General features: G+C 70.3%; 53 protein-coding genes (1 of these 53 cut by a window edge). 23 read left to right on the top strand and 30 right to left on the bottom strand.

All coding sequences use genetic code 11. The features are described from left to right. The 3 genes in view from cysC to rfaE1 are tightly spaced (at most 9 nt apart) and all read right to left on the bottom strand, a layout consistent with a single transcriptional unit that may run on beyond the window. Nucleotides 1-875, bottom strand: partial view of an adenylyl-sulfate kinase gene (gene cysC / locus OL599_RS21020; RefSeq protein ID WP_264715939.1) — the 5' portion only. 1,021 nt of this gene lie to the left of the window's left edge; the window shows 875 of its 1,896 coding nt (coding positions 1-875); its start codon is at nt 873-875; the stop codon falls past the left edge of the window. Continuing rightward, on the bottom strand, nt 875-1,780 hold the full coding sequence (gene cysD / locus OL599_RS21015) for a sulfate adenylyltransferase subunit CysD (RefSeq protein WP_264715938.1): 906 nt from the start codon (nt 1,778-1,780) through the stop codon (nt 875-877). The genes cysC and cysD overlap by 1 nt, the downstream gene beginning before the upstream one ends. Before the next feature lie 9 nt (nt 1,781-1,789). Further along, nucleotides 1,790-3,268: a D-glycero-beta-D-manno-heptose-7-phosphate kinase gene (gene rfaE1, locus OL599_RS21010; RefSeq protein WP_264715936.1), complete on the bottom strand. Its 1,479-nt coding sequence runs from the start codon at nt 3,266-3,268 to the stop codon at nt 1,790-1,792. 274 nt (nt 3,269-3,542) lie between these two features. Here rfaE1 and hemN point away from each other — a divergent pair, with 274 nt between their 5' ends. Next, on the top strand, nt 3,543-4,892 hold the full coding sequence (hemN, locus tag OL599_RS21005) for an oxygen-independent coproporphyrinogen III oxidase (protein WP_264715934.1): 1,350 nt from the start codon (nt 3,543-3,545) through the stop codon (nt 4,890-4,892). Nucleotides 4,893-5,224: 332 nt separating this feature from the next. Next, a complete protein-coding gene (locus tag OL599_RS21000) occupies nt 5,225-5,647 on the top strand; it encodes a tellurite resistance TerB family protein (RefSeq protein WP_264715932.1) in 423 nt (140 codons plus the stop codon). A 169-nt stretch (nt 5,648-5,816) separates the two neighbouring features. Here OL599_RS21000 and OL599_RS20995 read toward each other — a convergent pair whose 3' ends face one another. The 5 genes from OL599_RS20995 to groES all read right to left on the bottom strand — a co-directional run bounded on the left by OL599_RS20995 (nt 5,817) and on the right by groES (nt 9,890). Further along, nucleotides 5,817-6,776: a threonine dehydratase gene (locus OL599_RS20995; protein ID WP_264715930.1), complete on the bottom strand. Its 960-nt coding sequence runs from the start codon at nt 6,774-6,776 to the stop codon at nt 5,817-5,819. A 120-nt stretch (nt 6,777-6,896) separates the two neighbouring features. After that, nucleotides 6,897-7,100 (bottom strand): cold-shock protein, encoded by a 204-nt coding sequence (locus OL599_RS20990; RefSeq protein WP_264715928.1) that lies wholly within the window; start codon nt 7,098-7,100, stop codon nt 6,897-6,899. A 268-nt stretch (nt 7,101-7,368) separates the two neighbouring features. Further along, complete coding sequence (locus OL599_RS20985) at nt 7,369-7,572, bottom strand: cold-shock protein (RefSeq protein ID WP_150044621.1); 204 nt, start codon at nt 7,570-7,572, stop codon at nt 7,369-7,371. Between the two features lie 316 nt (nt 7,573-7,888). After that, nucleotides 7,889-9,526 carry a chaperonin GroEL gene (gene groL / locus OL599_RS20980; protein WP_264715922.1) on the bottom strand — a complete coding sequence of 546 codons (1,638 nt, stop codon included), beginning with the start codon at nt 9,524-9,526 and terminating at the stop codon, nt 7,889-7,891. Nucleotides 9,527-9,575: 49 nt separating this feature from the next. Further along, nucleotides 9,576-9,890 carry a co-chaperone GroES gene (groES, locus tag OL599_RS20975; protein WP_264715919.1) on the bottom strand — a complete coding sequence of 105 codons (315 nt, stop codon included), beginning with the start codon at nt 9,888-9,890 and terminating at the stop codon, nt 9,576-9,578. A gap of 300 nt (nt 9,891-10,190) precedes the next feature. Between groES and OL599_RS20970 the strand changes: the two genes are divergently transcribed. The 5 genes from OL599_RS20970 to OL599_RS20950 all read left to right on the top strand — a co-directional run bounded on the left by OL599_RS20970 (nt 10,191) and on the right by OL599_RS20950 (nt 12,963). After that, complete coding sequence (locus OL599_RS20970; protein ID WP_264715918.1) at nt 10,191-10,463, top strand: usg protein; 273 nt, start codon at nt 10,191-10,193, stop codon at nt 10,461-10,463. Nucleotides 10,464-10,553: 90 nt separating this feature from the next. Next, nucleotides 10,554-10,913: an ArsR/SmtB family transcription factor gene (locus OL599_RS20965; protein ID WP_264715917.1), complete on the top strand. Its 360-nt coding sequence runs from the start codon at nt 10,554-10,556 to the stop codon at nt 10,911-10,913. Between the two features lie 4 nt (nt 10,914-10,917). Continuing rightward, nucleotides 10,918-11,442, top strand: coding sequence for an arsenate reductase ArsC (locus tag OL599_RS20960; RefSeq protein WP_264715915.1), 525 nt, complete (start codon nt 10,918-10,920; stop codon nt 11,440-11,442). Continuing rightward, nucleotides 11,439-12,131 (top strand): aquaporin, encoded by a 693-nt coding sequence (locus OL599_RS20955; RefSeq protein ID WP_264715913.1) that lies wholly within the window; start codon nt 11,439-11,441, stop codon nt 12,129-12,131. Before OL599_RS20960 ends, OL599_RS20955 begins: the two co-directional genes overlap by 4 nt. A 31-nt stretch (nt 12,132-12,162) precedes the next feature. Beyond that, on the top strand, nt 12,163-12,963 hold the full coding sequence (locus tag OL599_RS20950) for an arsenite methyltransferase (RefSeq protein ID WP_264715911.1): 801 nt from the start codon (nt 12,163-12,165) through the stop codon (nt 12,961-12,963). A gap of 25 nt (nt 12,964-12,988) precedes the next feature. On the opposite strand, the gene OL599_RS20945 is transcribed toward OL599_RS20950, so the two are convergent. Then, on the bottom strand, nt 12,989-14,566 hold the full coding sequence (locus OL599_RS20945) for an ABC transporter substrate-binding protein (protein ID WP_264715909.1): 1,578 nt from the start codon (nt 14,564-14,566) through the stop codon (nt 12,989-12,991). Nucleotides 14,567-14,725: 159 nt separating this feature from the next. On the opposite strand from OL599_RS20945, the gene OL599_RS20940 reads away from it, so the two are divergent. Next, the gene (locus tag OL599_RS20940) at nt 14,726-16,003 is read left to right on the top strand and encodes a CaiB/BaiF CoA transferase family protein (protein WP_264715907.1); all 1,278 of its coding nucleotides are present in this window, start codon (nt 14,726-14,728) and stop codon (nt 16,001-16,003) included. 99 nt (nt 16,004-16,102) lie between these two features. On the opposite strand, the gene OL599_RS20935 is transcribed toward OL599_RS20940, so the two are convergent. Both OL599_RS20935 and ygfZ read right to left on the bottom strand, forming a co-directional pair. After that, nucleotides 16,103-16,687: a TPMT family class I SAM-dependent methyltransferase gene (locus tag OL599_RS20935; RefSeq protein WP_264715906.1), complete on the bottom strand. Its 585-nt coding sequence runs from the start codon at nt 16,685-16,687 to the stop codon at nt 16,103-16,105. Beyond that, a complete protein-coding gene (ygfZ, locus tag OL599_RS20930) occupies nt 16,684-17,511 on the bottom strand; it encodes a CAF17-like 4Fe-4S cluster assembly/insertion protein YgfZ (protein WP_264715905.1) in 828 nt (275 codons plus the stop codon). The genes OL599_RS20935 and ygfZ overlap by 4 nt, the downstream gene beginning before the upstream one ends. A gap of 108 nt (nt 17,512-17,619) precedes the next feature. Here ygfZ and asnB point away from each other — a divergent pair, with 108 nt between their 5' ends. Together asnB and OL599_RS20920 are read left to right on the top strand one after the other, a co-directional pair. After that, nucleotides 17,620-19,383, top strand: coding sequence for an asparagine synthase (glutamine-hydrolyzing) (asnB, locus tag OL599_RS20925; protein ID WP_264715904.1), 1,764 nt, complete (start codon nt 17,620-17,622; stop codon nt 19,381-19,383). Nucleotides 19,384-19,583: 200 nt separating this feature from the next. Next, nucleotides 19,584-20,906 (top strand): dihydroorotase, encoded by a 1,323-nt coding sequence (locus OL599_RS20920; protein ID WP_264715903.1) that lies wholly within the window; start codon nt 19,584-19,586, stop codon nt 20,904-20,906. Between the two features lie 65 nt (nt 20,907-20,971). On the opposite strand, the gene OL599_RS20915 is transcribed toward OL599_RS20920, so the two are convergent. Then, nucleotides 20,972-22,234, bottom strand: coding sequence for an MFS transporter (locus tag OL599_RS20915; RefSeq protein WP_264715901.1), 1,263 nt, complete (start codon nt 22,232-22,234; stop codon nt 20,972-20,974). 67 nt (nt 22,235-22,301) lie between these two features. Continuing rightward, entirely contained in the window at nt 22,302-22,673 is a 372-nt protein-coding gene (locus OL599_RS20910; RefSeq protein WP_264715899.1) for a hypothetical protein, read from the bottom strand. A 131-nt stretch (nt 22,674-22,804) separates the two neighbouring features. On the opposite strand from OL599_RS20910, the gene OL599_RS20905 reads away from it, so the two are divergent. From OL599_RS20905 to der, 3 genes are read left to right on the top strand one after another with little or no spacing between them, the layout of a single operon-like run. Then, nucleotides 22,805-23,458 (top strand): tetratricopeptide repeat protein, encoded by a 654-nt coding sequence (locus tag OL599_RS20905; protein ID WP_264715897.1) that lies wholly within the window; start codon nt 22,805-22,807, stop codon nt 23,456-23,458. A gap of 48 nt (nt 23,459-23,506) precedes the next feature. Beyond that, entirely contained in the window at nt 23,507-24,853 is a 1,347-nt protein-coding gene (locus OL599_RS20900; RefSeq protein WP_264715896.1) for an outer membrane protein assembly factor BamB family protein, read from the top strand. A gap of 8 nt (nt 24,854-24,861) precedes the next feature. Next, nucleotides 24,862-26,196, top strand: a complete 1,335-nt coding sequence (gene der, locus OL599_RS20895; protein ID WP_264715895.1) for a ribosome biogenesis GTPase Der — start codon at nt 24,862-24,864, stop codon at nt 26,194-26,196. Between the two features lie 49 nt (nt 26,197-26,245). Here the strand turns inward: der and OL599_RS20890 are convergent, their stop codons facing one another. Beyond that, on the bottom strand, nt 26,246-26,872 hold the full coding sequence (locus tag OL599_RS20890; protein WP_264715893.1) for a hypothetical protein: 627 nt from the start codon (nt 26,870-26,872) through the stop codon (nt 26,246-26,248). 40 nt (nt 26,873-26,912) lie between these two features. Next, nucleotides 26,913-28,307, bottom strand: a complete 1,395-nt coding sequence (locus tag OL599_RS20885; RefSeq protein WP_264715890.1) for a selenium-binding family protein — start codon at nt 28,305-28,307, stop codon at nt 26,913-26,915. A 588-nt stretch (nt 28,308-28,895) separates the two neighbouring features. Between OL599_RS20885 and OL599_RS20880 the strand changes: the two genes are divergently transcribed. Both OL599_RS20880 and OL599_RS20875 read left to right on the top strand, forming a co-directional pair. Continuing rightward, nucleotides 28,896-29,501 (top strand): hypothetical protein, encoded by a 606-nt coding sequence (locus OL599_RS20880; RefSeq protein ID WP_264715889.1) that lies wholly within the window; start codon nt 28,896-28,898, stop codon nt 29,499-29,501. A 162-nt stretch (nt 29,502-29,663) separates the two neighbouring features. Further along, nucleotides 29,664-30,938, top strand: coding sequence for a DUF2254 domain-containing protein (locus OL599_RS20875; RefSeq protein WP_264715888.1), 1,275 nt, complete (start codon nt 29,664-29,666; stop codon nt 30,936-30,938). A 77-nt stretch (nt 30,939-31,015) separates the two neighbouring features. Here OL599_RS20875 and OL599_RS20870 read toward each other — a convergent pair whose 3' ends face one another. Beyond that, complete coding sequence (locus tag OL599_RS20870) at nt 31,016-31,498, bottom strand: SRPBCC family protein (RefSeq protein WP_264715886.1); 483 nt, start codon at nt 31,496-31,498, stop codon at nt 31,016-31,018. 217 nt (nt 31,499-31,715) lie between these two features. Then, nucleotides 31,716-32,984: a M16 family metallopeptidase gene (locus OL599_RS20865; protein WP_264715885.1), complete on the bottom strand. Its 1,269-nt coding sequence runs from the start codon at nt 32,982-32,984 to the stop codon at nt 31,716-31,718. Nucleotides 32,985-33,134: 150 nt separating this feature from the next. Between OL599_RS20865 and OL599_RS20860 the strand changes: the two genes are divergently transcribed. Together OL599_RS20860 and OL599_RS20855 are read left to right on the top strand one after the other, a co-directional pair. Beyond that, nucleotides 33,135-34,592: a S10 family peptidase gene (locus OL599_RS20860; protein ID WP_264715883.1), complete on the top strand. Its 1,458-nt coding sequence runs from the start codon at nt 33,135-33,137 to the stop codon at nt 34,590-34,592. Between the two features lie 123 nt (nt 34,593-34,715). After that, nucleotides 34,716-36,047, top strand: a complete 1,332-nt coding sequence (locus OL599_RS20855; RefSeq protein WP_264715881.1) for an MFS transporter — start codon at nt 34,716-34,718, stop codon at nt 36,045-36,047. Between the two features lie 249 nt (nt 36,048-36,296). Here OL599_RS20855 and OL599_RS20850 read toward each other — a convergent pair whose 3' ends face one another. The 8 genes from OL599_RS20850 to OL599_RS20815 form a co-directional block, all read right to left on the bottom strand. Then, nucleotides 36,297-37,007 (bottom strand): SDR family NAD(P)-dependent oxidoreductase, encoded by a 711-nt coding sequence (locus OL599_RS20850; protein ID WP_264715879.1) that lies wholly within the window; start codon nt 37,005-37,007, stop codon nt 36,297-36,299. A gap of 2 nt (nt 37,008-37,009) precedes the next feature. Further along, complete coding sequence (purF, locus tag OL599_RS20845) at nt 37,010-38,494, bottom strand: amidophosphoribosyltransferase (RefSeq protein WP_264715877.1); 1,485 nt, start codon at nt 38,492-38,494, stop codon at nt 37,010-37,012. Nucleotides 38,495-38,514: 20 nt separating this feature from the next. Then, a complete protein-coding gene (locus OL599_RS20840; RefSeq protein ID WP_264715875.1) occupies nt 38,515-39,084 on the bottom strand; it encodes a CvpA family protein in 570 nt (189 codons plus the stop codon). Between the two features lie 61 nt (nt 39,085-39,145). After that, nucleotides 39,146-40,543 carry a DNA repair protein RadA gene (gene radA, locus OL599_RS20835; protein ID WP_264715874.1) on the bottom strand — a complete coding sequence of 466 codons (1,398 nt, stop codon included), beginning with the start codon at nt 40,541-40,543 and terminating at the stop codon, nt 39,146-39,148. A gap of 94 nt (nt 40,544-40,637) precedes the next feature. Then, nucleotides 40,638-41,450, bottom strand: coding sequence for an ABC transporter ATP-binding protein (locus OL599_RS20830; protein ID WP_264715873.1), 813 nt, complete (start codon nt 41,448-41,450; stop codon nt 40,638-40,640). After that, nucleotides 41,440-42,225 (bottom strand): MlaE family ABC transporter permease, encoded by a 786-nt coding sequence (locus OL599_RS20825; RefSeq protein WP_264715871.1) that lies wholly within the window; start codon nt 42,223-42,225, stop codon nt 41,440-41,442. The genes OL599_RS20830 and OL599_RS20825 overlap by 11 nt, the downstream gene beginning before the upstream one ends. Beyond that, nucleotides 42,222-43,313, bottom strand: a complete 1,092-nt coding sequence (gene alr, locus OL599_RS20820) for an alanine racemase (protein WP_264715870.1) — start codon at nt 43,311-43,313, stop codon at nt 42,222-42,224. The genes OL599_RS20825 and alr overlap by 4 nt, the downstream gene beginning before the upstream one ends. A gap of 24 nt (nt 43,314-43,337) precedes the next feature. After that, nucleotides 43,338-44,843 carry a replicative DNA helicase gene (locus OL599_RS20815; RefSeq protein ID WP_264715869.1) on the bottom strand — a complete coding sequence of 502 codons (1,506 nt, stop codon included), beginning with the start codon at nt 44,841-44,843 and terminating at the stop codon, nt 43,338-43,340. A 260-nt stretch (nt 44,844-45,103) separates the two neighbouring features. Between OL599_RS20815 and OL599_RS20810 the strand changes: the two genes are divergently transcribed. Continuing rightward, complete coding sequence (locus tag OL599_RS20810) at nt 45,104-45,544, top strand: DUF2147 domain-containing protein (protein WP_264715868.1); 441 nt, start codon at nt 45,104-45,106, stop codon at nt 45,542-45,544. Nucleotides 45,545-45,558: 14 nt separating this feature from the next. Here OL599_RS20810 and OL599_RS20805 read toward each other — a convergent pair whose 3' ends face one another. Both OL599_RS20805 and OL599_RS20800 read right to left on the bottom strand, forming a co-directional pair. Then, a complete protein-coding gene (locus tag OL599_RS20805) occupies nt 45,559-46,539 on the bottom strand; it encodes a 2-dehydropantoate 2-reductase (RefSeq protein WP_264715867.1) in 981 nt (326 codons plus the stop codon). 10 nt (nt 46,540-46,549) lie between these two features. Then, nucleotides 46,550-48,079 carry an acyl--CoA ligase gene (locus OL599_RS20800; protein WP_264715866.1) on the bottom strand — a complete coding sequence of 510 codons (1,530 nt, stop codon included), beginning with the start codon at nt 48,077-48,079 and terminating at the stop codon, nt 46,550-46,552. A gap of 131 nt (nt 48,080-48,210) precedes the next feature. On the opposite strand from OL599_RS20800, the gene OL599_RS20795 reads away from it, so the two are divergent. Together OL599_RS20795 and OL599_RS20790 are read left to right on the top strand one after the other, a co-directional pair. Then, nucleotides 48,211-48,855: a ribonuclease HII gene (locus tag OL599_RS20795; protein WP_264715865.1), complete on the top strand. Its 645-nt coding sequence runs from the start codon at nt 48,211-48,213 to the stop codon at nt 48,853-48,855. Between the two features lie 148 nt (nt 48,856-49,003). Beyond that, nucleotides 49,004-50,035 carry a site-specific DNA-methyltransferase gene (locus tag OL599_RS20790; protein ID WP_264715952.1) on the top strand — a complete coding sequence of 344 codons (1,032 nt, stop codon included), beginning with the start codon at nt 49,004-49,006 and terminating at the stop codon, nt 50,033-50,035. A 17-nt stretch (nt 50,036-50,052) separates the two neighbouring features. Here the strand turns inward: OL599_RS20790 and OL599_RS20785 are convergent, their stop codons facing one another. From OL599_RS20785 to OL599_RS20775, 3 genes are all read right to left on the bottom strand, one after another. Next, complete coding sequence (locus OL599_RS20785) at nt 50,053-50,256, bottom strand: hypothetical protein (RefSeq protein ID WP_264715864.1); 204 nt, start codon at nt 50,254-50,256, stop codon at nt 50,053-50,055. An 84-nt stretch (nt 50,257-50,340) separates the two neighbouring features. After that, nucleotides 50,341-51,450 carry an S-(hydroxymethyl)glutathione dehydrogenase/class III alcohol dehydrogenase gene (locus tag OL599_RS20780; RefSeq protein WP_264715863.1) on the bottom strand — a complete coding sequence of 370 codons (1,110 nt, stop codon included), beginning with the start codon at nt 51,448-51,450 and terminating at the stop codon, nt 50,341-50,343. A 54-nt stretch (nt 51,451-51,504) separates the two neighbouring features. Further along, the gene (locus OL599_RS20775) at nt 51,505-52,494 is read right to left on the bottom strand and encodes an A/G-specific adenine glycosylase (RefSeq protein ID WP_264715949.1); all 990 of its coding nucleotides are present in this window, start codon (nt 52,492-52,494) and stop codon (nt 51,505-51,507) included. 60 nt (nt 52,495-52,554) lie between these two features. Here OL599_RS20775 and OL599_RS20770 point away from each other — a divergent pair, with 60 nt between their 5' ends. The 3 genes from OL599_RS20770 to OL599_RS20760 form a co-directional block, all read left to right on the top strand. Next, nucleotides 52,555-53,061, top strand: coding sequence for a DUF721 domain-containing protein (locus tag OL599_RS20770; protein WP_264715862.1), 507 nt, complete (start codon nt 52,555-52,557; stop codon nt 53,059-53,061). Between the two features lie 66 nt (nt 53,062-53,127). Beyond that, a complete protein-coding gene (locus OL599_RS20765; RefSeq protein WP_264715861.1) occupies nt 53,128-53,823 on the top strand; it encodes a DsbA family protein in 696 nt (231 codons plus the stop codon). 23 nt (nt 53,824-53,846) lie between these two features. After that, on the top strand, nt 53,847-56,095 hold a 2,249-nt coding region (locus tag OL599_RS20760; RefSeq protein WP_264715860.1), incomplete at its 3' end, for an AAA family ATPase.

Raw genomic sequence — 56,095 nt, 5'->3', positions numbered from 1 at the left:
TCGCCGTCCATCGTCACCACGCGCGCCACCGTCGCGGCAACGCCTGAGCGCGCGACAGTCACCTGGTCGCCGGGGCGCACGCTGCCGCACGCGACGGTGCCGGCATAGCCGCGGAATTCGGCATCGGCGCGGTTCACCCATTGCACCGGCATGCGGAACGGCCGCGGCCTCGGATCGGCCACATCCACGCTTTCCAGATGGTCGAGCAAGGCCGGCCCGTCGTACCACGGCGTCTGCGCGCTGGGCACGGTGATGTTGTGGCCGAACCGCGCCGAGATCGGGATCGCGGTGACGGCGGCGAAGCCGAGGTCGCGCACCGCGTGCTCGAACGCCGCGCGGATCTCGTTGAAGCGGGCCTCGCTGAAATCCACCAGGTCGATCTTGTTGACCGCCAGCACCACGTGGCGGATGCCCATCATCGACACCAGGAAGGCGTGCCGGCGCGTCTGCGTCAGCAGGCCGTTGCGCGCGTCCACCAGCAGCACCGCCAGCTCGGCATTGGCCGCGCCCGTGGCCATGTTGCGGGTGTACTGCACATGGCCGGGCGTGTCGGCGACCATGAAGCGGCGGCGGTCGGTGGCGAAGAAGCGATAGGCGACGTCGATGGTGATGCCCTGCGTGCGCTCCGCCTCCAGCCCGTCCACCAGCAGGGCGAAGTCGACGTCCGTGCCGGTGGTGCCGTGCCGCGCCGAATCGCGCTCCAGGGCGGTGAGCTGGTCGTCGAGGATCTGGCCGGCCTCGTGCAGCAGCCGCCCGATCAGCGTGGACTTGCCGTCGTCGACGCTGCCGCAGGTGAGGAAGCGCAGCAGGCCGATGCGCGCCTGCTGGGCGAGAAACGCGTCCAGTCCGGCATTGGTCAGCAGTCCCGCGTCCATCAGAAATAGCCCTCGCGCTTCTTCTTCTCCATGGAATCGGCCGCGTCGCGGTCGATCAGGCGGCCGCCGCGTTCGCTGACGCGGGTCGCCAGCATCTCGGCAACGATATCCTGCAGCGTCGTCGCGCCCGATTCGATGGCGCCGGTCAGCGGCCAGCATCCCAGCGAGCGGAACCGCACCCGCCGCAGCACCGGCGTCTCGCCGGGGGCGAAACGCATGCGCGCGTCATCCACCACCAGGATCGTGCCGTCGCGCGTGACCGTCGGCCGCTCCTTGGCGAAATACAAGGGCACGACTGGCAACTTCTCCAGCATGATGTAGTGCCAGATATCCAGCTCGGTCCAGTTCGACAACGGGAACACGCGCACCGACTCGCCCTTGTTCACGCGCCCGTTGTAGAGGTTCCAGAACTCCGGCCGCTGGTTCTTCGGGTCCCACTCATGCGTCGCGGTGCGGAACGAGAAGATGCGTTCCTTGGCGCGGGACTTCTCCTCGTCGCGGCGCGCGCCGCCGAAGGCCGCGTCATAGCCGCCGGCGGCCAGCGCCTGCTTCAGCGCCTCGGTCTTCATCATCAGCGTGTAGTAGGCGCTGCCGTGGTCGAACGGATTGACGTTCTGCCGGCGGCCTTCCTCGTTGGTGTGCACGACGAGGTTCAGGCCGAGCCGGGCCACGGTGGCGTCGCGAAACTCGATCATTTCGCGGAACTTCCACAGCGTGTCGACATGCAGCAGCGGGAACGGCGGCTTGGCCGGATAGAAGGCCTTCATGGCCAGGTGCAGCATCACCGTCGAGTCCTTGCCGATCGAATACAGCATGACCGGCGCGCGGCATTCCGCCGCCACCTCGCGGATGATGTGGATGCTCTCGGCTTCGAGCCGGCGCAGATGCGGGGAATCGACAGTCATGAACGGCGCTCAGCTTCCTGCGTTGATGCGGCGGATGGTGTTGGTGGTGCTGAACCCTTCCTCCAGGGGAATGAGCTCGACGCGCCCGCCATGCGCCTGCACGATGTCCGCGCCCACCACCTGGTCGAGCCGGTAGTCGGCACCCTTGAACAGCAGATCGGGCTTGATCGCCTCGATCAGGCGCCCGGGCGTGTCCTCCTCGAACAGCACCACGAGGTCGGCCGACGCCATCGAGGCCATCACGGTGGCGCGCGCCGTCTCGTTCTGCACCGGCCGCTCCGGGCCCTTCAGCCGGCGCACGCTGTCGTCGCTGTTGAGGCCCACGACCAGACGGTCGCAGGCGGCGCGGGCACGGGCGAGCAGGCGGACATGGCCGGGGTGGATCAGGTCGAAGCATCCGTTGGTGAAGCCGATCCGCAGCCCAGCCTGGCGCCACGCGGCGATTCGCGCCAGCGCAGTGTCCAGGTCGGCGACCTTTTCGTCGATGGCCAGCAGTTCGCCGCGATGCAGCGCCTCGTACAATTCGGTGTGCGTCACGCTGGCGGTGCCCGGCTTGCCCACCACGATGCCGGCCGCGGCGTTGCCCAGCCCCGCCGCCTCGTGCATCGGGGCCCCCGTGGCCAGCGCGATGGCGAACGCCGTCACCAGGGTGTCGCCGGCGCCGGAGACGTCGGCCACCTCCTGCGCGCGGGTGGGAATGTGCAGCGGCGGCACGCCGCGCCGCACCAGGGTCAGCCCTTTCTCGGAGCGTTTCACCAGCACCGCGTCGGCCCGCGCCTGCTCCAGCGCCGCCATGCCCGCCGCGGCCGCGCCGGCATCGTCGCCGGCGGACAGGCCGGTGGCGCGGGCCGCCTCGGCGGCGTTCGGCGTCAGCACGCAGCCGGCGGCATAGGCGCCGAAATGCCGGCGCTTGGGGTCGATCACCACCATCCGGCCCGCCGCATGCGCCAGCGCGATGGCGCGGGCCAGCACCGCGTCGGTCAGCGCGCCCTTGGCGTAGTCGGACAGCACAACGATGTCGCAGCCCGGCAACGCGGCCGCGTAGGCGGCCAGGATGTCCGCCTCCAGCGCCGGCTCGATCGGGGTGGTGACCTCCTCGTCCAGCCGCAGCAGCTGGTGCGCGCCGGACATGAAGCGGGTCTTGACCGTGGTCGGCCGGCCGGGCGCGCGCACCAGGCGGTCGGTGACGGCCGGGGTCTCGCCCAGCACCGCGCCGATCTCGGCACCCGCCGCGTCGTCGCCGATCACGCCCACCAGCACCGCCCGCGCGCCCAGCGCCGCCGCGTTCTGGGCCACGTTGCCGGCCCCGCCCAGCACGCGCCGCGCGCCCTGGGCGCGCAGCACCGGGATCGGCGCCTCGGGCGAGATCCGCCGCACCTCGCCCAGCACGTAGCGGTCCAGCATGACGTCGCCCATCACCAGAACGGTCCGGCCTGGGAACAACGGCAGATGGTGGGCAAGGGCGTGCTCGGCCCCGGTCGCGGTCATGGCACCAGTATGCGCTCGTGCAGGGGTCAATCGGGTCGGTCCGGCGGTCGAGGGAATGCGGACGCCTTATAGAAGAGAGGCCGGCCGAGGCATAGACCGCGGCCGGCCAGTCGGGACCGGGGGCGCAGGGGGGAACAGGATCCCCGGTCCAGCCCGGCCCGCAAGGGGGGCCGGTATTCCGGCGATCTCGTTCGGCAACAAACGGCATCCGTGGCCGCGCCGCCTTGATTCATGTCAAAGCCGGGGCGGGGCCGGCCCTGCCATGCTCGCCGCCATGGACATCGCCGAGCTGATCGCGAAATACGACGCGCCCGTGCCGCGCTACACCAGCTATCCCACCGCGCCGCATTTCTCCGGCGATGTCGGCGTCGCCACATACGGCGCCTGGCTGCGGACGCTGCCCGATGCCGCCGTGTCGCTGTACCTGCACGTGCCGTTCTGCGCGCAGCTCTGCTGGTTCTGCGGCTGCCATACCACGGCCACGCGCAGCATCGCGGCGCTGGACGCCTATGCCGACCTGCTGCTGCAGGAGATCGACCTGGTCGCCGCCGCGATCGGGCGGCGGATCGCGGTGTCGCATGTGCACTGGGGCGGCGGCACGCCCACGGCGCTGCCGCCGGCGCGCCTGATCGAGATCATGCAGCGCCTGCGGGCGCGCTTCGCGGTGCGGCCCGACGCCGAGATCGCCGTGGAGATCGATCCGCGCACCGCCGACGCCGCCGCGCTGGATGCGCTGGAAGCGATGGGCTGCACCCGCGCCAGCCTGGGCGTGCAGGATTTCAACGAAAAGGTGCAGGCCGCGGTGAACCGCCGCCAGTCCTTCGAGACCACGCGCGCCTGCGCCCGCGGCCTGCGCGCGCGCGGCATCGCGGCGCTCAACCTCGACCTCATCTACGGCCTGCCGTTCCAGACCGAGGCGAGCGTGATCGCGACGGCGATGCAGGCGATGGACATCGACCCGGACCGCATCGCCGTGTTCGGCTACGCGCACGTGCCCTGGATGAAGCGGCACCAGACCCTGCTGCCGGCGGAACACCTGCCCGACGCCGCGCAGCGCTGGCGGCAGCGCCAGGCGATCGAGCAGGTCATCACCGCGCGCGGCTGGCACGCCATCGGGCTCGACCACTACGCGCGGCCCGGCGACGGCCTCGCCACCGCCGCGGCCGGAAAGACCATGCGGCGCAACTTCCAGGGCTACACCACCGACGCCGCGCCGGCGCTGCTGGGGCTCGGCGCCTCGTCCATCGGCGCGCTGCCACAGGGCTATGTGCAGAACGCGGCGGCGGTTCCGGACTACCGCGCCCTGGTGCGCGCCGGCACGCTGCCGACGCGGCGGGGCATCGCGCTGACCGACGAGGACCGGCTGCGCCGCGACGTGATCGAGCAGATCATGTGCCACGGCCGCGTCGACCTGGACGCCACCGCGGCCCGCCACGGCGCCGACCCGGCCCCGCTGCATCGGGCGGCGCCGGCCTTGGAGGGGCTGGCGCAAGACGGCCTGGTGGCCTGGGACGGGCGCGTGGTGAGCGTGCCCGAAGCGGCGCGGCCCTTCCTGCGCACGGTGGCGGCCACGTTCGACCTCTATCTCCGCCCCCAGGCCGCGCGCCACGCCAGCGCGGTCTAGTGTCCTGCCCCCGAAGTTCGCCGCCTGTTGCGGCGGACGTAGGGGACAAGCAGGCCACTGAAAACAAAGGGCTCGTGTCCTGCCCCCGAAGTTCGCCGCCTCTTGCGGCGGACGTAGGGGACAAGCAGGCCGCTGAAAACAAAGGGCTCGTGTCCTGAATCCGAGGTTCGCCGCCTACGCGAACTTCGGATTCAGGACACGAGCCGCCGCCCCGCGCGGCGCGGACACGCAGTTCTGAACCGCGTCCTGCGCGTGACGGAAACATAATGCGCTGGTGGCTTGATCGGGCGCGGCGCCTCCCGCACGCTCACGCCGGAACCAAGGAGACCGACATGCTCGCCCGAACCGGACTGGACCCGCAGGAAGCCCTGGTGTGCACCATGGTGCTGGTGGCTGCCGCAGGCGGGGGCGGGATCAGCGACCGCGAGATCGGCGTGATGTCCGGCCTGGTGCAGACCCTGCCCGCCTTCCGCGACTTCTCGCGCGTGCGACTCGACGTCGCCACCACCGCCGCGGTGGACCTGCTGCGCGAAGACGAGGGCCTGGTCCACGCCGCCGAGATGATCCGCACCGCGCTGGAACCGCGACTGCGGGAAACCGCCTACGCGCTCGCCTGCGACGTGATCGCCGCCGACCGGTTCGCCGACCAGGAGTCGCTGCGCATGCTGGCCTTCGTGCGCGACGAACTGGAACTGGACGGGCTGGTGGCCGCGGCGATCGAGCGCGGGGCGCGGGCGCGGCATCAGAAGATATAGAGGGCAAGGCGAGGGGCTTTGCCCCTCGACCCCAGTCAAGTCCGTCGCGCGCCTTCGCGCGATGCGCAGAGCCTTGACAATCCGCGACTCTCTTGGCTGCTGATGCAGCCAAGAGAGTGACGGTTTCAAAAGGCCCCCGGCCTTTTGCGGGTGCAGGGCAGAGCCCTGCCTACTTCCCTTCCAGCACCCACTCCCTGAACAACGCCAGATCGATATTCCCCCCGCACAGCACCACGCCGCAGCGCCGGCCGGCAACGACGGCGCGTTCCTGCAGCAGGGCCGCGAGCGGCGCGGCGCCCGCGCCTTCGGCGAGGTTGTGGGTATCGGTCCAGTAGGCGCGGATGGCGGCGGCCACCTCGTCGTCGGTCACGGTCACGATGCGGCTGGCGCCCTGGCGGATGATGGCCAGGGCGCCGGCATCGGGCTGGCGGGTGGCCACGCCGTCGGCTTTCGTGTCGGCGCGCGGGATCTCCACCACGTGGCCGGCGGCGAACGACAGGGCGTAGGCGGGCGCGCCGGTGCTTTGCACGCCGACGATCTCGGTCTTCAGGCCCAGCAGGTCGCGCGCCATGATGGCGCCGCAGATGCCCGAGCCCAGGCCGATCGGCACGTACAGCAGGTCCAGCGCCGGCGCGGTGCGGAACAGCTCCAGCGCCCAGGTGGCCACGCCCACGACGAGATCGGGATGGAAGGACGGGGCGAATTCCAGACCCTCGGCCTCCGCCAGCGCCCGGGCATTGACGCGGGCGGCGTCGAAATCCTCGCCGTGCTCGATCAGGCGGGCGCCCTGGGCACGCATCGCCGCGTTCTTCTCGACGCTGTTGCCGTGCGGCACCACGATGGTGACGGCGACGCCGGCGCGGCCGCCGGCGTAGGCCAGGGACTGGCCGTGATTGCCGCGGGTGGCCGAGACGATGCCGCGCACCTGCGGGCGGTCGCGGCGCAGCCGGTCCATGTAGGTCACGCCGCCCCTCACCTTGAAGGCGCCGGTGGGGGTGTGGTTCTCGTGCTTCACCCAGACCTCGGCGCCGGCGCGCGCCGCCAGCAGCGGCCAGGCGTAGGACGGGGTGGCGGGAAAGGCCGCGTGCACCAGATGGGCTGCGGCTTCGAGCTCGGCGAGCGTGAACATGGCGGCAGGTTCGCCCGGAAACGCGCAAAAGAGAAGGGCCGCCCCCGGTTTCCCGGCGGCGGCCCCCTTGCCATTCGTGAAGCGGCCCCGAAAGGCCGGTCGCGTCAGGCCATGTGCAAGTCAGGCCAGCTTCAGGTTGGTGGCGGCGGCCTTGCCACGCTCCATCGCCACTTCATAGCTGACCTTCTGGCCGTCATTCAGGCCCTTCAGGCCCGCCGCCTGGACTGCGGTGATGTGGACGAACACGTCCTTGCCGCCGTCCTGCGGCATGATGAAGCCGAAGCCCTTGGTGGCGTTGAACCACTTCACGGTACCGATGGCCATAATCGAAGTCTCCTTGGTGATCTCACGTGAGAACTCTCACGCTTGTCTGGGGTGGTGGGTGGATATCCCCGGGAACGGATGGATCCGGCCCGGGGGGGTGGGGGGACTGCAAGGGGCCGACACGGTCTCGGCAAGTGCGACCCATTGCAGGTGGTGGGTCCGAAAAGCAGATAGCTCCCGCCAAGCGCGGCGCGTGATTACGGAACCACACGCTGCGATCAACGAGAGTCGGCCAATCCCGGAACGTCTGCTACGGAACGAATCCGCGTCAGGCGAGCTTGAGGTTGGTGGCAGCGGCCTTGCCGCGCTCCATCGCCACATCGTAGCTGACCTTCTGACCTTCGTTCAGGCCGCGAAGACCGGCTGCCTGGACTGCGGTGATGTGAACGAAAACGTCCTTTCCGCCGTCCTGGGGCATGATGAAGCCGTAGCCCTTGGTGGTGTTGAACCACTTGACAGTGCCGATAGCCATAGCTGCGTCTCTTTCTCCGCCTCAGGCGCCGCGCAACAGCGCGCGACACTTCAGACAACCGGGCCTTTGGACGTGTCTTGAAGGCACCCGAGACAGCCGGAGGCGCAGCAAGCCTAGCCAAAATGCGATTGCACTACAGAGTTGACGCAGAAACCACTAACGAAGTCAATCGGAACAGTAAGAGCAGATATGATAACAACACCGACAGCCACCGTTTCAAACCCGGAAGGGGCAAACCGCCCGGGCGCCCCGGCCAGGCACGGAAAAAGGGCGGGCCTTGCGGCCCGCCCTTCCCCATCCGCCGGAACGAGATGGATCAGAAATCCATGTCGCCCATGCCGCCGCCCGGAGGACCGCCCGCGGGGGCCTTCTTCTCGGGCTTCTCGGCGATCATCGCCTCTGTGGTGATCAGCAGGCCGGCGATCGAGGCCGCATCCTGCAGCGCCGTGCGCACGACCTTGGTCGGGTCGATGATGCCGGCCTTCACCATGTCCTTGAACTCGCCGCTCTGCGCGTCGAAGCCCCAGTTGTACTCGTCCTTGTCCAGCACCTTGCCGGAGATGACCGCACCGTCCTCGCCGGCGTTCTCGGCGATCTGGCGCATCGGCGTCAACGCCGCCTTGCGCACGATCTCGATGCCGTGCTTCTGGTCCTCGTTGTCGGCCTTCAGCTTGGCCAGGACCAGGCTGGCGCGGGCCAGGGCGACGCCGCCGCCCGGCACGATGCCTTCCTCGACCGCGGCCCGGGTCGCATGCAGCGCGTCGTCGACGCGGTCCTTGCGCTCCTTCACCTCGACCTCGGTGGCGCCGCCGACGCGGATCACCGCCACGCCGCCGGCCAGCTTCGCCAGACGCTCCTGCAGCTTCTCGCGGTCGTAGTCGCTGGTGGTCTCTTCGACCTGGGCGCGGATCTGGTTGCAGCGGCCCAGGATGTCGGCCTTCTTGCCGGCACCCTCGACGATCGTGGTGTTCTCCTTCTCGATCAGGACCTTCTTGGCCTTGCCGAGCATGTTGAGCGTCACCGTCTCGAGCTTGATGCCGAGGTCTTCGCTGATCACCTGGCCGCCGGTCAGGATGGCGATGTCTTCCAGCATCGCCTTGCGGCGATCACCGAAGCCAGGCGCCTTCACGGCCGCGACCTTCAGGCCGCCGCGCAGCTTGTTCACCACCAGGGTGGCCAGGGCCTCGCCCTCGACGTCCTCGGCGATGATCAGCAGCGGACGGCCGGACTGCACCACCGTCTCCAGCAGCGGCAGCATCGGCTGCAGGCCGGACAGCTTCTTCTCGAAGATCAGGATGTACGGCTGGTCCAGATCGGCGACCATCTTCTCCGCGTTGGTGATGAAGTACGGAGACACGTAGCCGCGGTCGAACTGCATGCCCTCGACGACGTCGAGCTCGGTCTGGATGCCCTTGGCTTCCTCGACCGTGATCACGCCCTCGTTGCCGACCTTCTGCATCGCTTCGGAGATCATCCGGCCGATGTCGGCCTCGCCGTTCGCCGAGATCGTGCCGACCTGGGCCGTCTCGGCCTGGGTGGTGATCTTCTTCGTGCGCTTCTTCAGCTCGTCGACCAGGGCGTTCACCGCCTTGTCCACGCCGCGCTTCACGTCCATCGGGTTCATGCCGGCGGCAACCGCCTTCGAACCCTCACGGACGATCGACTGGGCGAGAACGGTGGCCGTCGTGGTGCCGTCGCCGGCGAGGTCGTTGGTCTTCGAGGCCACTTCGCGCACCATCTGCGCGCCCATGTTCTCGAACTTGTCGGCCAGCTCGATCTCCTTGGCGACGGTCACGCCGTCCTTGGTGATCCGCGGCGCGCCGAAGCTCTTGTCGATGACGACGTTGCGGCCCTTCGGACCGAGGGTCACCTTCACCGCGTCGGCGAGGATGTCGACGCCGCGCAGCATGCGCTGGCGGGCATCTCCACCAAAACGAACGTCCTTGGCAGCCATGTGTGTGTCTTCCTTGTCTAGTTCAGATCAGTCACGGGCGAAGCGGAACTCAGGCGGCCTTCTTCTTGCTGGCCGTGCCCTCGATGATGCCCATGATGTCGGACTCCTTCATGATCAGCAGCTCCTCGCCGTCGATCTTGACCTCGGTGCCCGACCATTTGCCGAACAGGACGCGATCGCCCGCCTTCACATCGAGGGCGACAACCTGACCCTGTTCATTGCGCGCGCCGGCGCCAACGGCCACCACTTCGCCTTCCATCGGCTTTTCCTTGGCCGTGTCGGGAATGATGATGCCGCCCGCGGTCTTCTCTTCGGCGTTCAGCCGACGGACCACGACCCGGTCATGCAGGGGACGGAACTTCATACGGATCGCTCCTGATTGGTGCTTGCGAGACAGCGCACATCCACCGCTGCCCCTGGGATTGTTAGCACTCCCGCATGGGGAGTGCCAGCGGTCTAAGGACTTGTGCGAAATGTGTCAAGAGCCCGGCAGCAGTCGCAGAATGCGAGTGCCAATTATCTGATTTAATTACGTTTTTTCTTGCACTTTCCAGGGACTCCCATGGCATGCTCACGCCATCCGCGCGGCAGTCGCGGAACCCCGGGACACGGAAGCGCTTACCACAACGGTGCGGAGAAAGGTCTGACAGAACGGAGGGTCCAAATGCAGGCTCACACCCAGCTGCAACGTCAGCTTCAGGGCTACCGCCTGACCACGGCGGAGATCCTGTACCACCTCCCCGACCATCCGGCGGTGCTGCAAAGCTATATCTGGCAGGAACTGGACATGGCCCCGCGCTATCCCGTGCTGCACAGGTTCCTGGATTTCTGGACCCGCGAGATCGACGGGCGGCTGCATTCCGTGCGCGTGGCCAGCGTGGGCATCATCGGCCCGGCGGAATGGCGCCACACCCAGCACCTGATCCAGCTGCATTAGAGTCGGCATTTCGACTCTCCTCGAAATATCGTTGACAGCCTCCGTCCGGACGTCCTAGTTTCGAGTTTATTCGAAACGTCAGGGTGACCGATGGACAGTTCCCAGGCCGTGCAAGCCCTCAGCGCCCTCGCGCACGACACGCGCCTGGCGCTGTTCCGGATGCTGGTCGAACGCGGACCCGACGGACTCGCCGCCGGGGTCATCGCCGAGCGCCTGGGCATGCCGCCCTCGTCGCTCACCTTCCATGTGCAGCACCTGCACCGGGCCGGGCTGATCACGCAGCGGCGGCTCGGTCGCCAACTGATCTACGCCGCCGACTTCACCGCGATGAACGGCCTGGTGGGCTATCTCACCGAGAACTGTTGCGGCCAGGATTCGGCCATCTGCGCCCCGGCCTGCCGCCCCGAAGCAGCCGGCGTGGCGGCGCGCCCCGGGCAGCGGAGCGCGTGAAGCCATGCCGGCCGGCGTTCACAACGTGCTGTTTCTCTGCACCGGAAACACCGCACGCAGCATTCTCGCCGAGGCCCTGCTGGATCATTGGGGCAAGGGGCGGTTCAAAGGCTACAGCGCCGGCAGTTTCCCCAAGGGCGCGGTCAACCCGCTCGCTCTCAAGCTGCTCGACCGGATCGGGTTGCCGACGGCGCATTTGCGCAGCAAGGGCTGGGACGAATTCGCCGCATCGGGCGCGCCGCAGATGGATTTCGTGTTCACCGTGTGTGACCAGGCAGCGGGCGAGCTGTGCCCGGTCTGGCCCGGCCATCCGGTCACGGCACATTGGGGAATCCCGGATCCCGCGGCGGTCGACGGCTCGGAGGTGGAGCGCATGCTCGCTTTCTGCGAGGCCTTGCGCATGCTCGAACATCGGATCCGGTTGTTCGTGAGCCTGCCGCTGCCCGCGCTTGACCACGCGGCGCTGACCCGCAAAGTCCAGGAAATCGGCCGGCCGCATGGGGACACGGCCGAGCGCGAAGCCTCGTGACCACGCCTGCCACAACCTGCCACGCGCCCGCGCAAGCCGTTGCCGCCGAGTTCGTGGCCACCGCCTTCCTGCTGATGGCGATCGTCGGTTCCGGCATCATGGCGCAGCGTCTCGCCGGCGGGAACGCCGCCGTGGCGCTGCTCGCCAATGCCATCGCCACGGGCGGCGCGCTGGTTGCCCTGATCCTGGCGTTCGCTCCGAGTTCGGGGGCGCATATGAACCCCGCCGTCACCCTCGCCGCCGCCCTCACCGGCGGGCTGCGCTGGCGCACGGTGCCCCCCTATGTTGCGGCACAGGTTGCCGGGGGCATCGCCGGCGTCTGGCTCGCGCATGTCATGTTCGACCTGCCGGTGCTCCAGCTTTCCGCGCAGGTGCGCCACGGGACCGGCCAGTGGGTTGCCGAGGCGATCGCCACCTTCGGCCTGCTTGCGACCATCTGGGGTTGCCGGGCCCATCCGGCGCCGGTCACGGCCTTTGCCGTGGCGGCCTATATCACCGGCGCCTACTGGTTCACCGCGTCCACCTCGTTCGCCAATCCGGCGGTGACGCTCGCCCGCAGCCTGACGGACAGCTTCGCCGGAATCCGCCCGGCCGATGCGCCTGCGTTCATCCTGGCGCAGTTCGTCGGCCTGGGGCTCGCGCTGCCGCTGCTGCGCCGGCCCGCCGGCGGCACCGCGCACTGCCGTTGACCGAGACAGCGAAGACAGAAAGGACAACGCCATGGAAACGAACGAACTCAAGGATATGGTTCGCAGCCGCTACGGCGGCATCGCGGCCGGAACCATGTCCGATTGCTGCGCGCCGGCGGCCTCGTCCTGCTGCGACGCTTCGGCGGCACCCGTCGCGGACAGCAAGTCCCTGCAGATGGGCTACTCGGCGGCGGAACTGGCCGCCGTGCCCGAAGGTGCCAATCTCGGCCTGGGCTGCGGCAACCCGCAAGCGATCGCGGCGCTGAAGCCGGGCGAGGCCGTCGTCGATCTCGGCAGCGGCGCCGGCTTCGATTGCCTGCTGGCGGCCAGGCAGGTCGGCCCCGGCGGCCGCGTGATCGGCGTCGACATGACGCATGAAATGCTGAAAAAGGCGCGCGAGAACGCGGCCAAGGTCGGGGCCACCAACGTGGAATTCCGGCTCGGCGAAATCGAGCATCTGCCGATCGCCGACAACACCGCTGACGTGGTCCTCTCGAACTGCGTCATCAACCTGGTCCCGGACAAGGCGCAGGTGTTCCGCGAGGCGTTCCGCGTGCTGAAGCCAGGCGGGCGCCTGGCCATCTCCGACGTCGTCAACACGGCGCCGCTGCCGCCCGATCTGGCTGGCGACCATGCACTGATCTGCGGCTGCGTCGTTGGCGCCGCGCCGGCACGCCGGATCGAGGCGTGGCTCGCCGACGCGGGCTTTGCCGATATCCGCGTCACCGTGAAGCCGGAAAGCCGCGAGCTGATAAAGACCTGGGCGCCGGGCCGGGGCGTCGAGGACTACGTGGCCTCGGCCATCGTCGAAGGACGCAAGCCCGCGGCATAGGCGGCGGGGCGAAGCGCCCCCCGCCTCACCCCTTCTTCACGTTCCAGAACTTCACGAAGCCCGGCAGCACCCCGGTCACGTCCCGGCGCACCACCGTCGGCAGGAACACCTGCGCCACCGGGATGTAGGGAACGTCCTTCCAGGTCTGCAGCTGCAGGTCCCGCGCCACCGCCTGCCGCGTCGCCTGGTCGGGGGCGTTGAACCAGGCCTGGTACAGCTCCTCGATGCGCGGGCTGTTCGGCCAGCCGATCCAGGCGTCCTTGCCGTTGGCCCGGATGGCCGGCGCCACGGTCGGGTCGAGGAAGAAGTCGCCGTCGGCACTCACCGCGAACAGGTTCCAGCCGCCGCGCTCCGGCGGCTGCTGGCTGGTGCGGCGCTGCACCACGCTGCCCCAGTCCTGCGCCTGGTAGTCCACGTTGAAGCCCATCTTGCGCAGCAGGTCGGCGGCGACTTCGCTGGCGGCGTTGGTCACCGGGCTGTCGGTGCCCACCAGCATCACCACGCGCTCGCCCTTGTAGCCGGCCGCAGCAAGCTCGCGCTTCAGCGCGTCGAAGTCGGTGCGGCCGGTGAACGCCTCCATTCCCGCCTCGCTCGCCATCGGCGCGCCCGGCAGGAAGATGCCGAGCTTGCCGCCCCACAGCGACGGGTCGGAGCCGCCGCTCGCCTGGGTGAAGTCCGCCTGGTTGATCGCGGACAGCACCAGGCGGCGGATCGCCACGTTGTCGAACGGCGGATACAGGTGGTTGAACTGCAGGAAGGCGATGGTGCCGGCGCGGTTGGTGACCTCCACCTTCAGGTTGCGGTCGCGGTGGGCGGCGGGGATCAGGTCGGGCAGCGGGCGTTCCCACCAATCCACCTCGCCGCGCTGGATCGCGCCCAGCGCGGTGGCGGCATCCGGGATCACCTGCCACTCCACCCGGTCGAAATGCACGACCTTCGGCCCGCAGGACAGGCCCGGCGTGCCGCTTGGCCGCGGCACGTAGCCGTCGAAGCGCTCATAGACCACGCGCGCGCCCGGCACCCGCTCGCCGGCCACGAAGCGGAACGGCCCGCTGCCGACCATCTCCTTGATCGCCACGCCGGGCTCGGCCGGGATCAGCCGCTCCGGCATGATGAACGGCGCCCGCGGCACCGTCTTGGCGAGCGCCAGCGGCAGCAGCGGGAACGGCTTGCGCAGACGGAAGCGGATGGTGCGGTCGTCCGGCGCTGACAGCTCGTCGGTCGCCGCCATCAGCGTCTTGCCGAACGGGTCCGTCCGGCCCCAGCGGCGCAGGCTGGCGACGCAATCCGCGGCGCGGACCGGCTCGCCGTCATGGAAGCGCAACCCGTCGCGCAGCGTCAGGATCCAGGTCTTGCCGTCGTCCTCGGTGCGGTGGCCCGCCACCATCTCCGGCACCGGCTCGCCCTCGGCGGTCAAGCCGTACAGCGTGTCGAACACCATGAAGGCGTGGTTGCGGGTGACGGTCGCGGTGGTGATGGTCGGGTCCAGCAGCGCGAGGTCCCCTTGCGGAATCACCCGCAGCACGCGACTCGCCTGGCCGAGCGCCAGGCTCGGCGCCGCCAGCGTCATCATTCCGGCCGCCAGAAAGTTGCGACGCCTCATCTGTTCCGTCTCCCCCCGAACCGCCGGGCCGCCCCGGTTGGCCGCCCTATATCATGCCGGCCGAATCCGTCCACCGGGCGCGGCCAGCGCGGGCTTTGACACCGGCCGCGTGTTCGCCGCACTCATCGCCGCCGGCGCAGCATGAATGGAGCGAGCCCCATGTCCGAACCCGTCCTCTCCGATCCCGCCGCACCGGGACCGCTGCGCGGCATCCGCGTGCTCGAATTCAGCCACATGATCATGGGGCCGAGTTGCGGCATGGTGCTGGCCGATCTCGGCGCCGACGTGGTGAAGGTCGAGCCGGCGCCGGAGGGCGACAACACCCGCCGGCTGACCGGCGCCGCGATCGGCTTCTTCCCCACCTACAACCGCAACAAGCGCAGCGTCTGCATCGACCTCAAGCGCCCCGCCGGGCTGGCGCTGGCGCGCAAGCTGGCCGCACAGGCCGACGTGATCGTGGAGAATTTCCGGCCCGGCGCGATGGACAAGCTGGGCCTCGGCCATGCCGCGCTGTCGGCGCTGAATCCGCGCCTCGTCTACTGCTCCTGCAAGGGCTTCCTGCCCGGCCCCTACGAGCACCGCGCGGCACTCGATGAAGTGGTGCAGATGATGGGCGGCCTCGCCTACATGACCGGCCTGCCCGGCAAGCCGCTGCGCACCGGGGCGTCGGTGAACGACATCATGGGCGGCGTGTTCGCCGTGGTCGCGATCCTGGCGGCCCTGCGCGAGCGCGAGGCCACCGGGCGCGGCGGCCTGGTGCAGTCCGGGCTGTTCGAGACCAACATGGTCCTGGTGGCGCAGCATATGGCCCGCGCCGCGATCGAGGGCCGCGACCCGCCGCCGTTCGGCGACCCCAACATGGGCAAGCCGTGGCCGATCTACGACGTGTTCGACACTGCGGAGCCCGGCGCGCAGGTGTTCGTGGGCGTGGTCACCGACACGCAATGGCGCGGGTTCTGCGACGCCTTCGGCCTCGCCGACCTGCTGGCCCATCCCGACCTCGCCACCCAGGCCCACCGCGTCGCCGCGCGCCCCTGGGTGATCCCGCGCGTGGCCGAGGTGTTCCGCACGTTCACCAAGACCGAGCTGATGGCGCGCTGCGAGGCCCTCGGCCTGCCGTTCGCCCCCATCGCCCGCCCGGCGGAGCTGTTCGACGACCCGCACCTCCTCGCCTCCGGCGGGCTGCTGCCGGTCGAACTGGCCGGCGCCGAGGGTGCGCCGGACGGCAAACCGGTCCAGGCCGTTGCCGGCCTGCCCGGCCTCCCGGTCTCCCTGCCCGGCGGCCGCCTGACGCTGCGCCGGCAGCCGCCACGGCCCGGCGAGCACGGCATCGAGATCGCGCGGGAAGCCGGTCTTCCCGAGCAGGAGATTGCGGCGCTCGTCGCGGATGGCACGCTGTCCGCGCCGGACCCGGACGCCGCGGCGGCCGCGGACTAGAGCGTGATCGCCACAGGTGGAATCACACGGAGGCGTGAATCACGCGACAAAACAAAGACCTAGAGCCTGATCGGAACGCCTATTTGTTCCGATCAGGCTCTAGGCTGAAAGACGCATCAGGGCGGCGGGCTGTTCGGACAGGCCGCTGGGATGCGCCACCGGAGCCGGCAGCGGCGCGGGCCATGTCCAGGAATCCGCCGGGAACAATTCGCGCATGCGGCCGAGGTCGCAATGGAAGGGCGGCCCGCCCTCGCCATTCGTCTGCATGAACAGCACCGCCAGCACCCCGCCCGGCCGCACCCAGCGCGCCAGGCGCGCGGCATAGGCGTCCCACAGCGCGGGCGACAGCGCGCACAGGCAGGTCTGGTCGTACACGGCGTCGAACGGCGCGTCCGGCTCCCAGGCGAACAGGTCGGCCAGCAGCACATGGCCGCCGAACGGACCGATGCGCCCCTGCTGGAACGCCACCGCGCTGGGGGCGATGTCCACCACGGTCACGTCGAACCCGGCCTTGGCGAGATCCAGCGGCTCGGCGCCCTGCCCCGCGCCCGGCAGCAGGATCCGGCCGGGCCGCAGGGTGCCGTCCGCCAGCCAGCCGGCCAGCGCCGGATTGGAGTCCGGCCGCTGCCAGAACGTCGTGCCCTGCCGGTACTTGGCCTCCCAGTCCACGGGCAACGGGCTCATGCCGCTTTCTCCGGCAGGCGCATCCAGGCCGGCGGGCGCGGGTGCAGGACAGCCTCGCCGCAGGCCAGCGACCCGGCGCCGATCGCTTCCAGCCGCAATTGCGCGATCCCGGCCGCTCCGCGGGCCGAGCGCATGCTGCCCACTTCCGCCCCGTCGCGCAGCACCGGCGTGCCCGGCGGCGGCACCGGCCCGTCGATCGCCACCGGCACCAGCCGGCGCTTGATCAGGCCGCGATACTTGGTGCGCGCCGTCAGCTCCTGGCCCATGTAGCAGCCCTTGCTCCAGGACACGCCGCCGAGCTCGTCGAACCCGGCCTCCAGCAGCACCGTCTTCTCGGCTTCCAGGTCCGCCGACCCGTCCGGCAGGCCCAGCGCCAGGCGATGCGCGTCCCAGTCCTCCGCCGTCGCGGTGGCCGGCAGCGGCACCGGCGCCAGGATGCGCCAGCCCGCCTGCGGCAGACGCGGGTCGGGCGCAGCCACCGCGCCCGCTGGCAGGTCCGGCACCCCGCCCCAGGCGGCATGCACGAGAAGCGCGTCCGACCGGTCCGCGACCGTCACCTTCGCGCGCAGGCGGAACCGCGTGAGGCGCTGGGCCAGCATCGTTGCCTGGGCGCGCTCCACATCCAGCAGCAGCCGGTCCCCATCCGCCAGCACGAAGAAGTCGGCGAGCCACTTGCCCTGCGGCGTCAGCAGCGCCGCCCACACCGCCTGGCCGGGCGCGGCCAGGGCCATGTCGTTGGAGACCAGCCCTTGCAGGAAGGCCACGCGGTCATCCCCCGCGACCTCGATGACGCCGCGGGACGGCAAGTGTGCGATCTGGGTCATGACAGGCGAAGTGGTCTCACTTCCCGCACAGCGCAAGACAGGACGCGGCGATGGATGCTATGGACGCCGCGGCATGCATCCGTTCCTTCCTCCCCAGGGCCGCGCCTGATGTGCGGCATCGCCGGCCTGATCGTCGCCCCCGACGCGCCGCCGCCCGACCCCGCCCTGCTGGAAGCGCTCACCCGCGCCATCGCCCATCGCGGCCCCGACGGCTCCGGCCATACCCTGGTCGGCCGGGTGGCGCTGGTGCACAACCGGCTGTCGATCATCGACCTCGTCACCGGCGACCAGCCGCTGTTCGCCGGCTCCGCCGCCCTGGTCGCCAACGGCGAGGTCTACAACTACCGCGAGCTGCGCCAGGGGCTGCCGAACGACCGCTTCGCCAGCAACAGCGACTGCGAGCCGCCGCTGCATCTGTGGCTGCGCGACGGCGCCGACTACGCCAAGCACCTGCGCGGCATGTACGCCATCGCCATCCACGAGCGCGCCGCCCGCACGGTGACGCTGACGCGCGACCCGTTCGGCATCAAGCCGCTCTACGTCGCCCAGACCGACACCTGCCTGGCCTTCGCCTCGGAAGCGCAGGCGCTGCTGAATGCCGGCATCGTGCCGCGCGGCGTGCGCCCGGCGGCGCGCGACGAGTTGTTGCAGCTGCAGTTCACCACCGGCGCCGAGACGATCTTCCCGGGCATCCGCCGGGTGCTGCCGGGCGAGACCCTGGTCTGCGCCGACGGCCGGGTGCTGGAGCGCCGCCACATCGCCGCCCTGCCGGAGGGCGGGCCGGAGACGATCACCGAGGAGGCCGCCCTCGCCCGCCTCGACCGTGCGCTGGAGGAAAGCGTCGACCTGCACCAGCGCAGCGACGTGCCGTACGGCATGTTCCTCTCCGGCGGCATCGACAGCGCCACCATCCTGACCATGATGGCGCGGCTGAACAGCCAGCCGGTGCTGGCCTTCACCGCCGGCTTCGCCCATCCCGGCGCGGCCGACGAGCGCGAACAGGCCGCCACCGTGGCCAAGTCGCTGGGCGCCCATCACGAGACCATCGAAGTGACCGAGGCGATGGTCTGGCAGCATCTGCCGGAGATCGTCGCCTGCATCGACGACCCGGCCGCCGACTACGCCATCATCCCCACCTGGTTCCTGGCCCAGCGTGCCCGCAAGGACGTGAAGGTGGTGCTGTCCGGCGAAGGCGGCGACGAGATCTTCGGCGGCTATGGCCGCTACCGCAGCGCCATGCGGCCGTGGTGGCTGGGCGGGCGGGTGATGCGCGCGCGCGGCAATTTCGACCGCGTGCCGGTGCTGCGCAACTACCCCGCCGCCTGGCGCGACGGCATGGAAGCCGCCGAGGCGCAGGCCAGCCAACCCGGCCGCTCGCGGCTGATGGCCGCCCAGGCCGTCGACATGACCGACTGGCTGCCCAACGACCTGCTGCTGAAGATGGACCGCTGCCTGATGGCGCACGCGGTGGAAGGGCGCACCCCGTTCCTCGACCCCGGCGTGGCCGCCGCCGCGTTCCGGCTGCCGGACGCGCTGAAGGTGCACAAGGGCATGGGCAAGTGGCTGCTGCGCCGCTGGCTGGAGAAGCACTGCCCGGCGGCGCGCCCGTTCGCGCCGAAGCAGGGCTTCACCGTGCCGATCGGCCAGTGGATCGGCAAGGTCGGCGGCCGGCTCGGCCCGCTGGTGGCGGCACAGCCGGGGGTGGCGGAAATCGCCGACCCCGCCAAGGTGGCGGCGCTGTTCCGTGCCGCCAACGGCCGCCGCCACGGCTTCGCCGCCTGGGTGCTGCTGTTCTACGCACTGTGGCACCGCACCCATGTGCAGGGACTTGCGCCGGCGGGGGATGTGTTTGAAACGCTGGCTCAGTGCTGAAAAAGGCCAGGGCTCTGCCCTGGACCCGGCAAAGGCCGACGGCCTTTGCAAACCCATTACCCTCTCGGCTGGATCGGCAGCCTTCGGTTGATATCAACTGAAGACCGACGCCTCAGCCAGGAGTGTCTGGGTTTGCAAAGGCTCCGCCTTTGCTGGGGTCCAGGGGCTAAGCCCCTGGCCTCCCCATCCGGAGGACTTCAATGCCTGCACATTATGATCTCGTGATCCGCGGCGGCACCTGTGTGCTGCCGTGGGGCATGGAGCAGACCAGCGTGGGCGTGCGCGACGGGCGCATTGCCGCTCTCGGCGTGGGCGAGGACGCGACCGCCGAGGAGACGATCGATGCTGCCGGCCTGCATGTGCTGCCGGGCCTGATCGATCCGCACGTGCATCTGCGCGACCCCGGCGACGCGGCGGTGGAGAGCATTCCCACCGGCACCAGGGCCGCGGTGCTGGGCGGGCTGACGGCGGTGTTCGACATGCCCAACACCAGCCCGTCCATCACCGATGCCGAACGCCTGGCCTGGAAGCAGGGCTATGCCGAGCAGGTGGCCTGGTGCGACATGGGCCTGTATGTCGGCGGCACCAAGACCAACATCGCGGCACTTGCGGGATTGGAAGCCGGGCGCGGCGTGTGCGGCATCAAGGTCTTCGCCGGCAGCTCCACCGGCGACCTGATGGTGGAGGACGACGAGAACCTGGAGCGGGTGATGCGCGCCGGCCGCCGCCGCATCGCCTATCACAGCGAGGACGAGTATCGCCTGCAGGCGCGCAAGCCGCTGTTCAAGTCCGGCGACCCGTATGCCTGCCACGCCGAGTGGCGCGACGTGGAATGCGCCTTCCTGGGCACGAGGCGGTTGATGGCGCTGGCACGGCGGACCGGCCGGCCGGCGCATATCCTGCATGTCTCGACCGCCGAGGAGCTGGAGTACCTCAAGGATTTCCGTGACGTCTCGACGGTGGAAGTGCTGGTGAACCACCTGACGCAGATGGCGCCGGAGGTGTACGAGACGCTGCAGGGCTTCGGCGTGATGAACCCGCCGATCCGCGACCGCCGCCACTACGAGGCCGCCTGGGCGGCGGTGCGCGACGGCACGGTGGACACGGTGGGCAGCGACCACGCGCCGCACCCGCGCGCGGCCAAGCTGAAGCCCTGGCCGGACTGCCCGGCGGGCCTGACCGGCGTGCAGACGCTGGTGCCGGTGATGCTGGACCACGTGAACGCCGGCCGGCTGAGCCTGATGCGGCTGGTGGACCTGCTCAGCGCCGGCCCGGCGCGGGTCTATGGCGTGGTCGGCAAGGGCCGCCTGGCCGCCGGCTACGACGCCGACTTCACGCTGGTGGACATGAAGCACCGGCGCCGGATCGAGGAAAGCTGGATCGCCTCGCCCTGCGGCTGGACGCCGTTCGCGGGGATGCAGGTCACCGGCTGGCCGGTGGCGACGATCGTCCGGGGTGCGGCGGTGATGCGCGAGGACACGGTGCTCGGCACCCCGCGCGGCCGGCTGGTGCGGTTCGGGTAGCGCCCCCTCACCCCAACCCTCTCCCACAAGGGGCGAGGGTGCAGGGGGAGGGGGCGCGCGAAGCCTCAGGCCGGCTTCCTGCCCACCCGGACCGGTGCCAGGTTCGGCAGCAGCGCGGTGAGCAGCCCGATCATCGGCAGGAACGCGGCGATCCGGTAGACGAACTCGATGCTGGTGGAGTCCGCGATCCGCCCCATCACCGCCGCCCCCAGCCCGCCCAGGCCGAAGGCGAAGCCGAAGAAGATGCCGGCGATCATGCCCACGCGGCCGGGCACCAGCTCCTGCGCATAGACCAGGATCGCCGGAAAGGCGGAGGCCATCAGCAGGCCGATGATGATCGTCAGCACGTCGGTGAAGAACAGGTTGGCGTATGGCAGCGCCAGCGTGAACGGCAGCACGCCGAGGATCGATATCCAGATGGTGGCCTTGCGCCCGATCCGGTCGGTGACCGGCCCGCCCAGCAGCGTGCCGGCGGCGACCGCGGACATGAACACGAACAGGTGCACCTGGGCGTCGTGCACCGACACCTGGAAGCGGTCGATCAGGTAGAAGGTGAAATAGGAGCTGAGGCTGGCGGTGTAGACGTTCTTCGAGAAGGTCAGGGCGGCCAGGATGAAGATGGCGAACGCCACCCGCCCGCGCGTCAGCACCGCCCCGCCGGCCGCGACCGCCCGCGCCTTCGTGGCCGGACGGACCATGTGGGCGCGATACCACGTCCCCACCCGCACCAGGATCAGCATGCCCAGCAAGGCGGCCAGGGAGAACCAGGCGACCGCAGTCTGCCCGCGCGTCAGCACCACCACGGCGGCCAGCAGCGGGCCGATCGCGGCACCGGCATTGCCGCCGACCTGGAACAGCGACTGGGCCAGCCCGTAGCGCCCGCCCGACGCGGCCCGCGCCACGCGGGAGGATTCGGGATGGAATACCGAGGAGCCGATGCCCACCATGCCCGCCGCGAACAGCAGCGCCGGATAGGTGGCGGCGACCGCCAGCAGCAGCAGCCCGACCAGGGTGAAGCCCATGCCCACCGCCAGCGAGAACGGCATCGGCTTGCGATCGGTCATCAGCCCCACCGCCGGCTGCAGCAGCGAGGCGGTGAGCTGGAACGTCAGCGTGATCAGGCCGACCTGGGTGAAGTCGAGCATGAACTCGGCCTTCAGCAGCGGGTACAGCGCCGAGATCATCGACTGCATCATGTCGTTGAGCATGTGGCAGAAACTCAACGCGATGAGCACCGGGAACACCGTGCCGGTGGCCGCGGGCAGCACGCGCGCATGCGTGGCGATGGCGTCGGCGGGCGTATCGATCTCGGCTACAGCTTTCTGCATGGCGCGTCCTCCGGCTCGGCGCATTATGAAGGCTGTGCCGGAGCCGACCAGCCGCAATGCGCACGGGTCAGAAATTGGGCCAGTGCCGGGTGCGGTACGCCTCCTGCGCCGGGGTCAGCGCCCGCGGCCCGTCGGCCACCTCGCGCGGCGGCCCGCCGGACAGCATCTCGGGGTTCGACCAGCAATCGACGGTGCCCAGGCTGCGGGTGCAGAACGGCGGGCGCGGCGGCGGCGGCTCGGCCTCCCGGCAATAGGACTTGCCCTGCTCCAGGCGCACCACCGAGCAGTCCTTGCCGGAGACGAGGGAGACGGCGACGTCCGGGATCGACCGCCCGAACACCGGCACGCTGCCCACGTTCAAGGCCGCCGCCGCAAGCCGGTCCTGCGGCGTGCAGGCCGGCAGAACCAGGGACAGCAGCAGGGCGAATCGGACGCGCATGCCGGATTGGAACACGCGGATGATGAACACCGCGTTGCCATATACTATGTGGGCGTTTGCTCCCGTGGGTCGCCGCCGCTATGGTCCGGCGCCGCCAGGACCCGGGGTTCGGGTCAGCCAGAGGAACCGACGTGTCCGATATCTTCGACGAGGTCAGTGAAGACCTGCGCGCCGAACGCACCCGCAAGCTGCTGCGGCGCTATGCCGGGCCGCTGATCGCCGCCGGCGTGCTCGTCGTCGCCGGCGCCGGCGGGTGGCAGGCGTGGAAATACTACGAGGCGCGTGAGGCCGCCCATGTCGGCCAGAGCTTCCTTGCCGCCATGCGCATCGCCGACGGCCCGGCGGGCGCCGACCGGCAGGCGGCGCTGGCCGGCTTCGCCCAGGTGGCGCGCGAGGGCAGCCCCGGCTACCGCACGCTGGCGCGGCTGCGTGCCGCCGCCGTGAAGGCCGACGCCGGCGACCGCGACGGCGCGCTGGCGCTGTGGGACCAGGTGGCCGGCGACAACTCCGCCGACAAGCTGCTGCGCGATCTCGCCCGCCTGCAATGGGCACTGCACCAGATTGACGCCGGCGACCCCGCGGCGGTGGAGCAGCATCTCGCGCCGCTGACCACACCGGGCAACCCCTGGCACGCTTTGGCCGAGGAAGCGCAGGCGCTGCTGGCGCTGCGCCAGGGCAACAACGACGCCGCCCGCGACACCCTGAAGCGGCTGGCGCAGGACGTGACCGCGCCGGACGGCGTGCGCGGCCGGGCCAATGGCCTGCTGGCCCGGCTCGGCGGCTGATGCGCCGGACGCCGGGCGGCTGGAACGCTGAGACAAAGCGGAATGATGATGACGCATAACCGACGTAAGGCGCTGGCGGCCACCCGCCGCACCGCGCTGCTGCTGCCGCTGGGCCTGCTGTCCGGCTGCGGGCTGTGGGATTCGTGGTTCGGCAGCGACAAGCCGCCGCTGCCGGGCACCCGCATCGCCGTGATGCCGCCGCAGCCCGGCCTTGACCTGGTCAGCAGCGCCGTGCGCAAGGTGGTGCTGCCGCCGCCGGCGCCGAACGCCGAGTGGCCGCAGGCCGGCGGCCTGCCGTCGCACGACATGGAGCACCCTGCCCTGCGCGACACCCTGGCGCGCGCCTGGAGTGCGGATATCGGCACCGGCAGCAGCTATCGCCGCAAGATCACCGCGCAGCCGGTGGTGGCCGGCGGGCGGGTGTTCGCGATGGACAGCGACGCCGTGGTCTCGGCCTTCGACGCCGCCAGCGGACGGCGGGTCTGGAGCCTCGACACCCAGGACGACGAAGACCGCAGCACCAACGTGGGCGGTGGCATCTCCGCCGATGGCGGCACGCTGTACGCGGCGACCGGACGGGCCGACCTGCTGGCCATCGAGGCCGCCACCGGCAAGGTGCAATGGCGCGTGAAGCTGGGTGCGCCGGCGCGCTCGGCGCCCACCATCGCCGAGGGCAAGCTGTTCATTCCCACCATCAGCAACCAGTTGCAGGCGCGCGCCGCCGACGACGGCCGCAGGCTGTGGGCGTACGAGGCCGGCAATGCCGAGACGCCGATGCTGGGCCTGCCGGCGCCCGCCTATACCGACGGGCTGGTGGTGGCCGGGTTCGGCTCCGGCGACCTGGTGGGACTGCGTGCCTCCTCCGGCGTGGCGGCCTGGGCCGACAGCCTGGCCGCCTCGCGCGGCCGCACCAGCATGGCCGACCTGTCCGCCATCCGCGGCCGGCCGATCATCAAGGAGGGGCGCGTCTATGCCATCGGCCTCGGCCGGCAGCTGGTCGCGCTCGACCTGCGCAGCGGCCGCCGTCTGTGGGAGCGTGAGGTCGCCTCCACGGAAACCCCCTGGGCCGCCGGCAACTGGCTGTTCGTGCTCAGCGACTCCGGCCAGTTGGCCGCGGTGGCGCGCGACGACGGCAGCGTGGCCTGGGTGACCCAGCTCGACCGGTTCGAGAACATGAAGAAGCAGACCGACCCGATCCGCTGGGTCGGCCCGGTGCTGGCCGGCGACCGGCTGGTGGTGGCCGGCACCAACAAGTTCGCATTGGCGCTCAGCCCCTATACCGGCGAGATCATCGGCAAGCAGGAGCTGCCCGGCGCCGCCGCGCTGACCCCGATCGTGGCCGACGGCACGCTGTATATCCTGACGGACAACGCCACGCTCACGGCGTTTCGCTGAGCCCGCCCATGATCCCCACCGTTGTGATCGCTGGCCGCCCCAACGTTGGGAAATCGACGCTGTTCAACAAGCTGGCGGGCCGGCGCCATGCGCTGGTGTCCGACACGCCCGGCGTGACCCGCGACCGCAAGGACGCCACCGCCCAGTTGCGCGGCAAGACGGTGCGGCTGGTGGACACCGCGGGGCTGGAGGAAGCGGCCCCCGAGACGCTGTTCGGGCGCATGCGCGCCTCCTCCGAGGCGGCGGTGTCAGAGGCCGATCTGGTGCTGTTCGTGGTCGATGGCCGCGCCGGCATCACCCCGGCCGACGAGCATTTCGCCGCCTGGCTGCGTCGCCAGAACCGGCCGGTGCTGCTGGTGGTGAACAAGGCCGAGGGCCGCGCCGGCGCCAATGCGGCGCTGGAGGCGTTCTCGCTGGGCCTGGGCACGCCGATCGGCGTCTCGGCCGAGCACGGCGACGGGCTCGCCGACCTGATGGGCGAGATCGCCGACCGGGTGCCGGATAATTCGGATGCGGAACCGGCCGGCGAGCGACCGCTGAAGCTCGCCATCATCGGCCGCCCCAACGCCGGCAAGTCCACCCTGCTCAACCGCCTGCTGGGCGAGGAGCGGATGATCACCGGGCCGGAGCCGGGCCTGACCCGCGACGCCGTGGCCGTGCGCTTCACCGATGCCGACGGCACCGAAATCGAGCTGGTGGACACTGCCGGCCTGCGCCGGCGTGCGCGCATCGAGCAGCCGTTGGAGAAGATGTCGGTCAGCGCCTCGATCGAGGCGCTGAAGATGGCCGAAGTGGTGGTGCTGGCGGTCGACGCGCTGGACGGCATCCACGACCAGGACCTGCAGCTCGCCCGGCTGGTGGAGCGCGAGGGCCGCGCCTGCGTGATCGCGCTGAACAAATGGGACGCGGTGCCCGACCGCAACGCCGCGCGGCGCGCCGTCTCCGACCGGCTGCAGACGAGTCTCGCGCAGATGCCGGGCATCCCGGTGGTGACGCTGTCGGCGCTGACCGGCCAGGGCGTGGACAAGCTGCTGCCGGCGATCCGCAAGGCGCATGCGGTGTGGAACACCCGCATCGCCACCGGCGCGCTGAACCGCTGGTTCGAGGACGCGCTGGAACGCCACCAGCTGCCGCTGGTGGACGGGCGGCGGCTGAAGCTGCGCTACATCACCCAGCCGAAGGCGCGGCCGCCCACCTTCATCGTGTTCGGCACCCGCGCCGAGCAGACGCCCGAGGACTACCAGCGCTACCTCGTGAACTCCCTGCGCGACACGTTCGGCCTGCCGGGCACGCCGATCCGGCTACAGTTCCGCGGCACAAGGAATCCGTACGCGGACGAATGATGCCAACGGCCCTTGACGATGGAAGGGTCATCGTCAAGGGCCGTTGGCATCAGGCCGTGAGGGTCAGCGCCAGGCCGGTTGCGGCCAGCGCGCCGGTCCATAGCAGATCGAAGTTGACCCAGCCCCGCTTCAGGACCGCCAGGCCGAGCCAGTCATAGACGACGAAGGCGATCAGCCCGGTCACGGCCAGCGTCGCGAGCGTGTGCACGCCCACCGCCGCGAGAGCGACCGGCAGCGATCCCGCGCCGATGACCGGGCTGCCCGCGCAGAGCGGCATCAGCGCCGGCACCAGCATCAGCCCGGCGCCGTGCGCGGTCGCCATCAGGAACGACCACAGCACGAGGCCCGCGAGGCCTGTCGTCAGGCCGACGCGCACGCGATGGCGGTGGCCGTAGAGCCAGTGATACGCGGCCCAGAGCACGAGGATCGCGCCGGTGGCCGCGTGCAGGGGTTTCGCGTCGATCACCGCGCCCAATGCCATCACCGACGTGGCCACGAGCCAGATCGAAACTGCGTGCCCGAGCGCCATGGGCGGCAGCGCCAGCAGGACCGCCTTGCGGCTGCCCCGGTGCAGGCCGAGGGCCACGGCAAACAGCCAGCCCATCGCCGGATTGAGGCCATGGAACATGCCGAGGCCGGCAAGGGCGAGCCAGGGCCAGGCGCCGCCTATGGCCATCGCGGTTGCGCGCGGGGTTGCGGCCGCGCCAGTCCGGATCTCATGGGTAGCAGTAGGAATCCGAGGAGCAGTCGCCGCCTTCGAGGCGCACCTGATGCGGCCGGTGCGTCTTCGGCCACTGGACGAAGAAGTCCGGGTCGAAGGCGATGCCGCCGTTTCTCCCGGCGTCGAGCTTCACCATCCAGCCGTCGAGCCCGTCGGGATACAACTGCGCGTCGATCGCGCCGTAGAGCGAGTTGGTGAAATAGACGCGCCGCCCGTCACGGCTGATCTCCACCATCTGCGGCCCGCCATTGAGCGGGGCGCCGGCGGCCTTCGGATGGGTCGCGCGGGAGACGACGCCGCCGATCCTGACCGTGCCGGCGAGCTTCGGCGCGAACGGATCGGACACGTCGTACTGGCGCAAATCGCCGGTGCCCCAGCACGCGACGTAGAGGAAGCGGTCGTCCATGGAGAGGTCGATGTCGGTGACGAACGGCGGCACCGCCTTGAAGCCCTTGAGTATGGGCGGCAGCAAGGCGGGGTCGGCGGGCTCGGCCGGGATCTCGATGACCTTTCTCGCCGCCCAGGCGCCGTTCTCGCGATACCAGGTCCAGATCGAGGCGGAGAGGTCCTTGAGGCTGACCACCGAGTTGACGAAGCCATAGGCCCTGGTCGGGTCGTGCGCCGGGCGGAGCTCGAAGACGAGCTGGTTCTCGGCGCCGAGGTCGATCTCCTGCGTGTGCTTGCGCGCGTGCAGATCCCAGAAATGCAGCCTGTGGCCGTACTGGCCGCCCAGCAGGACCTCGGGGACCAGCCCGTTCTCGAACGTTGCCGGCAGGCCCCATTCGCTCGTCACCAGGGTGTCGTGGCCGAGGTGCCACCACACGTCGTAGGCAAGCTGCTGCGGCCCGCGGTCGATCTCCCAGCGGCCGCGGATGTCGAAGGTTTCGTGATCCATCAGGAAGACGCCGCCGGGCGCCTCGCCGCGCGTGTTGGCGAGGGCCGCGACATAGATGCCCTCCGGCCCGCAATGGATCGTGTGCGGGCGCGTGTAGCCGGACCGCTCCGCAACCTCCCCGGGCTCCAGCACCCGGACGATGCTCGGCTCGCGCGGGTTTGCCTTGGTGTCGAGGATGTGGATCCGCGACGAGCGCAGGCCGGGCACGACGAGGTAGCGGCGCTCGGCGTGCGGGTGCGGCGCGTTCGGGCACAGGCAGGAACTGCAGGCGTTCCAGCCGAAATGGTGCAGTTCGTCGCCGGTATTCGGCATGGCCACGGTTCCGACCACGTGCGCGTAGGTGGCCGAGTCGGGCGCGACATCGACCACGGCGATCGCGTCCGGGAGCTGGCGCGTGGGATCGAAGCTCGCGACATAGGCGAGCCGCTCCGCGGGCGCCTTCATGGCCATGCGCGGTGAGGGGTAGAATGTCGGGTCCGGCGTCCAGGTCGGCATGGTCGTGCCCTCCTGCCTGAGCCATTCGCCCCGCCTTGCGCATGGATGATACCCGGTGGCCGGGCCTCGCGGCGCAAATCGGGTCGCGCGTCGGAAGCGGCTTGCCTTGAGGTAAGCCTAGCCCGTCTGACGCGCTGCCACAACAATTGCCGGCCTGTCCGGCCGCAACACCGCGATGACCCGCCGGGGCGGCGTTATTGCAAGATAACCGCGCCGCTGGTCAAATTTGCGACGTAACATTACAGCTCGCCATATAATTTTCATTACTATCGCGCCGAAAATCCTGATCCTGTCGATGCCAGCGGGTCGGGAAGCAGCCCGACCATTTACGTATTCGGGAGGAACAACCGGACCCTCATCATTCCGGAGCCGTATCACGGCGTGATATTGGGAAAGGCGGTCGATTATTGCCTGATGTCCTGGGCGGAAAGGCGCCTTGACGCGTCCAACAGCAGACTCCAGGCGTGCAACACGACGGCCGAATATTACGAAAGACGTGGCGACGGCAGGCAGGCCGCATCCCTTTACGCGAAATCGTGCGAGATCGGCGCGAGTCCATAGCCCTGCGAGCAGGCGCAACGGCTTGGCGTGTCGGTCGATATCGCTGCCGCGACGCAGCGCATGCAGGCGGCCCGGCAGAGCGAGGAACTGAACGAACGCGTACGGCAGGCAAGGGCGGACGCCGAACAGCGCTACCGCGAGGCGGAAGACGATGACGATGACGATGACGATGACGATGACGCCGCGCCGGCGGAGATGGACCAGGCGGCGCAGATCGGGTCCATGCTCAGCGCCGCGCCGAGGGGCGTGCGGCCGGGCGGGAGCGCGCCGCTCGCCATCCCGATGCCCGCGACGGCGTCGGGCGGCATGTGCGCGTCGGTGGCGTCACGCTGCGCCCCCGAGAGCGCCGCGTGCCGCGCCGGCGGCCAGGCGAGTTGCTACCGCGCCGCCGCTTGCCTCTGCCGCGCCAATCTGGCTGCCGGTGGCTGCGGCAGCGATCCGGCGGGGTTGCAGCGTTGCGTTGCGGAAAACGAGGACGCAGCGCGCCGGCTGCAATCGACCGCTCCGGCCTATACGACCGTGCCGCAGAATCGCCCCCCGCCGCCCGCGCGCGCCGCGCCGCCGCAACACCCCGAAACGCCGACCGACTGGTGCAGCCGGCAGTACGCCCGTGGCGGAAAGGCGGCGTGCTGAGGCGCATTGCGGCCCTGGCGGTCGGTCCTGGCAGCCTTTGCGCATGGCGGCGCCCGATCATCCGGATAACACCCCGGCGCGCCGCCGGATGTGATATCGGATGGGCTGGCTGGGAAATTCGCCGGCGCCTCTGACCAACCACGGCCGCCCGGAGCGACGGACATGAGATCCATGCCCCTCTGGCTGACTCCGATGGTGTACATGGCCACGAGCGTGGCCGCCGGCACGATCCTGCCGCGGCTGGAGCAGGCCTATCTCGGCGCCTATACGCATCACATGTCGGTCGGCGCCGCACTCGCATTCTTCTCGGCGGTGAGCTCCGGCATGATCGCGCTCACCGGCATCGTGTTCGCGATCGCCTTCGTGACGGTGCAGTTCAGCGCGGTTGCCTACTCGCCGCGGCTCGTCATCATGTTCGTCAATAATCCGGCGCTGTATCACACACTCGGCATCTTCTTCGCGACGTTCACCTATTCGCTCGTGGCACTGGCCTGGACCGATCGCGGGGGGTCCGGAATCGTGCCGCTGTTCTCGACCATGCTGGTCGTCGTCCTGCTCGTCGTCAGCATGCTGGCTTTCTCGCTGTTGATCCGCAGCCTCGACATTCTGCAGATCCACAACGTGCTGCGGGTCATCGGAGCGCAAGGCCGCGCCGTGATCCGCGCGATGTTCCCCCGCATCGCGGACAACGCCAGTGCCGGCGGGCAGGACGAGACGGAGACGGCCGTCGCGCTCGGCGCGCAGACGCAGACACTGAGCTATTCCGGCGAGCCGCGCGTGATCGCCAGGTTCGATATCGATGCGCTGGTTCGGCTGGCGCAGGGCGCGGGCGCGGTGGTCGTGATCGAGTGCGGTGTCGGCGAGACGCTGGTGGAGGACACGATGCTGCTGCGCGTGCACGGCGCGGCACAGAGCCTGCCGGAGCGGGCGCTGATGCGCGCCGTTCACCTCTCGACGTCGCGCACCTTCGAGCAGGATCCGAAATATGCCATTCGCCTTCTGGTGGATATCGCGATCCGCGCGCTGTCGCCGGCCGTCAACGACCCGACGACGGCGGTGCAGGCGCTGGATCAGATCGAGGATCTGCTGCGGCGGCTCGGGCGCCGGCGGCTGGACACCGGGCGCGCGCGAGATGCGGGCGGCGCGCTTCGGCTGATCTTCCCCACGCCGACATGGCAGGACTATCTGGCGCTGTCGTTCGACGAGATCCGGCAATTCGGGGCGACATCGGTGCAGGTGATGCGACGGCTGCGCTCGGTGCTTGTCGGACTCAGCGAAGCCGTTGCCACCGAGGCGCGTCGCGAGGCGGTGCGGCGGTATATCGACCATTTGAATCTGAGCGTCGGGCGCTCCGCCTTCGATGACCAGGATCAGGTTGTGGCATTGGAGGAAGATCGGCAGGGGCTGGGGCTGTCGCGCAAGCGGAGGGACGCCTAGTGGATGGTCGATCGCAGCATTGGCATCGCGACCCGCTGCTCGCTCCCGCCATCCGTCAGCATGCAGGCGGCGCGGAGCTAACGGCCCGGGATTCGCGCGCCCTGCTTTGCCTCCGCTTCGGCGAGTTCCGCGAGCTGCCCCGCGACAATCCCCCAGCCTTCCTTGAAGCCCATCGATTCATGCTGCTTGTGCGCAGCTTCGTTCCAGTGACGCGAAGCGGCGCGATAAAGTGTCCCACTTCCGTGAGGCGTGAAGGTCATGACGGCGACCATGAAGGGCGTCTGCGGGATCCAACCGGCCGTGAAGGCATCGGTCAACACGATCCTCTCGTTGGGCACGACTTCGAGTATGACGCCCTCCATGGGCGAGGTCGAACCGTCCGGGCCGCTCATGATCATCGCCGAGCGCCCACCAGCCCGCAGATCCTGCTCGATGAGCCTGGTGGTCCAGGGCTTCGGCGCCCACCATTCTTCAAGGCGTTCGGTCCAGACCTTGAACACAATGTCGGGTGGCGCATCGATGTAGCGCTCGATGGCAAGTTCGTATTCGGCCTGCGCCATTGGTCCACTCCCCCCGGGCGGCACGCATGACCCGGGCACCTCGGCCCTGCGCCGCCGACTGACATGTCGGCTATACTGGCTTACGCGGCAGGGCCTGCAAAGCGTCGGATGCAGGTATTGCCGTGTCGGAACGGCACGGGCGCCGGACGGGCAGCGGCCACGCGGCGCGCCTGCGCGATCGCCAACGGCTGCCGGCGCTCATCACGATTCCGTTATGTCATTCTCCGCCAAGCACCCCAGTGACAATGCCGAAATAATCGGCCTCCCCCACCGGTCCCACCATCGACAGCGTCGGTGCGCACGCGAACAGCGTCTCGGCCGCCCGCTTCAGGTCCTCCACCGGCACCGCCCGCACGGCGGCAAGGTCCACTTCCGGGCCGGTGGCGCGGCCGTGGCGGAAGAACTGACCGGCCAGGTAGATCGCGAGCTGGAACGGACGCTCCTTCACCGTCGCCAGCTCCGCCAGCAGGTGGTTGCGGGCGCGCATGAAATCCCTCTCCTGCACCGCATCGCTCACCCGCAGCGCTTCCGTGCAGGCCACTTCCAGGCAGGTGGCGAGCTTGTCCGGCGTGGTGCCGGCCTGGATCAGCACCAGGCCGAAATCGCTGCCGTGGTTGGAGCCGGCGCCCACGCCGTAGACCAGCCCACGCTTCTGCCGCACCTCCTGGAACAGCGGCGAGGACATGCCGCCGCCCAAGGCGGCCGACAGCATCTTGTGGGCGAAGAACCCCGGCGCATCCACCGGCACCGAGGGGAAGCCGAGCACGAGGTTCACCTGCTTGAAGTCGCTGCGCTGATCGCGATGAAAGCCGCCGGCATAGCGCGGCGCGGCGCGGCCATCCGGTGCGGGACCCGCGGGGATCGCAGCGAAGTGGCGGCCGACGAGATCGAGCAGCCAGGCGTGGTCGACATCGCCGGTCGCGGTCACGACCATGTTCCCGGTCACGTAGTTGCGGCCGATGAAGGCCAGCAGGTCGTCGCGCGTCGCGCCGGCGACGAACGCGGGATCGCCCAGCACCGGGCGGCCGAGCGGCTGGTCGGGGTAGGCGGTGGCGACGAAGCCCTTGATGCACAGCGCGTTCGGATCGTCGCCGTTGCGCGCGATCTCCTGCGCGATCACGCCGCGTTCGAGATCGACGTCCTCGGCGGCGTAGCGCGACTGGGTGAGCACGTCGCCGAGGATTGCCACCGCCTCGGCCACCGCGTCCTTCAGGCCGACGATGTGGTAGGCGGTGATCTCCTGCGAGGTGAAGGCGTTGATCGACGCGCCCATGCACTCGATGTCGATGGCGATGTCGAAGGCCGAGCGGGTGGCGGTGCCCTTGAAGGCCATGTGCTCCAGGAAATGCGCGACGCCGCTGTTGCCCGCGTGCTCGTCGCGCGAGCCCGCGCGCACCACGACCATGACGGCCACGGTCTCGAACGCCGGCAGCCGCGCGGTCACCACCGTCAGGCCGCCTGGAAGCGTCGTCTGGTCGATCTGCATGCTGGTCTCCCTTGCACAGCCGGGTGGGGGGTGCCCACTCGCCATCGTCCTCCGGCTGCCCGATACTGTCCACCGGCGCCGCAACGGTCCGGACCATAAGCGAACCCGGCCGCCGCCGCCGCACGTTCTCCACCTCCGACCCGAGGCAAGATGACCACCGAGCCCACCAGCGCGCCCGCCGCGCCGACCGCACCCCCGCCCGCCGCACCGGCCAGCTTCGAGACCCGCCACGACGGCACCTTCCACGGCACCGGCCTCGCCTATCGCTGCCTTGCCGCGGAGACGCACCTGCCGGACGCCAAGGGAGAGCCGCGCGCCAGCGTGTTCTCGTTCAGCTACCTCGTGGACGACGCGGCGCCGGAAACCCGGCCGGTGACGTTCGTGTTCAACGGCGGGCCCGGCTCCGCCTCGCTGTGGCTGCATATGGGCGCGCTGGGCCCGCGCCGGATCGTGGTGCCCAGCGACGGCACGCCGGCCGGCAGCGGCCCCTACGGCATCGTCGACAACGAGCTGTGCAACCTCGACAAGACCGACCTGGTGTTCGTCGATCCGCCGGGCACCGGCTACAGCCGCATGCTCGGCGCCGCCAAGCCGGAGGACGCCTGGGGGCTGGACGCCGATGCCGAGCTGGTGGCCGAGTTCATCAAGACCTGGCTGACGGTGCATCGCCGCTGGGCCTCGCCGCGCTATCTGTGCGGCGAGAGCTACGGCACCACCCGCGCCGTGGCGGTGGCCGGCAAGCTGGCCGGCGGGCTCGCGGGCGTGGCGTTCAACGGCATCGCGCTGATCTCGGCGATCCTGGACTTCCACACCGCCCGGTTCGAGCGCGGCAACCCGCTGGCCGACGTGTCGTTCATGCCCACCTACGCCGCCACGGCGCTGCATTACGGGCTGGCGACGGCCCCGGACGGGCGCGACGCCTTCCTGGACGAGGCGCGCCGCTTCGCCATGGAGGAATACCTGCCCGCCCTGGTGGCCGGCAGCCGCCTCGCCCCTGCCCGGCAGCAGCGCGTGCTGCGCAAGCTGTCGCGCCTGACCGGCCTGTCCGAGACCTGGCTGGAGCGCACCCGCCTGCGCATCGAGCCGACGCGCTTCCGCAAGGAGCTGCTGCGCGACACCGGCCTGACCGTGGGCCGGTTCGACACCCGCTACACCGGGCGCGACTACGACGACGCCGGCGAGCTGCCGGACACCGATGCCTCCTCCTACGCCGTCGACAGCGCCTATGTGACCGCGATCAACGACCACCTGACGCGCGGCCTCGGGATCGGCTGGAACCGGCCCTATATGGTGTTCAACCGCGAGGCGCTGCTGAAATGGGACTGGCTGGGTCCGCGCAAGGACGACACGCCGCGCTGGCCGGGCTACGTGAACGTGGCGCCGGTGCTGGGCAAGCTGCTGCGCGAGAACCCGGGCCTGCGGGTGCTGATGGCCAACGGGCTGTACGATCTCGCCACACCGTTCCATGCGGCGGAGAACACCATCGCCGGCAACGGCATCGACGCCGGGCGCATCGCCATGACCTACTATGACGCCGGGCACATGATGTACCTGCACGAACCCTCGCTGGGCGCGCTGGTGGGCGATCTGCGCGCCTGGATGGGTTGACAAGCCCGCCGATGCGCAACCCAGGCCACGGCCGGGGTTGCCATCAGAGACGAAATGCAACTAATTGACACAGGGTGAATAACGCCAGCCGGCGACACGGCGGCAGAACCGGGAAACGGCCCGATGCAGGAACTGGAAGATCGCGTCATCAGGAAGGTGTCGGTGCGGCTGATCCCGTTCCTGATCCTGTGCTACTTCGTCGCCTATCTCGACCGGGTGAATGTCAGCTTCGCGGCGCTGACCATGAACAAGGACCTGGGCCTCAGCGCCTCGGCCTACGGCGCCGGCGCCGGCATCTTCTTCCTGGCCTATTTCCTGTTCGAGGTGCCCTCCAACCTGATGCTGGACCGCTTCGGCGCGCGCAAGTGGATCGCCCGCATCATGTTCAGCTGGGGCCTGCTGTCCGGCCTGATGGCGGCCATCCCGGCCATCTCCCGCAGCACCGGGCTGTCCAACGAACACAGCTTCTACGCCGTGCGCGTGCTGCTGGGCATGGCCGAGGCCGGGTTCTTCCCGGGTATCATCTTCTACCTGACGCTGTGGTTCCCGGCGATCTACCGCGCCCGCATCGTCGGCTACTTCATGGCCGCGATCCCGCTGTCGTCGGTGATCGGCGCACCCGTTTCAAGCGCCCTGCTGTATCTGGACGGCGCGGCGGGCCTGGCCGGCTGGCAGTGGCTGTTCGTGATCGAGGCGGTGCCGGCGCTCATCCTGTCCGTCGTCGTGTTCTTCTACCTGACCGACCGGCCGAACCTGGCAAGCTGGCTGTCGCTGGAGGAGCGCGCCTGGCTGTCGGGCCGGCTGGAGGCCGAACAGCGGCAGCGCGAGGCGGTGCACAGCATTTCCGTGGTGCAGGCGCTGCTGAACCCGAAAGTGCTGGCGCTGGCGCTGGTGTATTTCGGCGCCGTCGCCTGCAACTACGGCGTGGGCTTCTGGTTGCCGCAAATCGTCAAGGCATTTGGCCTGTCCAACTTCGCCACCGGCTGGGTGACCGCCATTCCCTACGTCATCGGCACCGTCGCCATGGTCTGGTACGGCCGCCACTCCGACCGCAAGCATGAGCGCAAGCTCCATGCCGCCTCCGCGCTGGCGCTGGCCGCAATCGGCATCGCCGGCTCGACGCTGTTCACCGACCCCACGCTGAAGATGATCGCCTTCACCATCGGCGCCGTGGGCGTGTTCGGCGTGCTGCCGGTGTTCTGGACATTGCCCACCGCCTTCCTCTCGGGCACGGCCGCCGCCGCCGGCATCGCCGTCATCAACTCGATCGGCAACCTGTCCGGCTATCTCGGCCCACAGGCCATGGGATGGATCAAGGACGCCACCGGCAGCTTCGACGGCGGACTCCTGCTGATCGGCGGCTTCGCTGTACTCGGCATGATCACGGTCCTGCTCCTCCACCACGACCACGCCCTGGAAATGGCCCCCGAGGCAAAGAAACCCGCCACCGCCTGAGGGCGGGACGGCGCGGACGGGAGAAAGCAAGGCGGGGGCTCCGCCCCTCGACCCCGCCAAGGGCGGAGCCCTTGGAACCCCGGACATAAGTGGTTTGGGGATGGGGGCCTGAGGAGCGGTTTCCGACCACACCTCAGGCCCCCATCCCCAAACCACTTAAAGTAATGGGATCAAAGGGGCTTCTGCCCCTTTGCAGGTCCAGGGCAGAGCCCTGGCCTTGCCTTTCTTCCCGTCCGTGCCGTCCCGCCCTCAGGGGCGTGGGCTGACACGGATGACTTCGGCGTGGCGGGTTTCGGTGGGGCTGCAGAGGTCGGCGATGCCGGGGGCGACGTCACTGGGTTGCGGCAGGGTTGCCTGGTCTTCGCCGGGGAAGCCGACGCGGCGCAGGCGGCTGGCGACGGGGCCGGGGTCGGCGAGGTTCACGCGCAGGGGCGTGGTCCGGGTTTCCGCGGCCCAGGTCAAAGCGAGGTGTTCCAGGGCGGCCTTGGTGGCGCCGTAGGCGCCCCAGTAGGCGGTCGGTTTCTGCACGATGCGGCTGGTGACGAACACGGCGCGGCCGGCTTCGGCGGCGAGCAGCAGCGGGCCGCAGCTGCGGATCAGGCGCCAGGCGGCGGTGACGTTTACGGCGATCACCTCGGTCCAGTCCTTCGGCAGGATGTGCGGCACCGGGGTGAGCACACCCAGCGCGCCGGCGTTGGAGACCATGATGTCCAGCCGGCCGAAGCGGTCGAGCACGCTGGGGCCGATGGCGTCGATCGCGTCGACGTCGGCGAGGTCGAGCGGCAGCAGCGTGGCCGCGCCGCCGGCGGCGCGGATGCGGTCGTCGGTTTCTTCCAGGCCGCCCTGGGTGCGCGCGGTGATGACGACATGCGCGCCGCGGCGGGCGAGTTCGAGTGCGGTGGCCGCGCCGATGCCGCGGCTGGCGCCGGTGACCAGCGCCACCCGTCCGGACAGATCCATGGTCAGCGGCTTTCGGACAGCAGGCTGAGCTGCCGGTTGTCGTTCTCGGCCATGTCGGGCAGCGGCACCGGGTATTCGCCGGTGAAGCAGGCGTCGCAGTATTGCGGGCGTTCGCTGTCGCGGCCCTGGTGGTTGAGGGCGCGGTAGAGTCCGTCGATGGTGATGAAGGCCAGGCTGTCGGCGCCGATCAGGGCGGCCATTTCGTCGACGTTGTGGCGGGCGGCCAGCAGCTTGCTGCGCTCGGGCGTGTCGATGCCGTAGAAGCAGGAATGCGTGGTCGGCGGCGAGGAGATGCGCATGTGCACCTCGGCGGCACCGGCGGCGCGCACCATTTCCACGATCTTGCGCGAGGTGGTGCCGCGCACGATGGAATCGTCCACCAGCACCACGCGCTTGCCTTCCAGCATCGGCTTGTTGGCGGAGTGCTTCAGCTTCACGCCCAGGTGGCGGATCGAATCCGTGGGCTCGATGAAGGTGCGGCCGACATAGTGGTTGCGGATGATGCCGAGCTCGAACGGGATGCCGCTTTCCTGGGCGTAGCCCATGGCGGCGGGCACGCCGGAATCGGGCACGGGCACGATCACGTCGGCGGGCACATGGCTTTCGCGCGCCAGTTCAGCGCCGATGCGTTTGCGGGCCTCGTAGACCGGCATGCCCTCCACCACCGAATCGGGGCGGGCGAAATAGATGTATTCGAACACGCAGAACCGGGCGGGGTTGCGGCCGAACGGCTTGATGCTGCGCACGCCCTGGTCGTTGATCACCACGATCTCGCCGGGCTCGATGTCGCGCACGAACTCGGCGCCGATGATGTCCAGCGCGCAGGTCTCGCTGGCCAGCACCCAGCTGACGGTGCCGTCGGCCTGGCCGACGCGGCCGAGGATCAGCGGCCGCACGCCCATCGGGTCGCGCACGCCCATCAGTGCGTCGTTGGTCATGGCGATCAGGGAATAGGCGCCGACCACCTGCTTCAGCGCGTCGATCAGCCGGTCCACCACGGTGGAGTACAGGCTGATGGCGATGAGGTGGATGAACACCTCGCTGTCGGTGGTGGACTGGAACAGGCAGCCGCGGCGCACCAGGGCGCGGCGCAGCGTGGTGGCGTTGGTGAGGTTGCCGTTATGGGCGACGGCGAGGCCGCCGAACTCGAAATCCGCATAGAGCGGCTGGACGTTGCGCAGGATGGTGCCGCCGGTGGTGGCGTAGCGGTTGTGACCGACGGCGCGGTTGCCGGCGAGTGCGGCGATCACCCGCGCGTCGCCGAAATTATCGCCCACCAGGCCGATGCCGCGATGGGAATGGAAGTGCCGGCCGTCGAAGGTGACGATGCCCGTCGCCTCCTGCCCGCGGTGCTGCAGCGCGTGCAGGCCAAGGGCGGTGACGGCCGCCGCATCCGGGTGGTTCCAGATGCCGACGACGCCGCACTCCTCGTGCAGCTTGTCGTCGTCGTAGGGCCCGGCGTCGTCCAGGGAGGCGGTAAGGTCCATCGGAAATTCTCCTGACCCCGTCATGGGCGGGCGGTGGCCCGGCCTTGCGGGGTGGCATGCAGCAGGTCGGCGGCGTTGGTTTGGCGCCCCATAGGCGGAGGGACGACGTTCGGCCGGTAGTCCGGCGGCAGGAAGCGGACCACCCAGTTCGCCAGGTTGTAGACGTATGGAAGGCTGCGCGCCTCTTTCACCGCATCCGGCCAACGGTCGCTCGCGACGACGAACCCGCTGCCGATATAGGCAGCCGCGATCAGAACCAAAGCCCGGACGATGCCGAATACCACGCCGAGCGTGCGGTCCACGCCGTTCAGCATTGACGAGCGCACAAAGCTGCCGACGATCCCGGTGATCACCGACAGAACGATCAGGCCGATCAGGAACATGGCGGTATAGGCAACGGGGTCGGCGATGTCGGTGTTGCCGATCCAGCCGCGCACGGTGGGGCGTACCAGGTCCACGGTGACGGAGGCGAAGAAGAAGGCGCCCACCCAGGCGCCGAGGCCCAATGTCTCGCGCACGAATCCGCGGGTGAACGCCAGCGCGGCGGAGATCGCCACGATGCCGAGGACGGCGCTGTCCACCCAGTTCACTGACGCGTACCTGTCATGCCGCAGGTCGTATATCGTTCCCGCGGCGGCGCACGCCACCCTGTCATGCGGGAGTCTGGGCTGGTTTGCCGGCAAATCGTGCCACGAGGTCGGAAAGGTGGCCGATCTCCTGCAACGCCAGCCCGTCCGGCGTGGCCAGCTTGCGGTTGCCGCGGGCGACGCGGCGGGGCAGGCAGGCGGCATCGAAGCCCAGCTTCTGCGCCTCTTTCAGCCGCGACTCGGCCTGGGCGACCTGGCGCACCTCGCCGGACAGGCCGACCTCGCCGAAGAACACGCAGCCCGGGTCGGCCGGCTGATCGGTGGCGGCCGAAACCAGGGCGGCGGCCACGGCGAGATCCGCCGCCGGCTCGCCCACGCGCAGGCCGCCGGCGACATTGAGATAGACGTCGGAGGCGTTCAGCCGCAGGCCGCAGCGGGTTTCCAGCACCGCCAGCAGCATCGACAGCCGGCCGGAATCCCAGCCGATGACCGAGCGGCGCGGCGATCCGCCGGGGTTGGGGGCGAGCAGGCACTGGATCTCCACCAGCACCGGGCGGGTGCCCTCCAGCCCCGCGAACACGGCCGAGCCCGAGATGTTGCCGCGCCGCTCGGCCAGGAACAGGGCCGAGGGGTTGGCGACTTCGGCGAGCCCGCGGTCGGTCATTTCGAACACGCCGATCTCGTCGGTGGCGCCGAAGCGGTTCTTCACCCCGCGCAGGATGCGGAACTGGTGGCCGCGGTCGCCTTCGAAATACAGCACCGCATCGACCATGTGCTCCAGCACGCGCGGGCCGGCGATGGCACCTTCCTTGGTGACGTGGCCGACCAGCACGACCGCGAAGTTCCGCGTCTTGGCCAGCCGGATCAGCTCGAAGCTGCAGGCGCGCACCTGGGAGACGGTGCCGGGGGCGCTGTCGATGCTGTCCATCCACATGGTCTGGATGGAGTCGATCACCACCATTGCGGCATCGGTTGCCTGTTCGAGGCTGGCGGCGATGTCGCGCAGGTTGATGGAGGCCGCCAGCTCCAGCTTCGCCCCTTGCAGGCCGAGGCGGCGGGCGCGCAGGCGCACCTGTTCGATGGCTTCCTCGCCGGAGATGTACAGCACCCGGCGCCCGGCCTTGGCCAGGGAGGCGGCGGCCTGCAGCAGCAGGGTGGACTTGCCGATCCCGGGGTCGCCGGCCAGCAGCAGCGCCGATCCGGCCACCAGCCCGCCGCCCAGCACGCGATCGAGCTCGGCAATCCCGGACGCTGCCCGTGGTGGCGGCGTGGCGCTCCCGGCGAGATCGACGAATTCGATCTTGCGGGCGTTGCCGGGCTTGGCGTTGGCGCGGCCGGGGCCAGCCTCGGCGGTCTCCTCGGCCATGGTGTTCCATTCGCCGCAGCTCTCGCAGCGGCCGGCCCATTTCGGCGCGGCGGCGCCGCAGGACTGGCAGACGAAGCGGGTCGTGGGTTTGGCCATGGGTTAGCCCGTCCCCTCCCCTTGCGGGCTTGGGCCGCGAAGCGGACCAAGGTTGAGGGAGGGGAAGCCACCCGACGGATATGCACCCATTGCGCTAACGCCGCAGTTCCATCTGGATCGGCCCTTCGCGGCGCCCGTGGGTGAACTGGTCCACCACGGGATTGCCGCTGTCCATCAGGGCGGTCGCCGGGCCCTCCCAGATGATCCTGCCTTTGTGGATCATCGCCGCGCGGTCGCCGATGCGCCGGGCGCTGGCCATGTCGTGGGTGATGGCGACGGCGGTGCTGCCCAGGCGTTTCACGCAGTCGACGATCAGGCCGTCGATCACCGCCCCCATGATCGGGTCGAGGCCGGTGGTGGGCTCGTCGAAGAACAGGATGTCCGGCTGGGCGGCGATGGCGCGGGCCAGGGCCACGCGCTTCTGCATGCCGCCGGACAGCTCGGCAGGCCACAGATCGCCCACGCTGGCGGCGAGCCCTACCTGGGCCAGCACCTCGATGGCGCGGGCCCTGGCCTCGGCGCGGCTGGCCTTGTGCCGCGCCAGCAGGCCGAAGGCGACGTTCTCCCAGACCGGCAGGCTGTCGAACAGGGCGCCGTTCTGGAACAGCATGCCGATGCGGTTGCGCACCGCCTCGCGCGCCTCGCGGTCCAGCTTCAGCACGTCCTGGCCATCGATCTCGATGCTGCCGGCATCGGGCTCGATCAGGCCGAGGATGCATTTCAGCAGCACCGACTTGCCGGAGCCGGAGCCGCCGATCACCACCATGGAGGTGCGCGCCATCACGTCGAGGTCGATGCCGTCCAGCACCAGCTTGTCGCCGAAGCGCTTGGTCAGGCCGCGCAGGCGGATCTTCGGCACGGCGGCGATCGCCGGGGAGCCGTTCGCCGGGCGCGCTTCATCGCGCAAAGAACAGCTCCGTCAGCACGTAGTCGAAGGCGAGGATCAGCACGCTCGCCGCCACCACCGCCGACGTGGTCGCCGCCCCCACGCCCTGCGCGCCGCCGCGGCTGTTGTAGCCGTGGTAGCAGCCCATCAGCGAGATCAGGAAGCCGAACACCGCGGCCTTGGCGAGGCCGGAGACCACGTCCTGGGTCTCCAGGAAGTTGAGGGTGTTGTTGAGGTAGATGCCGCTGTTGAAGCCCAGCTTGAGGATGGCGATGATGAAGCCGCCCAGCACGCCCAGGATGTCCGCGATCACCACCAGCAGTGGCAAGGCGATCAGCCCGGCCAGCAAGCGCGGCGCCACCAGGTATTTCATCGGGTTGGTGGACAGGGTGGTGAGCGCGTCGATCTGGTCGGTGACGCGCATGGTGCCGATCTCGGCCGCCATCGCCGCCCCGACGCGCCCGGCCACCATCAGCCCGGCCAGCACCGGCCCTAGCTCGCGCGTCACCGACAGCACCACCAGGCTCGCGACCGCGCTGTCGGCGGCGAAGCGGGACAGGCCGGTGGAGGATTGCAGCGCCAGCACCATGCCGGTGAACACCGCGGTCAGCGCCACCACCGGCAGGCTGAAATAGCCGATCTCGATGAGGGCGCGCAGGAACATGCGGCCGTAGAAGGGCGGGCGCACCCAATGCGACAGGCCGTTCAGCCCGAACAGCGCCAGCCGCCCGGTGACAAGGCAGGCGCCCAGCACCCCGCGCCCGATGGCGGCCACGAAGTCGAGGGCGGCGTTCACGCCGTATAGACCCGCGCGTAGCGCCTGCCGAGCGAGGTGAGGATCTCGTACCCGTTCGTCCCCGCCGCCTGCGCCACCGCGTCGGCCGGCAGATCCGGGCCGATCAGCTCCAGCCATGCGCCGGGGCCGATCGCCGGGTGGTCGGTGACGTCGTAGGTGGTCAGGTCCATGGACACACGCCCTACCAGCGGCACGGGGGCGCCGTCAAAGAGCGCGTGGCCGCGGCCGGACTGCGAGCGCAGCCAGCCATCGGCGTAGCCGACGCAGGCGGTGGCGATCCGGCTGGGCCGCCCGGCGCGCCAGATGGCGTTGTAGCCGACGCTCTCGCCCGCGGGGATCTCGCGCACCTGCAGCACGCGGGCGCGCAGCCGCACCGCTGGCCGCATGGGATTGGGCCGGTCCGGCGTGGGGTTGATGCCATAGAGGGCCGCGCCGGGCCGCGCGAGGTCAGAGGCGAAAGCATCACCCAGGAAGATGCCCGACGAGTTGGCGAGGCTGCGCGGCGTCGCCGGCAGCACGGCGCAGGCCTGGGCGAACCGCCGGCGTTGCGTCTCGTTCAGCGGATCGTCGGACAGTTCGGCGGAGACCAGGTGGGTCATGACGTAGCGCAGTCCGATGCCGTCCAGCCGCGCCGGGTCCTGCGCCAGCAGCGCCAGCTCGCGCGCATCGAGCCCCAGCCGGTGCATGCCGGTGTCGACATGCAGCAGCGCCGGCAGGATGCGGCCGAGCCGGCGCGCATGCGCGGCCCAGTGATCGATCTCGGCCAGCGATCCCAACACGGGGACGATGCCGCTTTCGGCATACAGCGCCTCGGTGCCGGGGATGAGTCCGCTCAGCACCGCGAGCAGGGTGGCGTCCGGCCCGTGCTGCGGCAACAGGCCGCGAATGGCCTCGGCTTCCGCCAGATGCGCCACGAAGAAATGCCGGCAGCCCGCTGCATGCAGCACCGGCGCCACTTGTGCCGCGCCCAGGCCATAGGCATCCGCCTTGACCACTCCGGCCACGGGGCCGGCGGAATGCAGGGCACGCAGGGTGCACCAGTTGGCGCCGATGGCGGCGAGGTCGATCTCGAGGACTGCCCCACTCACGTCGCGAATCGCCGAGCTCGTCATTCAGTCTCCGTCCTGCCCGCCATGGTGCAGGTCGAGGTCGGCGAAGCGGGTGAACTCGCCCTCGAAGAACAGGTCGATCTTGCCGGTGGGGCCGTGGCGCTGCTTTTCGATCAGCAGTTCGGCGCGGTTGTGCACGTGCTCCATGTCGCGCTGCCATTTCTCGACGGCGGTATGGAACTTCTCGTCGTTGTCGAACGCGAGCTGCTTCGGCGCGCGTTGCTGCAGGTAGTATTCGTCGCGGTAGATGAACATCACCACGTCGGCGTCCTGCTCGATGCTGCCGGATTCGCGCAGATCCGACAGCAGCGGCCGCTTGTCCTCGCGGCTTTCGACGGCGCGCGACAGCTGCGACAGCGCCATCACCGGCACCGACAGCTCCTTGGCCAGCGCCTTCAGGCCCTGGGTGATCTGGCTGATCTCCTGCACCCGGTTCTCCTGGCGGGTGCCGGCCGCCGGGCGCATGAGCTGCAGGTAGTCGACCACGATCAGATCGAGCCCCTTGGTGCGCTTGAGCCGCCGGCAGCGGGTGCGCATGGCCGAGAGCGTGAGCGCCGGGGTGTCGTCGATGAACAGCGGCAGGGAGCCGATCTCGCGGCTGACCTGCACGAACTTGTCGAAATCCTTCTGGCCGATATCGCCGCGGCGGATGCGGTCGCCGGAGATGCGGGACTGCTCGGCCAGCAGACGGGTGGCGAGCTGCTCGGCGCTCATTTCCAGCGAGAAGACGGCGACGCCGCCTTTCGGCACGGCGTTGGGATCGGCCTGGCGCGCATCCTCCATGATCGTCTTCGCCGCGCCGAAGGCGATGCGGGTGGCCAGCGCCGTCTTGCCCATGCCCGGCCTCGCCGCGAGGATCAGCAGGTCCGACGGGTGCAGGCCGCCCAGCTTGCTGTCCAGGTCGCGCAGCCCGGTGGACAGGCCGGAGACGCCGCCGGAGCGGTGGAAGGCATTCTCCGCGGTGTGGATCGACTCGATCAGCGCCTGCTGGAAGGTGACGAAGCCGCCGTCGTTGCTGCCCTTGGCGGCGAGGTCGAACAACGCCTGCTCGGCCGCCTCCACCTGGGACCTGCCGTCCAGCTCGGCGGTGGCGCCGAAGGCGTTGTTGACCACGGTCTCGCCGATGTCGATGAGCTGGCGGCGGATCCAGGCGTCGTAGATGGCGCGGCCGTATTCGCCGGCATTGATGATGCCGACCATGGCGGTCAGCAGCTGCGCGAGATAGGCGGTACCGCCGACCTCGTGCAGCACGCCGGAATGCTCGAACTCCGCCTTCAGGGTGACGGCGTCGGCGAGTTGCCCCGCCTCGATCCGCCGGGCGACGGAGGCGAAGATGCGGCCATGGATCGGATCGGCGAAATGCTCGGCGACGAGGAACTCGCTGACCCGCTCATAGGCCTTGTTGTTGGCCAGCAGCGCGCCCAGCAGCGCCTGTTCCGCCTGCAGGTTGGTGGGCGGCAGGCGCTGCGACAGGCCGAGCAGCGGCGCGGTTGCGTCGATGGTGTTCATGCGTGGCGGCACCATAGCCCGGCGGGCGCCCGAGGGGCAGCCTTCTTGGCCTGTGGATAGCTGTGGATAGTGGGGGCGGAACCCGGGCGCCCAGCCGTATCCTCCCCCTGGCGGGCCAAGGATGCACCACTTCGTCCCGGGACCGCCCATGTGAGGAGACATTCGTGAGGCGGACGGCCGATCGCACATGTTCCGGGCCGGACAGGAGAAGGGATTTCGTCTGGCCGCGCTCGCTGCATCGGCTGGGTCGCGCTGCCCGGTTGGTCACGGCGATCACGTTTCTCGCGCTTCCGCGCGCGATGGCCTGGGCCGCCGTTCCGCAGGGCGTGTGGCTCATGGACGCACGCGTGGCTGTGCAGGTCTTCGACTGCGACGGCCTGCTGTGCGGCCGGATTCTCTGGCTGCTGATCCCGCGAGATCCTCGGGGTGAGCTGGACCGTGACAAGAACAATCCGGACTCCGCGCTGCGGCAGCGCCGGCTCTGCGGCCTGACCATCCTCTGGGGCCTGCACGCCACTGGCCACGATCGCTGGAGTGGCGGCTGGTTCTATAACCCGGACGACGGCAGGACATACAATGTCGCGGCGCAACTCACCTCCGCCGATGTGCTCACCGCGCGCATCTATCTGGGGATCCCGCTGTTCGGCAGGACCAAGACCCTGATCCGGGTTCCACACGGCACGTCGGAGGGTTGGTGCTGACCATCCGCCCTGGTTCAGCCGTCGTAGCACCCGGCCAGGCGAGCGCGCTCGCGCAGCAGCGCCAGCACCGACTCGCAGGTCGGCATGGCGTGGCCGGTCACGCCGCCCAGTTCGACCACCGCGCCCAGCAGCGCGTCGATCTCCATCGGGCGGCCGCGCTCCAGGTCCTGCAGCATGCTGGTCTTGTGCACGCCCACCTCGGCGGCGCCGTCGATGCGCTTCTCCAGGCTGACCGCGAACTTCACGCCCAGCGCCTCCGCCACCACCTGCGCCTCGCCCATCATGGCCCGGCACAGCGCCCGCAGGTCCGGCCGGCCGGTGATGCGATCGAGCGTGGAGCCGGTGAGCGCCGAGATCGGGTTGAAGCAGAGATTGCCCCACAGCTTCACCCAGATCTCGTCGCGGATGCGCGGGCGCACCGGCGCCTTCAGCCCGGCCGAGATCAGCAGCCGGCTCAGCGCCTCGATGCGCGCGCTGCGGCTGCCGTCGGGCTCGCCCAGGCTGAAGCGGTCGCCATAGGTGTGCTCGATCACGCCGGGGGCCACCACCTCGGCGGCGGGGTAGACAACGCAGCCGATGGCCTGGCGCGGCGGCAGGAGGTCCCACAGCCGCCCGCCGGGATCGACGCTCTCCACCCGCCGGTCCTTCCACGGACCTTCGAGGCCGTAGAAATACCAGTAGGGCACGCCGTTGATGCCGGTCACCAGCGCCGTGTCGGGCCCCATCATCCTCGCGATATCCGGCGCGGCAGCCGGCAGCGAATGCGCCTTCAGCGTGATCACGACGTAGTCCTGCACGCCGGCCTCGGCGGCATTGCCGATGCAGCGCGGACGGACCGTGACGGTCTCCCCGCCGCTGTGCAGGGTCACGCCATTGGCCTGCATCGCCGCCAGATGCGCGCCGCGGGCGATGAAGGTGACGTCGGCGCCGGCGGCGGCGAGCTTCACGCCCATCATGCCGCCGATGGCGCCGGCGCCGAAGATGGCGACTTTCACGGCGGCGCCCTTACGCTGACAGCCCCAGTTTCGCGGCCAGGCCGATGCGCTGCAGCTTGCCGGTCGCGCCCTTCGGGATCTCGGCGAGGAACACGATCTTGCGGGGCACCTTGAACTGCGCCAGCCGTTCCGCGCAGAAATCGCGCAGGCCGTGCTCGTCCAGCGCGGCGCCGTCGCGCAGCACCACGGCGGCGGCGACTTCCTCGCCCAGCTTGGAATGCGGCATGCCGAAGGTCACGACCTGGGCCACGGCGGGATGGTCCATCATCACCGCGTCGACCTCCAGCGGCGAAACCTTCTCGCCGCCGCGGTTGATGATCTCCTTCAGCCGCCCGGTCAGGCGCAGGTAGCCGGCTTCGTCGAGCGTGCCCTGGTCGCCGGTGCGGAACCAGCCATTGGTGAACGCCTTGGCGTTGGCGTCCGGGTTGTTCTCGTAGCCGGCGGTGACGTTGCGGCCGCGGATGACCACCTCGCCCAGCCCGCCCGGGGGCAGGATCGTGCCGTCATCGTCCATGATCGCGATCTCCGGCCCGGCGGCGAGGCCGACCGAGCCCGCGTGATGCGGCCGCGGCGGCAGCGGGTTGGACGCCATCTGGTGCGACGCCTCGGTCATGCCGTAGGCCTCGATCACCGGCACGCCGAAGGTCTCCTCCAGCGCCGTCATCACCTGCGGCGGCAGCGAGGCCGACGAGGAACGAATGAAGCGCAGCCGCCCCTTGGCGATGATCTCCTTGTTGCGGCCGGCCAGGCTCAGCAGCGCCTGGTGCATGGTCGGCACCGCGGTGAACCAGCTCGGCCGCACCTCGTCGAACCAGGCGAAGAACTTGAAGGCGTTGAAGCCGGGCGTGCAGGACACGCTGGCGCCGGCGGCCAGCGAGGACAGCACCGCGGCGATCAGGCCGTGGATGTGGAACAGCGGCATGATGTTGAGGCAGGTGTCGGCCGGCGTCAGCGCCAGGCAGTCGCCGATGTGATAGGCCGACGCGGTGACGTTGATCTGGCGCAACGGCACGATCTTTGGCCGCGAGGTGGTGCCGGAGGTGTGCAGCACCAGGGCCACGTCCTGCGCCTGCGCCAGGCCGGGATAGGCGGGGGTGCCGGACAACGGGCTCGCCGGGACCAGGGTGAAGGCGCCGGCGGCGCCGGCGGGCACCAGCTCCACCACCGGAATGCCGCGCGCGGCGGCCACGGCGCGGGCCGGGCTGTCCATGCCCTGCAGGATCACCAGGCATTTGGCATCGAGGTCGGAGAGGTAGAACTCGAACTCCTCGGCGCGGTAGCCGGGGTTCAGCGGCGCCGTGGTGGCGCCGCTGGCGACGGAGACGAAGGCGGCGGCCATTTCCGGGCCGTTCGGCAGCACCATGGCGACGCGGTCGTTGCGGCCGATGCCCATGGCGTTCAGCGCCGCCACGGTGCGCGCGACCAGGGCCCGCAACCCGGCGTGGGTCAACGGGGCGCGGCCGGGTGCCGCGATGGCGGGGGCGTCGTCCGCGCCGCGTTTCAGCAGCTCCGGAACCGTGTCGGCTGCGTAGATGGTCATTCCGGCCTCCCTTGCGTCGTCATGTCTGATACTCGCATAGCCCGCATCACCGCCCGGGTGAAGCCGCCAGGGGCGCAAAGCCTGCACGGCAGAGCCTCGCGGCGCGGGCAAGCGGGTGGTAGGTGTGCGGCATGGCGAATTCCGCATCTTCCGCCGCCCGCGTGGCCGGCATCGACGAGGCCGGGCGCGGGCCGCTGGCCGGGCCGGTGGTGGCCGCGGCGGTGGTGCTGCCGCTGGCGCTGCCGCCGGCGCTGGCCGGGCTGCTGGACGATTCCAAGAAGCTGAGCCCGGCGCGGCGCGAGGCGGCGTTCGCGGCGTTGCAGACGGCGCGTGTCGCCGGGCTGGTGGAGATCGGCGTCGGCGCCGCGTCGGTCGCCGAGATCGCGCGCATCAACATCCTGCAGGCGTCGCTGCTGGCGATGCGGCGCGCGGTCGGCCGGCTGCCCGCCCTGCCCGACCTCGCCCTGGTGGACGGCAACCAGTCGCCCGGGCTCGCCTGCCCGGCGCGCTGCATCGTCGGCGGGGACGCGACGGAGGCCGCCATCTCGGCCGCCTCGATCGTGGCCAAGGTGCTACGCGACCGCGCCATGGCCCGCCTCGCCGGCCGCCATCCCGGCTATGGATGGGAAGCGAATGCCGGATACGGCACCGAACTGCACCGCGCGGCACTGCGCCGGCTGGGCGCCACGCCCCATCACCGGGCCGGATTCGGCACGGTGCGGCGGATCGCGCTCGATCTGGCGTCGGGGGGCGCGCAGCCCGCCATTGCGGATTGACGCGGCCACGCCCGACATGGCCAACCTTGGCTTCCCCAGTTGACGCGCGTCTCGGGGCACCGCCACCATCTTTTGTACCCGAGGCCCTACTTTGCCGGAGCCACCCCAGACCGTGGAGATCGTCCGCGAATTGCCGCTGGACCAGGTCATGTTGGGCGACGCCGTGCGCATGATGCGCATGCTGCCGCCGGCCTCTGTCCACTGCATCTTCGCCGATCCGCCGTACAACCTGCAGCTGCGCGGCGAGCTGCGCCGCCCGGACGACAGCCTGGTGGACGGGGTGGACGAGGACTGGGACCGGTTCACCGATTTTGCCGCCTACGACGCCTTCACCCATGAATGGCTGTCGGAATGCCGCCGGCTGCTGCGCAAGGACGGTACGATCTGGGTGATCGGCAGCTACCACAACATCTTCCGCATCGGCGCGATCATGCAGGAGCTGGGGTTCTGGATCCTCAACGACGTGGTCTGGCGCAAGGCCAACCCGATGCCGAACTTCCGCGGCCGGCGCTTCACCAACGCGCACGAGACGATGATCTGGGCGGCGCGCGGGCGCGATGCGCGCTACCGCTTCAACTACCAGGCCATGAAGGCGCTGAACGACGACGTGCAGATGCGCAGCGACTGGTTCATCCCGCTGTGCACCGGGGCGGAGCGGCTGCGCAACGAGCACGGGCTGAAGCTGCACCCCACGCAGAAGCCGGAGGCGCTGCTGCACCGGGTGCTGGTGTCGTCCACCTCGCCCGGCGACATCGTGCTGGACCCGTTCCTGGGCACCGGCACCACCGCGGTGGTCGCGCGGCGGCTGTCGCGCCACTACATCGGCATCGAGCGCCACCCTGCCTATGTCGAGGCGGCGCTGGGCCGGGTGCGGCGGGTGCGGCCGGCCCCGCATGAGGGGCTGGCGACCACGCCGAGCAAGCGCGACGCGGTGCGGGTGCCGTTCGGCAGCGTGGTCGAGCGCGGGCTGCTACCGGCGGGCACGCTGCTGACCGACCGCACCAGGCGGGTCCGCGCGATGGTGGTGGCCGACGGCACCATCCGCGCCGGCACGGTGCAGGGCTCGATCCACAAGGTGGGCGCGGAGGTGCAGAACGCCCCGTCCTGCAACGGCTGGACCTTCTGGCATTTCGAGCGCGACGGGGCCTGGGTGCCGATCGACGTGCTGCGGCAGGAATAGGGCTTCCTGCCGGCGCGTCAGCCCAGCAGATACACCGCCAGCCTCCACAGCCCGACCCACAGGGCGATCGCGATCAGCGCGATGACGCGCACGGCAACCGTCCATGGCAGCCGCGCGGGAGCGCGCCCGGCGGCCTGCTCCTCCGTCGCCGGAGGAAGGCGGGCCAGCCGGGGGTCGGCGGTCAGATCATAAGAGCTGCGTGAGGCGACGACTCGTTCCATCGATAAATCGCTGTGCTAAGCGATTCATTATATGGAACAGACTCGTGATCCGTATCCGCCGCTCAACCGCTTGTGAACAATATTTCAGTAAACGACGACGCTGCGAATGCTTTCGCCACGCCGCATCAGGTCGAAGCCTTCATTGATTTTTTCGAACGGCAACACGTGCGTTATTAGATCGTCAATATTCAGTTTTCCTTCCATGTACCAATCGACGATGCGCGGCACGTCGGTGCGCCCGCGGGCGCCGCCGAACGCCGTGCCCATCCACACCCGCCCGGTAACGAGCTGGAACGGCCGGGTGGCGATCTCCTGCCCGGCGCCGGCGACGCCGATGACGATCGACTTGCCCCAGCCGCGATGCGCGCATTCCAGCGCCTGGCGCATCACCTTCACGTTGCCGATGCACTCGAACGTGTAATCCGCCCCGCCCTTGGTCAGCTCGACGAGATAGGGCACCAGGTCGCCCTGCACCTCGGCGGGGTTGACGAAATGGGTCATGCCGAACTTCTCGGCGAGCGCCCGGCGGTTCGGGTTGAGGTCCACGCCCACGATCTGCTCGGCGCCGACCATGCGCAGCCCCTGCACCACGTTCAGCCCGATGCCGCCCAGGCCGAACACCACGGCACGCGCGCCGGCCTCGACCTTGGCCGTGTTGATCACCGCGCCGATGCCGGTGGTGACGCCGCAGCCGATGTAGCAGACCTTCTCGAACGGGGCGTCCGCGCGGATCTTGGCCAGCGCGATCTCCGGCAGCACCGTGAAGTTCGAGAAGGTGGACGTGCCCATGTAGTGGTAGACGGGCGCGCCATCGCTGCTGAAGCGGCTGGTGCCGTCGGGCATCACACCCTTGCCCTGGGTGGCGCGGATGGCCACGCACAGATTGGTCTTGCGGCTGAGGCAGTATTCGCATTGCCGGCATTCCGGCGTGTACAGCGGAATGACGTGGTCGCCCTTCTTCAGCGTCGTCACGTTCCTGCCGACATCGACGACCACGCCCGCGCCCTCGTGCCCGAGGATCGCCGGGAAGATGCCTTCGGGGTCGGCGCCGGACAGGGTGAACTCATCGGTGTGGCAGATGCCGGTGGCCTTCACTTCCACCAGCACCTCTCCCTCGCGCGGGCCTTCCAGTTCGACGGTCTCCAGGCTCAGCGGGGCGCCGGCCTTGCGGGCGACGGCAGCGCGGGTTTTCATGGCAGGCTTCCTCCTGTCTTCTCCGGGATATCGTGCGTCCCGAGCGCGGCCCGATCAATCGCGGGCGCGCACGAGTTGCACACATTTGCGCATCACCGACGGCAGCGCCTCGTCGTCCAGCGACGCGGCGTGGCGCAGGAACCCCTCGGCGTCGATGTCCGCCACGGTCGCGGCATACAGCGCGATATGCAGCTCGAAATGGGTGAAGCCGTGCCGCACCTCGCCGGCCGGGCGCCAGTCGGCCGGCATCGGCGCGTGCACGAAGGCGGCCGGCTGCGTCCAGCTTGCGGCGCGCCAGGGCGTGCCGGGCAGCTCGGTCATGCCGCCCAGCAGGCCGCGCGGCGGGCGGCGGCGCAGCAGCACCTGGCCCTGCGCGTCGGTGAGCCAGAAATGCGCCCCGTGGCGCAGCGGACGCGCGGCCTTCGCCGCCTTGCGCGGCAGCGTGGCGGCGATGCCCCGGCGGCGTCCGGCGCAGGCGGCGGTCCAGGGGCACAGCGCGCAGGCTGGGCCGGTCGGGGTGCAGATGGTGGCGCCGAGGTCGAACAGCGCCTGGGCGAAATCGGACGGACGCGCCCGGGCGGCAGGGTCGGCGCCGAGCCGCGCCGCACCGGCATGGATGGCGGGCTTGGCGGCGGGCAGCGCGTCCTCGACGGCGAACAGCCGGGCGACCACGCGTTCGACATTGCCGTCCACCGGCACCACCGGCAGGCCGAAGGCGATGGCGCCGACCGCCGCCGCCGTATAGGGGCCGATGCCCGGCAGGGCGCGCAGGCCGTCGAGGTCGGCGGGGAAGCCGCCTTGCGCCGCGACGGCCCTGGCGCAGGCATGCAGGTTGCGGGCGCGGGCGTAGTAGCCCAGCCCCGCCCAGGCCTGCATCACCGCCTCCTCGGGTGCTGCGGCCAGCGCCTGCACATCGGGAAAGCGCGTGAGGAATTTTTCATAATAGGGTACCACCGCCGCCACGGTGGTCTGTTGCAGCATGATTTCGCTGAGCCAGACGCGATACGGGTCCGGCCGCTCGCCCGGCAGGGCCCGCCAGGGCATGCGGCGGCGGTGACGGTCGTACCAGGTCAGAAGGGCGAGGGCGGAGGGCACGGAACGGGTATGGCGACGCCCAGCGATGACGACAAGACCGCTGCTGCCGGCAAGCCGGGCGAGCCCGCTGGCGGCGCGCGCCATGTCTACGGCCCGCGCCCGGTCGGCGCGCTGGTGCCCGCGCTGACCCGCCCGGCCTTCCGCCGCCGCGGCCCTGCCACCTATCAGGTGGTGGCGGACTGGGAGGTGATCGTCGGCCCCGCCATCGCCGCCGTCACCACGCCGCGCAAGCTGTTCTCGGGGGCGCTCTCCATCGCCTGCTCGGGCCCGATGGCGATGGAGCTGCAGCACCTGTCGGAGCAGCTGATCGGCCGCATCAACGCCCATCTCGGCAAGATCGCGGTGACCCGGCTGCGGTTCATCCAGGACGTTCCGCCGCCGCGCCCGCCGGCGCCGAAGCCGCGCCCCGTCGCGGTCGCCGCCGCCCGCGCGGCGGTGGCCGACCTGCCGCCCGGCGAATTGCGCAACGCGCTGGAAGCGCTGGGTCGCGCGATCTTGACGCGGCGAGCGCAATGAAGCCCCCTCGGATGCTCTCGACTCTCCGGGGAGCGCCGGGCTACAACACCACATGTTGAGGTCGAAATGCCTGTTTCACGTCGCACACTACTAAGTGTTGGGGGTCTCGTGGTCGCCGGTGGCGCCGTGGGCATCTGGCGCGCCACCGGTGGCTCCAGGGTGGAACTGCCGTCGGCGGCCCTGCCCGCCAACGCCGCCAGCCCGCCGCTCGCCGGCGACGACCCGCGCATGGCCGAGCGCAGCATCGGCCGCGCCGACGCGCCGGTGACGGTGACCGAGTGGTTCTCGCTGACCTGCCCGCATTGCGCCGCCTTCCATCGCGAATCGCTGCCGAAGATCCGCACCGAGCTGGTGGACACCGGCAAGGTACGACTCGTGTTCCGCGACTTCCCGCTGGATCAGGTGGCGCTGACCGCGGCCATGGTGGCGCACAGCCTGCCGCCCGAGCGCTACGAGCCGTTCGTGGCCGCGCTGCTGGCCACGCAGGACCGCTGGGCCTTCGCCCGCGGCGTCAACTCGACCGAGGAGCTGGCCAAGATGGCGGCACTGGCCGGCATGTCGCGCGAGGCGTTCAACGCCGCCATCGCCGACCAGGGGCTGCGCATGGCAATCCTGATGGCGCAGGACGAAGCCAGCAAAGTTTATCACGTCGACTCGACTCCGACCTTCATCTTCAACGGGCCCAAGGCCAAGGACCGCCGCGAAGCCGGCGCCCGCAGCTTCGAGGACTTCGCGAAGCTGGTGGCCGACGCCGCCGGCTAGAACAGCACAGGATACCCCCCGTCTTGCCCGTCAGCTTCAGCCGCCTGCGCATCGCCGGATTCAAGAGCTTCGCCGAACCGGCGGTCGTGGACATCCTGCCGGGGCTGACCGGGATCGTGGGGCCGAACGGCTGCGGCAAGTCCAACGTGGTGGAAGCGCTGCGCTGGGCGATGGGCGAGAGCTCCGCGCGCAGCATGCGCGGCGGCGAGATGGACGACGTGATCTTCGCCGGCACCGCGGCGCGCGCCTCGCGCAACATCGCCGAGGTGACGCTGGTGCTGGACGAGACCAAGGGCGCCGCCCCGCCGCCGTTCCACGAGGCGCCGGAGCTGGAGGTCAGCCGCCGGATCGAGCGCGGCCAGGGCAGCGCCTATCGCGTGAATGGGCGCGAGGCGCGGGCGCGCGACGTGCAGACGCTGTTCGCCGACCTCGCGACCGGCGCCCATTCCTCCGGCATGATCAGCCAGGGCCGCGTTGGCACCATCGTCAACGCGCGGCCGGACGACCGCCGCATCCTGCTGGAGGAAGCGGCGGGCATCACCGGCCTGCACGCGCGCCGGCACGAGGCGGAGCTGAAGCTGCGCGCCGCCGAGGCCAATCTCGCCCGCGCCGAGGACCTGCGCGGGCAGCTCGAGAGCCAGCTCGAGAGCCTGAAGCGCCAGGCGCGGCAGGCCAACCGCTACCGCACCATCTCCGGCACCATCCGCACCGCGGAGGCCGAGCTGCTGGCGATCCAGCGCGCCCGGGTGGAGGCCGCCCGCGCCGCCGCCCGCGCCGCTCTGCACGACGCCGAGTCGGCGGTGGCGGAGGCGACGGCCGAGGCAACCGCGGCGGCCACCCGCGCCACCGAGGCCGCCGCCGCCCTGCCCGCCCTGCGCAACACCGAGGGCGAGGCGCGCACGGCGCTGGAGCGGCACAAGGTCGCCGGCGAGCAGATCGCCGCCGAGGAGGCCCGCGCCCGCGCCGCCCTGGCCGCCGCCGGCCAGCGGCTGCAGCAGATCGGCAGCGACCTCGCCCATGCCGAGCAGTTGCAGCGCGACGCCGCCGCCGCCGCCGCCAGGCTGGCCGACGAGGATGCCCGCATCGCCGCCGAGGACGAGGCGCATCCGCCGCGCATGCAGCGCGCCGAGGAAGAGGCGATCGGCGCCGCCGAGGCGGTGCGCGTGGCCGAAGCCGAGGCCAACCGCGCCACCGAACACGCCGCCGAGCTCGCCGCCCGGCACCGGGCGCTGACCGAGGCGCTGGCCCAGGCGGAGCAGCGCGCCCGCCGGCTGGCCGAACAGGCGGCCAAGCTGAACGAGGAGCGCGCCCGCACCGCCGCCCAGCGGGTCGATCCGGCCCGGCTGGCGGAAGCCAACGCCGAGGCCGAGGCCGCCGCCGCCGCCGCCGCGGCCGCCCGCATTGCGTTGGACGAGGCCGAGCGCACCCGCGCCACGGCCTTGCAGCAAGCCCAGCAGGCCCGCGCCGCCGCCTTGCAGGAGGCGCAGAAAGCCCGCGCCGCGGCCCAGGAGGCAGCCCAGCGCAGCCGCGCCGCCGCCCAGGAAGAGGCGCAGCGGATCCGCATCTCTGCCCAGGAAGACGCCCAGCGCGCCCGCGCCGCCGCCCAGGCCGCCCTGGCCGCCGCCCGCGAGCGCGCCACCGCCGCCGAGAGCCTGCGCGCCCGGCTCGCCGCCGAGGTGCAGGCGCTGGCAGAGGTGCTCGGCGTCAAGGACAACGAGCAGTGGCCGCGCATGGTGGACCAGCTGCAGGTCCCCGCCGGGCTGGAAGCGGCACTCGGCGCGGCCCTCGGCGAAGAACTGGATTCCGCCGCCGACACGGCCGCCGCGCGCCATTGGCGGGAGCTGCCGCCGCTCGACCCGCCGCCGGCGCTGCCCGCGGGGGCGGAGGCGCTGTCCGCCCTGGTGCAGGCGCCGCCTGCGCTGGCCCGGGCGCTGTCGCAGATCGGCCTGGTGGAAGACGGCGCGGCCGTGCAAGGGCAGCTTGCCCCCGGCCAGGTGCTGGTCTCCCGCGCCGGCGCGGTGTGGCGCTGGGACGGCTACACCATCAAGTCAGGCACCCCCACCGCCGCCGCGGTCCGGCTGCAGCAGCGCAACCGGCTGGGCGGGCTGCGCACGGAACTGGCCGCGGCCCAGGCCGAGGCGGACGCGGCCCGGGCCGCCCGCATCGCCGCCGAGGACGCGGAGCGCACCGCCCGCAGCGAGGCCGAGACACGCGAGCGCACCGCCCGCGCGGACGCCGACGCGAAGGAGCGCACCGCCCGCGCCAAGGCCGA

The organism is Limobrevibacterium gyesilva (assembly GCF_025989185.1).
Taxonomy (GTDB): domain Bacteria; phylum Pseudomonadota; class Alphaproteobacteria; order Acetobacterales; family Acetobacteraceae; genus Limobrevibacterium; species Limobrevibacterium gyesilva.
This window is presented reverse-complemented; position numbering and strand designations above follow the sequence as displayed.

Bases quoted from the DNA above. Each gene is read 5' to 3' on its own strand.
- OL599_RS20790 (WP_264715952.1), top strand. From the start codon at position 49,004: ATGTTGGGCGACGCCGTGCGCATGATGCGCATGCTGCCGCCGGCCTCT.
- OL599_RS20945 (WP_264715909.1), bottom strand. From the start codon at position 14,566: ATGAGGCGTCGCAACTTTCTGGCGGCCGGAATGATGACGCTGGCGGCG.
- OL599_RS20985 (WP_150044621.1), bottom strand. From the start codon at position 7,572: ATGGCTATCGGCACTGTCAAGTGGTTCAACACCACCAAGGGCTACGGC.
- OL599_RS20950 (WP_264715911.1), top strand. From the start codon at position 12,163: ATGGAAACGAACGAACTCAAGGATATGGTTCGCAGCCGCTACGGCGGC.
- OL599_RS20875 (WP_264715888.1), top strand. From the start codon at position 29,664: ATGAGATCCATGCCCCTCTGGCTGACTCCGATGGTGTACATGGCCACG.
- OL599_RS20775 (WP_264715949.1), bottom strand. From the start codon at position 52,494: ATGCCCTGGCGGGCCCTGCCGGGCGAGCGGCCGGACCCGTATCGCGTC.
- OL599_RS20765 (WP_264715861.1), top strand. From the start codon at position 53,128: ATGCCTGTTTCACGTCGCACACTACTAAGTGTTGGGGGTCTCGTGGTC.
- OL599_RS20815 (WP_264715869.1), bottom strand. From the start codon at position 44,843: ATGAACACCATCGACGCAACCGCGCCGCTGCTCGGCCTGTCGCAGCGC.
- OL599_RS21000 (WP_264715932.1), top strand. From the start codon at position 5,225: ATGCTCGCCCGAACCGGACTGGACCCGCAGGAAGCCCTGGTGTGCACC.
- OL599_RS20800 (WP_264715866.1), bottom strand. From the start codon at position 48,079: ATGACCATCTACGCAGCCGACACGGTTCCGGAGCTGCTGAAACGCGGC.
- OL599_RS20770 (WP_264715862.1), top strand. From the start codon at position 52,555: ATGGCGACGCCCAGCGATGACGACAAGACCGCTGCTGCCGGCAAGCCG.
- OL599_RS20995 (WP_264715930.1), bottom strand. From the start codon at position 6,776: ATGTTCACGCTCGCCGAGCTCGAAGCCGCAGCCCATCTGGTGCACGCG.
- der (WP_264715895.1), top strand. From the start codon at position 24,862: ATGATCCCCACCGTTGTGATCGCTGGCCGCCCCAACGTTGGGAAATCG.
- OL599_RS20900 (WP_264715896.1), top strand. From the start codon at position 23,507: ATGACGCATAACCGACGTAAGGCGCTGGCGGCCACCCGCCGCACCGCG.
- OL599_RS20915 (WP_264715901.1), bottom strand. From the start codon at position 22,234: ATGCAGAAAGCTGTAGCCGAGATCGATACGCCCGCCGACGCCATCGCC.
- OL599_RS20940 (WP_264715907.1), top strand. From the start codon at position 14,726: ATGTCCGAACCCGTCCTCTCCGATCCCGCCGCACCGGGACCGCTGCGC.
- OL599_RS20990 (WP_264715928.1), bottom strand. From the start codon at position 7,100: ATGGCCATCGGTACCGTGAAGTGGTTCAACGCCACCAAGGGCTTCGGC.
- OL599_RS20850 (WP_264715879.1), bottom strand. From the start codon at position 37,007: ATGGATCTGTCCGGACGGGTGGCGCTGGTCACCGGCGCCAGCCGCGGC.
- asnB (WP_264715904.1), top strand. From the start codon at position 17,620: ATGTGCGGCATCGCCGGCCTGATCGTCGCCCCCGACGCGCCGCCGCCC.
- OL599_RS20780 (WP_264715863.1), bottom strand. From the start codon at position 51,450: ATGAAAACCCGCGCTGCCGTCGCCCGCAAGGCCGGCGCCCCGCTGAGC.
- OL599_RS20960 (WP_264715915.1), top strand. From the start codon at position 10,918: ATGCCGGCCGGCGTTCACAACGTGCTGTTTCTCTGCACCGGAAACACC.
- OL599_RS20970 (WP_264715918.1), top strand. From the start codon at position 10,191: ATGCAGGCTCACACCCAGCTGCAACGTCAGCTTCAGGGCTACCGCCTG.
- cysD (WP_264715938.1), bottom strand. From the start codon at position 1,780: ATGACTGTCGATTCCCCGCATCTGCGCCGGCTCGAAGCCGAGAGCATC.
- OL599_RS20795 (WP_264715865.1), top strand. From the start codon at position 48,211: ATGGCGAATTCCGCATCTTCCGCCGCCCGCGTGGCCGGCATCGACGAG.
- OL599_RS20870 (WP_264715886.1), bottom strand. From the start codon at position 31,498: ATGGCGCAGGCCGAATACGAACTTGCCATCGAGCGCTACATCGATGCG.
- radA (WP_264715874.1), bottom strand. From the start codon at position 40,543: ATGGCCAAACCCACGACCCGCTTCGTCTGCCAGTCCTGCGGCGCCGCC.
- OL599_RS20855 (WP_264715881.1), top strand. From the start codon at position 34,716: ATGCAGGAACTGGAAGATCGCGTCATCAGGAAGGTGTCGGTGCGGCTG.
- OL599_RS20865 (WP_264715885.1), bottom strand. From the start codon at position 32,984: ATGCAGATCGACCAGACGACGCTTCCAGGCGGCCTGACGGTGGTGACC.
- OL599_RS20965 (WP_264715917.1), top strand. From the start codon at position 10,554: ATGGACAGTTCCCAGGCCGTGCAAGCCCTCAGCGCCCTCGCGCACGAC.
- OL599_RS20860 (WP_264715883.1), top strand. From the start codon at position 33,135: ATGACCACCGAGCCCACCAGCGCGCCCGCCGCGCCGACCGCACCCCCG.
- purF (WP_264715877.1), bottom strand. From the start codon at position 38,494: ATGGACCTTACCGCCTCCCTGGACGACGCCGGGCCCTACGACGACGAC.
- OL599_RS20890 (WP_264715893.1), bottom strand. From the start codon at position 26,872: ATGGCCATAGGCGGCGCCTGGCCCTGGCTCGCCCTTGCCGGCCTCGGC.
- OL599_RS20935 (WP_264715906.1), bottom strand. From the start codon at position 16,687: ATGAGCCCGTTGCCCGTGGACTGGGAGGCCAAGTACCGGCAGGGCACG.
- ygfZ (WP_264715905.1), bottom strand. From the start codon at position 17,511: ATGACCCAGATCGCACACTTGCCGTCCCGCGGCGTCATCGAGGTCGCG.
- OL599_RS20920 (WP_264715903.1), top strand. From the start codon at position 19,584: ATGCCTGCACATTATGATCTCGTGATCCGCGGCGGCACCTGTGTGCTG.
- OL599_RS20910 (WP_264715899.1), bottom strand. From the start codon at position 22,673: ATGCGCGTCCGATTCGCCCTGCTGCTGTCCCTGGTTCTGCCGGCCTGC.
- rfaE1 (WP_264715936.1), bottom strand. From the start codon at position 3,268: ATGACCGCGACCGGGGCCGAGCACGCCCTTGCCCACCATCTGCCGTTG.
- hemN (WP_264715934.1), top strand. From the start codon at position 3,543: ATGGACATCGCCGAGCTGATCGCGAAATACGACGCGCCCGTGCCGCGC.
- OL599_RS20885 (WP_264715890.1), bottom strand. From the start codon at position 28,307: ATGCCGACCTGGACGCCGGACCCGACATTCTACCCCTCACCGCGCATG.
- OL599_RS20785 (WP_264715864.1), bottom strand. From the start codon at position 50,256: ATGGAACGAGTCGTCGCCTCACGCAGCTCTTATGATCTGACCGCCGAC.
- groL (WP_264715922.1), bottom strand. From the start codon at position 9,526: ATGGCTGCCAAGGACGTTCGTTTTGGTGGAGATGCCCGCCAGCGCATG.
- groES (WP_264715919.1), bottom strand. From the start codon at position 9,890: ATGAAGTTCCGTCCCCTGCATGACCGGGTCGTGGTCCGTCGGCTGAAC.